The 57,671-nt window shown below is 31.1% G+C and carries 51 protein-coding genes and 5 tRNA genes; 12 read left to right on the plus strand and 44 right to left on the minus strand.

Annotated elements, in window-relative coordinates; all coding sequences use genetic code 11:
• Positions 1-1,355: 1,355 nt before the first annotated feature.
• The 19 genes from ACO5J6_RS08030 to ACO5J6_RS08120 all read right to left on the minus strand — a co-directional run bounded on the left by ACO5J6_RS08030 (position 1,356) and on the right by ACO5J6_RS08120 (position 23,560).
• Positions 1,356-1,940: a hypothetical protein gene (locus ACO5J6_RS08030; protein WP_485643291.1), complete on the minus strand. Its 585-nt coding sequence runs from the start codon at positions 1,938-1,940 to the stop codon at positions 1,356-1,358.
• Positions 1,941-2,033: 93 nt separating this feature from the next.
• Complete coding sequence (locus ACO5J6_RS08035) at positions 2,034-2,561, minus strand: hypothetical protein (protein WP_485643292.1); 528 nt, start codon at positions 2,559-2,561, stop codon at positions 2,034-2,036.
• 345 nt (positions 2,562-2,906) lie between these two features.
• Positions 2,907-3,428: a hypothetical protein gene (locus ACO5J6_RS08040; RefSeq protein WP_485643293.1), complete on the minus strand. Its 522-nt coding sequence runs from the start codon at positions 3,426-3,428 to the stop codon at positions 2,907-2,909.
• 2 nt (positions 3,429-3,430) lie between these two features.
• A complete protein-coding gene (locus ACO5J6_RS08045; RefSeq protein WP_485643294.1) occupies positions 3,431-3,640 on the minus strand; it encodes a hypothetical protein in 210 nt (69 codons plus the stop codon).
• Positions 3,641-3,726: 86 nt separating this feature from the next.
• Positions 3,727-4,131 (minus strand): hypothetical protein, encoded by a 405-nt coding sequence (locus ACO5J6_RS08050; RefSeq protein ID WP_485643295.1) that lies wholly within the window; start codon positions 4,129-4,131, stop codon positions 3,727-3,729.
• A complete protein-coding gene (locus tag ACO5J6_RS08055) occupies positions 4,131-4,607 on the minus strand; it encodes an osmolarity sensor protein EnvZ (RefSeq protein WP_485643296.1) in 477 nt (158 codons plus the stop codon). The genes ACO5J6_RS08050 and ACO5J6_RS08055 overlap by 1 nt, the downstream gene beginning before the upstream one ends.
• Positions 4,608-4,932: 325 nt before the next feature.
• Positions 4,933-5,283 (minus strand): hypothetical protein, encoded by a 351-nt coding sequence (locus ACO5J6_RS08060; protein ID WP_485643297.1) that lies wholly within the window; start codon positions 5,281-5,283, stop codon positions 4,933-4,935.
• A 133-nt stretch (positions 5,284-5,416) separates the two neighbouring features.
• Positions 5,417-5,626 (minus strand): EndoU domain-containing protein, encoded by a 210-nt coding sequence (locus tag ACO5J6_RS08065; RefSeq protein ID WP_485643298.1) that lies wholly within the window; start codon positions 5,624-5,626, stop codon positions 5,417-5,419.
• A gap of 265 nt (positions 5,627-5,891) precedes the next feature.
• Complete coding sequence (locus ACO5J6_RS08070) at positions 5,892-6,296, minus strand: hypothetical protein (RefSeq protein WP_485643295.1); 405 nt, start codon at positions 6,294-6,296, stop codon at positions 5,892-5,894.
• Positions 6,296-6,772 (minus strand): osmolarity sensor protein EnvZ, encoded by a 477-nt coding sequence (locus ACO5J6_RS08075; protein WP_485643299.1) that lies wholly within the window; start codon positions 6,770-6,772, stop codon positions 6,296-6,298. The genes ACO5J6_RS08070 and ACO5J6_RS08075 overlap by 1 nt, the downstream gene beginning before the upstream one ends.
• Before the next feature lie 325 nt (positions 6,773-7,097).
• Positions 7,098-7,448, minus strand: coding sequence for a hypothetical protein (locus ACO5J6_RS08080; protein ID WP_485643297.1), 351 nt, complete (start codon positions 7,446-7,448; stop codon positions 7,098-7,100).
• 133 nt (positions 7,449-7,581) lie between these two features.
• A complete protein-coding gene (locus ACO5J6_RS08085) occupies positions 7,582-10,881 on the minus strand; it encodes an EndoU domain-containing protein (RefSeq protein ID WP_485643300.1) in 3,300 nt (1,099 codons plus the stop codon).
• A 75-nt stretch (positions 10,882-10,956) separates the two neighbouring features.
• Positions 10,957-11,355, minus strand: a complete 399-nt coding sequence (locus ACO5J6_RS08090) for a hypothetical protein (RefSeq protein WP_485643301.1) — start codon at positions 11,353-11,355, stop codon at positions 10,957-10,959.
• Between the two features lie 184 nt (positions 11,356-11,539).
• On the minus strand, positions 11,540-12,583 hold the full coding sequence (locus tag ACO5J6_RS08095) for a hypothetical protein (protein WP_485643302.1): 1,044 nt from the start codon (positions 12,581-12,583) through the stop codon (positions 11,540-11,542).
• A 444-nt stretch (positions 12,584-13,027) separates the two neighbouring features.
• Entirely contained in the window at positions 13,028-13,300 is a 273-nt protein-coding gene (locus tag ACO5J6_RS08100) for a hypothetical protein (RefSeq protein WP_485643303.1), read from the minus strand.
• A gap of 38 nt (positions 13,301-13,338) precedes the next feature.
• Complete coding sequence (locus ACO5J6_RS08105; protein WP_485643304.1) at positions 13,339-13,749, minus strand: hypothetical protein; 411 nt, start codon at positions 13,747-13,749, stop codon at positions 13,339-13,341.
• Positions 13,746-21,848: a two-partner secretion domain-containing protein gene (locus ACO5J6_RS08110; protein ID WP_485643305.1), complete on the minus strand. Its 8,103-nt coding sequence runs from the start codon at positions 21,846-21,848 to the stop codon at positions 13,746-13,748. The genes ACO5J6_RS08105 and ACO5J6_RS08110 overlap by 4 nt, the downstream gene beginning before the upstream one ends.
• Positions 21,849-22,151: 303 nt before the next feature.
• Positions 22,152-22,727 (minus strand): hypothetical protein, encoded by a 576-nt coding sequence (locus ACO5J6_RS08115; RefSeq protein ID WP_485643306.1) that lies wholly within the window; start codon positions 22,725-22,727, stop codon positions 22,152-22,154.
• A 20-nt stretch (positions 22,728-22,747) separates the two neighbouring features.
• Complete coding sequence (locus ACO5J6_RS08120; protein ID WP_485643307.1) at positions 22,748-23,560, minus strand: hypothetical protein; 813 nt, start codon at positions 23,558-23,560, stop codon at positions 22,748-22,750.
• A gap of 247 nt (positions 23,561-23,807) precedes the next feature.
• Between ACO5J6_RS08120 and ACO5J6_RS08125 the strand changes: the two genes are divergently transcribed.
• From ACO5J6_RS08125 to ACO5J6_RS08145, 5 genes are all read left to right on the plus strand, one after another.
• Positions 23,808-24,500 (plus strand): DUF969 domain-containing protein, encoded by a 693-nt coding sequence (locus tag ACO5J6_RS08125; RefSeq protein ID WP_485643308.1) that lies wholly within the window; start codon positions 23,808-23,810, stop codon positions 24,498-24,500.
• On the plus strand, positions 24,500-25,441 hold the full coding sequence (locus ACO5J6_RS08130) for a DUF979 domain-containing protein (protein WP_485643309.1): 942 nt from the start codon (positions 24,500-24,502) through the stop codon (positions 25,439-25,441). The genes ACO5J6_RS08125 and ACO5J6_RS08130 overlap by 1 nt, the downstream gene beginning before the upstream one ends.
• A gap of 198 nt (positions 25,442-25,639) precedes the next feature.
• Positions 25,640-26,281 (plus strand): pyroglutamyl-peptidase I, encoded by a 642-nt coding sequence (gene pcp, locus ACO5J6_RS08135; protein WP_485643310.1) that lies wholly within the window; start codon positions 25,640-25,642, stop codon positions 26,279-26,281.
• A gap of 57 nt (positions 26,282-26,338) precedes the next feature.
• Complete coding sequence (locus tag ACO5J6_RS08140) at positions 26,339-26,791, plus strand: gamma-glutamylcyclotransferase family protein (protein ID WP_485643311.1); 453 nt, start codon at positions 26,339-26,341, stop codon at positions 26,789-26,791.
• Positions 26,792-26,881, plus strand: coding sequence for a maltose acetyltransferase domain-containing protein (locus ACO5J6_RS08145; RefSeq protein WP_485643312.1), 90 nt, complete (start codon positions 26,792-26,794; stop codon positions 26,879-26,881).
• 203 nt (positions 26,882-27,084) lie between these two features.
• Here ACO5J6_RS08145 and ACO5J6_RS08150 read toward each other — a convergent pair whose 3' ends face one another.
• From ACO5J6_RS08150 to ACO5J6_RS08175, 6 genes are all read right to left on the minus strand, one after another.
• Positions 27,085-27,543 carry a MarR family winged helix-turn-helix transcriptional regulator gene (locus ACO5J6_RS08150; protein WP_485643313.1) on the minus strand — a complete coding sequence of 153 codons (459 nt, stop codon included), beginning with the start codon at positions 27,541-27,543 and terminating at the stop codon, positions 27,085-27,087.
• A gap of 106 nt (positions 27,544-27,649) precedes the next feature.
• Entirely contained in the window at positions 27,650-28,717 is a 1,068-nt protein-coding gene (locus ACO5J6_RS08155; RefSeq protein ID WP_485643314.1) for an AI-2E family transporter, read from the minus strand.
• 50 nt (positions 28,718-28,767) lie between these two features.
• A complete protein-coding gene (gene der, locus ACO5J6_RS08160; RefSeq protein WP_485643315.1) occupies positions 28,768-30,087 on the minus strand; it encodes a ribosome biogenesis GTPase Der in 1,320 nt (439 codons plus the stop codon).
• A gap of 38 nt (positions 30,088-30,125) precedes the next feature.
• On the minus strand, positions 30,126-30,716 hold the full coding sequence (locus ACO5J6_RS08165; protein ID WP_485643316.1) for an IMPACT family protein: 591 nt from the start codon (positions 30,714-30,716) through the stop codon (positions 30,126-30,128).
• Between the two features lie 43 nt (positions 30,717-30,759).
• Positions 30,760-31,638 carry a hypothetical protein gene (locus tag ACO5J6_RS08170; RefSeq protein WP_485643317.1) on the minus strand — a complete coding sequence of 293 codons (879 nt, stop codon included), beginning with the start codon at positions 31,636-31,638 and terminating at the stop codon, positions 30,760-30,762.
• Positions 31,639-31,767: 129 nt separating this feature from the next.
• Entirely contained in the window at positions 31,768-32,529 is a 762-nt protein-coding gene (locus ACO5J6_RS08175) for a site-2 protease family protein (protein ID WP_485643318.1), read from the minus strand.
• 155 nt (positions 32,530-32,684) lie between these two features.
• On the opposite strand from ACO5J6_RS08175, the gene ACO5J6_RS08180 reads away from it, so the two are divergent.
• From ACO5J6_RS08180 to ACO5J6_RS08190, 3 genes are read left to right on the plus strand one after another with little or no spacing between them, the layout of a single operon-like run.
• Positions 32,685-34,604: a hypothetical protein gene (locus ACO5J6_RS08180; protein WP_485643319.1), complete on the plus strand. Its 1,920-nt coding sequence runs from the start codon at positions 32,685-32,687 to the stop codon at positions 34,602-34,604.
• Positions 34,588-35,451, plus strand: coding sequence for a hypothetical protein (locus ACO5J6_RS08185; RefSeq protein ID WP_485643321.1), 864 nt, complete (start codon positions 34,588-34,590; stop codon positions 35,449-35,451). The genes ACO5J6_RS08180 and ACO5J6_RS08185 overlap by 17 nt, the downstream gene beginning before the upstream one ends.
• A complete protein-coding gene (locus ACO5J6_RS08190) occupies positions 35,451-36,200 on the plus strand; it encodes a DUF6339 family protein (protein ID WP_485643323.1) in 750 nt (249 codons plus the stop codon). The genes ACO5J6_RS08185 and ACO5J6_RS08190 overlap by 1 nt, the downstream gene beginning before the upstream one ends.
• Before the next feature lie 167 nt (positions 36,201-36,367).
• Here ACO5J6_RS08190 and glpK read toward each other — a convergent pair whose 3' ends face one another.
• From glpK to ACO5J6_RS08230, 8 genes are all read right to left on the minus strand, one after another.
• Entirely contained in the window at positions 36,368-37,909 is a 1,542-nt protein-coding gene (gene glpK / locus ACO5J6_RS08195) for a glycerol kinase GlpK (RefSeq protein ID WP_485643325.1), read from the minus strand.
• Positions 37,910-37,987: 78 nt separating this feature from the next.
• Positions 37,988-39,223, minus strand: a complete 1,236-nt coding sequence (locus tag ACO5J6_RS08200) for an aminopeptidase (protein ID WP_485643327.1) — start codon at positions 39,221-39,223, stop codon at positions 37,988-37,990.
• A 219-nt stretch (positions 39,224-39,442) separates the two neighbouring features.
• Positions 39,443-39,778 carry a hypothetical protein gene (locus ACO5J6_RS08205; RefSeq protein WP_485643329.1) on the minus strand — a complete coding sequence of 112 codons (336 nt, stop codon included), beginning with the start codon at positions 39,776-39,778 and terminating at the stop codon, positions 39,443-39,445.
• A 184-nt stretch (positions 39,779-39,962) separates the two neighbouring features.
• Positions 39,963-40,259, minus strand: coding sequence for a PG0541 family transporter-associated protein (locus tag ACO5J6_RS08210; protein ID WP_485643331.1), 297 nt, complete (start codon positions 40,257-40,259; stop codon positions 39,963-39,965).
• 104 nt (positions 40,260-40,363) lie between these two features.
• A complete protein-coding gene (locus tag ACO5J6_RS08215) occupies positions 40,364-43,408 on the minus strand; it encodes an efflux RND transporter permease subunit (RefSeq protein WP_485643333.1) in 3,045 nt (1,014 codons plus the stop codon).
• Positions 43,409-43,432: 24 nt separating this feature from the next.
• Positions 43,433-44,479 (minus strand): efflux RND transporter periplasmic adaptor subunit, encoded by a 1,047-nt coding sequence (locus ACO5J6_RS08220; RefSeq protein ID WP_485643335.1) that lies wholly within the window; start codon positions 44,477-44,479, stop codon positions 43,433-43,435.
• A 70-nt stretch (positions 44,480-44,549) separates the two neighbouring features.
• Positions 44,550-45,824, minus strand: coding sequence for a TolC family protein (locus ACO5J6_RS08225; RefSeq protein WP_485643337.1), 1,275 nt, complete (start codon positions 45,822-45,824; stop codon positions 44,550-44,552).
• A 27-nt stretch (positions 45,825-45,851) separates the two neighbouring features.
• Positions 45,852-46,448: a TetR/AcrR family transcriptional regulator gene (locus tag ACO5J6_RS08230; RefSeq protein WP_485643339.1), complete on the minus strand. Its 597-nt coding sequence runs from the start codon at positions 46,446-46,448 to the stop codon at positions 45,852-45,854.
• 180 nt (positions 46,449-46,628) lie between these two features.
• On the opposite strand from ACO5J6_RS08230, the gene ACO5J6_RS08235 reads away from it, so the two are divergent.
• Entirely contained in the window at positions 46,629-47,228 is a 600-nt protein-coding gene (locus ACO5J6_RS08235) for an META domain-containing protein (protein WP_485643340.1), read from the plus strand.
• 87 nt (positions 47,229-47,315) lie between these two features.
• Positions 47,316-47,753 carry an META domain-containing protein gene (locus ACO5J6_RS08240; RefSeq protein WP_485643341.1) on the plus strand — a complete coding sequence of 146 codons (438 nt, stop codon included), beginning with the start codon at positions 47,316-47,318 and terminating at the stop codon, positions 47,751-47,753.
• Positions 47,754-48,186: 433 nt separating this feature from the next.
• On the opposite strand, the gene ACO5J6_RS08245 is transcribed toward ACO5J6_RS08240, so the two are convergent.
• The gene (locus ACO5J6_RS08245) at positions 48,187-49,230 is read right to left on the minus strand and encodes a M50 family metallopeptidase (RefSeq protein WP_485643343.1); all 1,044 of its coding nucleotides are present in this window, start codon (positions 49,228-49,230) and stop codon (positions 48,187-48,189) included.
• Positions 49,231-49,336: 106 nt separating this feature from the next.
• Between ACO5J6_RS08245 and ACO5J6_RS08250 the strand changes: the two genes are divergently transcribed.
• The gene (locus ACO5J6_RS08250) at positions 49,337-50,269 is read left to right on the plus strand and encodes a DMT family transporter (RefSeq protein ID WP_485643345.1); all 933 of its coding nucleotides are present in this window, start codon (positions 49,337-49,339) and stop codon (positions 50,267-50,269) included.
• Between the two features lie 122 nt (positions 50,270-50,391).
• On the opposite strand, the gene ACO5J6_RS08255 is transcribed toward ACO5J6_RS08250, so the two are convergent.
• The 10 genes from ACO5J6_RS08255 to ACO5J6_RS08300 all read right to left on the minus strand — a co-directional run bounded on the left by ACO5J6_RS08255 (position 50,392) and on the right by ACO5J6_RS08300 (position 55,622).
• The gene (locus tag ACO5J6_RS08255) at positions 50,392-50,877 is read right to left on the minus strand and encodes a cell division protein SepF (protein WP_485643347.1); all 486 of its coding nucleotides are present in this window, start codon (positions 50,875-50,877) and stop codon (positions 50,392-50,394) included.
• A gap of 17 nt (positions 50,878-50,894) precedes the next feature.
• Positions 50,895-51,635, minus strand: coding sequence for a YggS family pyridoxal phosphate-dependent enzyme (locus tag ACO5J6_RS08260; RefSeq protein ID WP_485643349.1), 741 nt, complete (start codon positions 51,633-51,635; stop codon positions 50,895-50,897).
• A gap of 27 nt (positions 51,636-51,662) precedes the next feature.
• Positions 51,663-52,778 carry a radical SAM family heme chaperone HemW gene (gene hemW / locus ACO5J6_RS08265; protein ID WP_485643350.1) on the minus strand — a complete coding sequence of 372 codons (1,116 nt, stop codon included), beginning with the start codon at positions 52,776-52,778 and terminating at the stop codon, positions 51,663-51,665.
• 21 nt (positions 52,779-52,799) lie between these two features.
• Positions 52,800-54,518, minus strand: a complete 1,719-nt coding sequence (locus ACO5J6_RS08270) for a phospho-sugar mutase (RefSeq protein ID WP_485643352.1) — start codon at positions 54,516-54,518, stop codon at positions 52,800-52,802.
• A 232-nt stretch (positions 54,519-54,750) separates the two neighbouring features.
• Entirely contained in the window at positions 54,751-55,110 is a 360-nt protein-coding gene (locus ACO5J6_RS08275) for a YbaB/EbfC family nucleoid-associated protein (protein WP_485643354.1), read from the minus strand.
• A 72-nt stretch (positions 55,111-55,182) separates the two neighbouring features.
• Positions 55,183-55,267 (minus strand) — tRNA-Tyr (locus ACO5J6_RS08280).
• A gap of 15 nt (positions 55,268-55,282) precedes the next feature.
• Positions 55,283-55,358, minus strand: a tRNA-Thr gene (locus ACO5J6_RS08285).
• Positions 55,359-55,370: 12 nt separating this feature from the next.
• Positions 55,371-55,447, minus strand: a tRNA-Asp gene (locus ACO5J6_RS08290).
• Between the two features lie 4 nt (positions 55,448-55,451).
• Positions 55,452-55,527: transfer RNA gene (locus ACO5J6_RS08295), tRNA-Val, on the minus strand.
• Between the two features lie 20 nt (positions 55,528-55,547).
• A tRNA-Glu gene (locus ACO5J6_RS08300) sits at positions 55,548-55,622 on the minus strand.
• A 194-nt stretch (positions 55,623-55,816) separates the two neighbouring features.
• Here ACO5J6_RS08300 and sppA point away from each other — a divergent pair.
• A complete protein-coding gene (gene sppA, locus ACO5J6_RS08305) occupies positions 55,817-57,604 on the plus strand; it encodes a signal peptide peptidase SppA (protein WP_485643356.1) in 1,788 nt (595 codons plus the stop codon).
• The last annotated feature ends 67 nt before the right edge of the window (positions 57,605-57,671 follow it).

A 57,671-nucleotide genomic window follows, 5' to 3' on the forward strand; every position in this document is an offset into this window, starting at 1 on the left:
TATTGAAAACATAAATCAATATTCTCCCTTCACAAAATACAAAAAATTTCAGTTATAAATTCCAATTTATTAATTTCTATTGTTTATTTCATCAGTATATACCCTACATACTATATCTTCAAGCACATTCACCACAATACCGTTCCCTGAACCCCTATGTTCTATTTTTCCATCATTTTTTCCTCCATTATTTTTTTATATTATATCATCTTTTTAAAATTTACTCTCTTTAACTTCTCTTTTTTTATTCTAAACATACATTCCAAACATTAGATTTAATATAAGAAAGTAAACTCCTATTTTTAATAATTTCTCCATTATTTAGCTCCTATATTGATTTTTCATTTCTTATATTTTCTGGGTAACATATTATTTTCAAAATAATAAAAATTATATTTTCCGAACAAGTTCTCTTTCACATCATAATCTATTATAATATTTCTATTATCTTCATAAAAATCCCTAATTATATAAATTTTTCTTTTTTCTTCATATATCTCTATTCTATCTTTATCGTAATTTATTATATTATATTCTTTTTTTAGAAATTTAATGCTACCAATAAAAATATATATAATTATTATCGAAAGTTTATCAAAAATGAATAACAATAATAATAGCACACAAAAAATCAAAAAAAATAGTATATACGAACTTTCAAATATTGAATATTTTATATGAATTTTATACTTATTAAAATTATTATATACCTCTTTTTTAGGATATCCTATTTTTTCTAATAAAAAATTTAATATTTCATCTATATTTTTCACATCACATATAACAAAACTTTTATCACGATTTTTTCCAATCGAAAATTTATCAAAAAAATAATTACATAAATATCTGAAAAAATTTATTCCCTCATCATAGTTTATGACTATATCATATGAAGATAGATAATTCTTCCTTATTGTCAATTTTTTTATTTCATTATAATTCAATTTCTTCGAATAAAGAATTCCATTAACTTTAATAAATGTTTTAAAAAATTCAATTTTTACTTTATTTTTCCATAGCCAAACTAAATGAAAACGATAAATAGAACAAAATATTATAACACTACTTAGAAATATTATATATCTCAAGATATTTCTTTCGCTATCTACAAACAAGAGAAAAAATATTAAATAAATTAGAAAAGATAGAAATATAACAACATCTTTTCTGTTAAAGTCAAATTTTGAATATTTAATTTTCACATATGACATCTCCTATTATTTTTTTCTTCATTAACTATTGTATTATTGAATGTACTAACATAACTATAAAATAAATTAATGAGATAATTTTTAAAATACTGTATAATCTAAAGATTTTCATTATAGTAATTCAATATTATTCTATATAGAATTTTAAATTCCCCAAAACATTAAAGTTACAATTATTATTATGAAATATAATATCATATTAAATATAAAACCTAAAAAATACATCATAATCTCTTTTTCTTTTTTATTAAAATATAATTTTATAAATAATATTAGATAAAATATAACTATTATAAGTATTGATAAATATAATATTTCTATATAAAACATAAACAAAAAATATATCATATTAGACATAAATTCTTCTGTATTTAATTTTAACTTTGTATTTAATACTAATAATAGTAATATATAATTAAATAATAAAATTCCTGTTATAACTATAGAATATGTATCAGATAGAGAATATGTATCGAAAATAAAATAGATACAGATAGTAAGAAATATATAGAAAGAATTAAATATTCCTCCAAAGAAAAAATTTCTTCTTCTAAACTTAGATACTATAAAAATTCCTGATACTATCACAAAAATCGCTGAAAAAAATCCAGATAATTGCCTATTTAAGAATTCAATATTTGTTTGCATCATTAAAAATATTAAAAACAATAATAACCCTAATATATAAAATTTTTTTTTATTTTGCATATAAAGACCTGCTTTTTTCATTAAAAAATTATCTTTTTTGGTAATTTATTTTTTTAAATCGAGTGTTATCTTATCTTTATTTCCGGCTTCTCTTACTGTTCCTTCCTTATCTTATTATTTATATTTTGTACTTGGTAGTCCATAATCTTTCATTATCATATTTTTACTCCAAAAATCTTCACTAATTTTTATTTTATTTTTATTTCTAATTAACCTGAATTTTTTCTCATCATCATAAATTATTTCAGAAATATAATTTCTTATCATAATTTTTTTATTATGCAATAATAGCGTATTTTCACCATATTCTTTTTCTTTTTGAAAGTCCTCTCTTTTTATTCGTTTTTCTTTTATAATATAATCATATATTTCATCTACATTAATTAAATCAGGTATTATAAAACTTCTATATCCTTTACTTTCAGCAAAAGAATAATTATCTAAAATCAAATTATACATATACAAATAATCTAATTTTAAAGGCGTTAAATTTATTATTAAATCTCCTGTTTTACTATTTACCTTTTTTGGATAACCTTTTCTATATCCTATCATCTTTATATCATCAAAATCTATCTCTTTCTTAAAAAAAGGGCTTTCTAATATTATTTTTCTACTTGTAACAAAAACGTCTGTTTTCATTTTTATCTTTTTTATTATTATTTTTCTATAAATAATATAGAATATGACTAATATTATATACAATATTCTCATAATAATCATAGGAGCTATTAACATTATACACCAAGGAAATAATAAAATTTTCATTCTAAAGGTAAGATTTCTCTGAATACTGCAATCTAATTTTACTTTTAACATTATTTTATCCTTTCATTTACTTTTTTCAAAATTTTTTCTCTATTTCCTTTTATTACTCTAAGCACAATACGAAAAAATATGAATAAATTAAAAATGAAAATCTCTATTTAATTTCTCTTTTTTATTGACATAAGACCAATTATCTTTCAAGACAAAAATTTAAACAAATTATTTGATATATTTTATCAATATTTCTGTCATTTTTTTATCTTTTCCTATTGTTAGACATTCTTCATTTCCTTCATATTCAACACTTAACAAATAATAATCAGGACAATAATTATCATCTGTACAACTAAAATCATTATATAATTTTAAATTTGTTTCTTTATTTTTTTTCTTAAAAGTAATATTCACGACATCTTTACTTTTAATGTTTGCAATTTCTTCTTTTGACATATAACAAACAAATACTGTTTCATAATTTTCACTCATTATGCTTAAAATTTTTTTCCTTTCTTTTAAAGATAACTGTTTGCCATTCATAAAGATTTCATCAGAATTTTCTATTTTTGCTCCTATCTCATTTATTTTTGCTGCATCTTTAAATCCTCCATTTAATAAAACTGTCATAAAAATTGATATAAATGAAACTATCCAAATTACAAAAAAGCTAATCGTTAATATTTTTCCTCTTTTTTGTCTTCTTTCTTGTAAATAATCATTTTTTTCTTTATCTTCTAATATCATAATCAAAATAATCTCCTCCATTCTTTAGAAGGATTAAATGATTTTGATAATTTTTTATTATTTATTTCTATAATATAATCTTTATCAAATTTAATTTCTTCATTATATGATTTTACAATATTAGATAATTGTGTTTTTTTTATTTTAGTTTTTATATTATCTAAAACTATTTTTTTTAATTCCTTGTTTAAATCAAATCCAATCTTCTTCATAAATTTAATACTCTTTCTACTCTATTTCCTGCTTCTATATGATATTCTCTATTTTACTAAGTGAATAAAAACTCCTTCAATTCAAATTATTTCTCAATGTCATTTATTTTTATTTCTAAATAACTTTCAATTTCTTTAGGTAACATTAAAAATGCTTTTTTTCCTAATAATATCCTTTTGTATTCTTCAAGACTACAATTCCAATCTGGCCAATCTTCATCTTCCCAGTTATATTCAAACTCTACTCTATCTTTGTATATTATAGTTGAAAATATATCTGTTCCTGTTTTAAAACACTCAACCTCTTCTTTTTCTACTCTTTCTATTTCTTTTAATTCATAATCTACATCTCTTTCATATTTCATCTCCCATACGGCTCCAACTAAATAACCTGAGTAATTATCATCATATTTTTTAGCATTTATGACTTCACAATGTCCTCCTAACCATAATCTTCCTTGATTTAAATAGTAATAAAATTTTACTTTCATTATTTTTTCTCTCCGTCATATTTTTCTTTAAATTCAAACATCTCCATTATCTTTGTTCCCAGTTCAAGAGCTGACGGTTTCTCATTAAATTCTACTTCATACATATTTCCATTTTCATCTCTAAACTCTGAATATCCTGCTCCGTCCTTCGTACTTAGCCTTAGTTTATATCTATTATTATCTAAACTAAATCCTACAGCATTATACATTTTTGTAAATTTTAAATAAGATGAAGCATTTGAATACATCTTCTCAATTTTTATATCTGAACTGTTTTCTATTTTTTTTTCATCACTTTGTTCTAATGCCCATAATACAAGCTCTCCTATTTTTTCCTCTTCCCCTTTTCCTAAATAGGATACTATTCCATAATCTTTTGTTTGTACTAATCCTATTTTACTTCTTCCACTTGGCAGTATTATTATTCTATAATCTTCTTCTTTTTTTTCTTTATATATTCTGACAAATAAAAACATTTTATTTACCTCATTTTTAACTCCAAATAAATTTCTATCCATTATTATAAATTTGATACTTTCTTCACTCTATTTTCTATTTCTGTATTATACTTTCCTACTTTATTAAGTGAATAAAACTCCCCCAACTCAAATTATTTCTCATTCAAAAATACTTCTCTCGCTAAAAAATCACAAACTCACTTCGTTCAGACAGTGATTTTTCTTTACGCTCTCTTACGTATTTTTTCATTGAAATAATTTAAATGTTGGGCTTGTTTTTTATTCACTTAATAATCAATCAAAAATTTTGAAATTTAATTTTACTCAAACTTGATATAAAAGCTTATTTCTCAATATCATTTATTTTTACTTCAAGATAGCTGTTTATATCTCTCGGCATTTCCAAAAATTTCATCCAACCTAACAAAGCTTTTTTAAATTCTTCTATCGGACAACTCCAGTCCTCATAATCTCCCCACCAACATTTAAAATCTACTCTATCTTTATATATGAAATACTCTAATGTTTCTGCTGCATTATCATAATATTCTTTTTCACCTCTCTCTATTTTTTCTATTTCTCTCATTAGTTCTTCTCCTCCTTCAAAATGTATTTCTATTAGCAATCTTGTTAAATAAACTGAATATCCTATGTTATATTTTTCTCCATTTATAATGCTACAATATCCCCCCATAATTTCTTATCTTTACCTATATGATAATAGTATTTTATTTTCACTTCAACTCACCTCCCTCATAAATCGGATAAGCCAAAGTTCTATTATTCATAAATCCTTCTATCCTTATACCACTCGGAGATGTCCCTTGCTAGATTTTATTTATTGGGTCTATTATTTCAAATTTACTACTATTCCAAGCTCCTTTTACTTCCCATTCTATTTTTTTACTGTCCCATTCTCTTGGAAATGTTGTGTTTTGTGTCTTTTTTTCTACCCATTTATTTAAATCTTGATTATAGATTTCAACTCTCGTTTTTGTTACTCCATTTGCGTCAGCCTTTCCATATGTCTCCAACATATTTATATTTTTTAATAATTTTTTCTTTTTATTTTACTTATTTAAATATTAAGTATATTTATTATAAAAAACACTAACTTCTAAAAAATAATCTATTAATTCTTCATTAGCATATGGAATATCTGATATAAATCTTTCATACATTGGTTTAAATTTAGTTTACTCTTATTTTATTCTATTTCTTTCTTCTGTACGATATTCTCCTATTTTATTAAGTGGATAAAAAATTTTAAAATTTATCTTTACTCAAACTTGATATAAGAGCTTATTTCTCAATGTCATTTATTTTTATTTCTAAATAACTTTCAATTTCTTTAGGTAACATTAAAAATGCTTTTTTTCCTAATAATATCCTTTTGTATTCTTCAAGACTACAATTCCAATCTGGCCAATCTTCATCTTCCCAGTTATATTCAAACTCTACTCTATCTTTGTATATTATAGTTGAAAATATATCTGTTCCTGTTTTAAAACACTCAACCTCTTCTTTTTCTACTCTTTCTATTTCTTTTAATTCATAATCTACATCTCTTTCATATTTCATCTCCCATACGGCTCCAACTAAATAACCTGAGTAATTATCATCATATTTTTTAGCATTTATGACTTCACAATGTCCTCCTAACCATAATCTTCCTTGATTTAAATAGTAATAAAATTTTACTTTCATTATTTTTTCTCTCCGTCATATTTTTCTTTAAATTCAAACATCTCCATTATCTTCGTTCCCAGTTCAAGAGCTGACGGCTTCTCATTAAATTCTATTTCATATTTATTACCCTCTGTATCTTTAAAAACTGAATATCCTACTCCGTCTTTCGTATTTAATCCTAATTTATATTTATCTTCTTCTAAAATAAAATCTACTACATTATACGTTCTTGAAAATTTTGAATAAGATGAAGCATTTGAATATTTTTTTTCAAATTTTATTTCTGAAGCATTTTCTATTTTCATATTATCACTTTGTTCTAATGCCCATAATACAAGCTCTCCTATTTTTTCCTCTTCTCCTCTACCTAAATACGATATTATTCCATAATCTTTTAATTGTCCTATTCCTATCTTACTTCTTCCACTTGGTACTATTATCATTCTATAATCTTTTTCTTTTCTTTCTTTATATATGTCTACAAGTATATACATCTCATTTACCTCATTTTTAACTCCAAATAAATTTCTATCCGTTATTATAAATTTGATACTTTCTTCACTCTATTTTCTATTTCTGTATTATACTTTCCTACTTTATTAAGTGAATAAAACTCCCCCAACTCAAATTATTTCTCATTCAAAAATACTTCTCTCGCTAAAAAATCACAAACTCACTTCGTTCAGACAGTGATTTTTCTTTACGCTCTCTTACGTATTTTTTCATTGAAATAATTTAAATGTTGGGCTTGTTTTTTATTCACTTAATAATCAATCAAAAATTTTGAAATTTAATTTTACTCAAACTTGATATAAAAGCTTATTTCTCAATATCATTTATTTTTACTTCAAGATAGCTGTTTATATCTCTCGGCATTTCCAAAAATTTCATCCAACCTAACAAAGCTTTTTTAAATTCTTCTATCGGACAACTCCAGTCCTCATAATCTCCCCACCAACATTTAAAATCTACTCTATCTTTATATATGAAATACTCTAATGTTTCTGCTGCATTATCATAATATTCTTTTTCACCTCTCTCTATTTTTTCTATTTCTCTCATTAGTTCTTCTCCTCCTTCAAAATGTATTTCTATTAGCAATCTTGTTAAATAAACTGAATATCCTATGTTATATTTTTCTCCATTTATAATGCTACAATATCCCCCCATAATTTCTTATCTTTACCTATATGATAATAGTATTTTATTTTCACTTCAACTCACCTCCCTCATAAATCGGATAAGCCAAAGTTCTATTATTCATAAATCCTTCTATCCTTATACCACTCGGAGATGTCCCTTGCTAGATTTTATTTATTGGGTCTATTATTTCAAATTTACTACTATTCCAAGCTCCTTTTACTTCCCATTCTATTTTTTTACTGTCCCATTCTCTTGGAAATGTTGTGTTTTGTGTCTTTTTTTCTACCCATTTATTTAAATCTTGATTATAGATTTCAACTCTCGTTTTTGTTACTCCATTTGCGTCAGCCTTTCCATATGTCTCTAATATATTTACATTCTTTGAACTTCCACTATGTCCCCCACTTGCTCTCGTTCCACTCTTATTCGTTTCTCCGTCTATTATATGCCTAAAATCAAATTTTGGGTCTTCGCTATTCTTCTGATATACATAAAGCGGATCATTTATTAAGTAATTCCGATTTATTATATCTCCATAATTTCTTATTACTGCCTGCTGACTTTCATAACTTAATAATCCATTCTCCGCTTTTACATTGTAATATCTTTCAGGCGTTACAAATGTCGGACTGTTATACTTCGTTATATATTTTGCTGCCGGACTCGTTATCGCTATCCTATATGGTTCTAATCCCATTGAAGCTACAAAGCTTGCTCCATTTCCTGCCGCATATACCCAATCAGGTAATTTCATCACTTTTAAGCTATCTGCTATCGGATTAGCTGCTTTCGCTATATAATAGCTTCTTTCTTCCCCAGATACCGCACTGTTATTTACCGTCTTCCTGTATTCCTCTATCGCATTGTAACCTATGTCTCTTCTGTTTGTAGCCGCAATATCTATCTTATTCAGTCCTTCTACTAAATCACTTCCCCCAAATACAGTCTCTGCATATCCCATTGTCCCCATAGCAGCTCCCAATATCGAACATCCTCCTAACGATACAAGTGTACATTCTCCCGAAGCTCCTATATATCCTATCCCTTTTATTATTCTATATCCTGATGTTCCTGACTGAATTGCTCCCTCTTTAAATACTGCTGTTCTTATCTCATAATTATTTTTTGCATCATTTTCTGTTATCCCGTATCCTGTTACTATTCCTCCGCCTTTATATTCTACTATTTCTCCATTACTTATCATCTCTTCTATTTTTGATATCGGCGAAAGTACTTTATCTATTACATTTTGGTCTATCCCCTCTCTGCTGTTTTTCTGCATTTCCTTCATATAGTATTCCTGTCTTGCTTTCTCTTCAGGATTTCCGCTCGTCTGTTTTACATATATATTTCCATTCTCATCTTTATACAGTATTTTTATCTCATATTTCTCTAATTCTTTTCTCTTATCTTTCAGCCCTGCTATATATGTGAGATATTCTTTTTTATCTTCCGTTATCTCTTCTAAACTTTCATATCTTTCTGTTAATTTTGTTATCTCTTTTTCTTCCTTATATATCTCTCCTGTCAGTTTTATCAGTTCAGCTGTTTCTTTTTTTGTTAGATTTCCTTTGTCTTTTAATTCTTTTATTCTTCTTTCTGATTTACTGATACTGTTTTTATCACCTTTATTTCTTTCTTTTGCTCTTTCGTACATTCTTGATATTCTGTCATTTTTTCCTGCCTGATTTAAAGCCGTACCTATCTTCTGATACTTAAGGTTCACCACGGTATATCTGTCCCCTGCTCCTCCGCTCAAGTCTTTAAACTGCATATCTTCAAGTATGTATCTGTTCAGTCTTGCCCTGTCCTCATCAGTCAGTCTTGAATATAGCAGGTCTATTATCTTGCCGTCCTTTAAATATCCGTTCCCTTTTATCTCACTTAAAAATTCTTCCATTCCCGACTCTACATATCTTGCCTCATATTCACTGTCCTCTCCAAGTATCTGGTGTGTTATTTCATGCGATACCACCTTGTTGAAGTTTATCGTATTTCCGTCCTTTATCTTCTCCTTGTTTATCCAGATATAGCCGTCTCCCGTTGTCGCTATCCCGTCTGCTTTCAGCTTTCTTAACTGGGCTTCTGTCAAGCCTGATGTGTCTACATCTTCTTCTCCGTAAAATCTTACCTTTATTCCTTTCTTTGTTAAATTTCCGTATTTTGCTTCTATTTCCTTTGCTACTCTTTCTATCTTCTTGTCTTTTCCCTCTACAAAGCCTCTCTGCTCCATTTTTCTCAATGCACTTTCAGCTTCCATATTCTTTACAATCTCTAACTCTCCATTACTGTCCGTCTTTGTCAGTATTTTCTTTATACTTTTTACCGTTCTTCCTGCTCCCTCTATGATGTCCCTTGCTTTTCCTCTCCCTGCTTCCGTCAGCCAGTATTCTGTTCCCAAGTCTACGTTTATTCCTCTTACTTCTTTTCCTTCAAATTCTTTTACCTGATTATTTACGTCCCTGTTTATATCCCCTATATCCTGACTTACCTTTACATTGCTTCCTATTGTGGAAACTACTTCCCTGTTCTTATCTACTTCAGCATAGCTTACTCCTACTTTGTATACTGCTCCACTTCCATTTATTGTATGTCCGTCTGTATAAATTCCTTTCCCTTTTCCGTCTCTTGCCGTATATGTTACATTCGGATATACAGTTACATTTATTCCTATACTCTTACTCTTATTTATGTCCTCTAAATCTTCGTGTTCATATCTTTTCGCATTTAAAGTGAAGCCTCCGTCTATTAGTGAGCCTACCTGTCTTACCTTATCTTTTACTTCCAGTATTCCCGATTCTGCTGAAAACTCCGCCACATTTCTTGTTATCTTCTGTGTTGTATCACTCTTACTGTATCCTGCTCCTACACTTGATATATACGGTCCGTTTACTACCTTTTCTCCGCTTGTATGTTTTCCGAAGCCTATTCCCACATTTACAGAATATCCCCTGTTCTTACCGTTTACACTGTCCTGTACGCTTATTATGTCAAGACTTTTTACACTTCCCTCTATTTCCTTTGTCTTTACATCCACTCCTATTACTTCTACTTCAGGATTATTGTTATATGTTGTTTTCCCTTTCGTTATATCCTCATTATTGGAGTAATATACTGCCTCACTTTCTCCTTTCTGTCTGCTTACTCCTGCTGTTGCTGTAAGGTTTCCGTCCTTAAATACATTGATGTTTCCGTTTGAGTCAAGCATCCCCCCTGTTAAATCACTCCTTAGGGAGTATGCACTCCCTAAAACCCTCTTTCCCCGCTTCTCGCTTACTAAGTTCGGACTTACATTATTCTTTTCTTTTTCCCATTTACTATAGTCCTCACTAAGTAGTTGCTCGAAAATGCGGGGGTTTTTTAGAGTTTCAAAAGTCCTTATTTCTTTTGTCTGACTATTTCCAAAAAGTAGATTTAATATGATAAAGTATATTATTAATATCCTAAATAATTTGTTCACCTTTTATCTCCTGATTAAAACTTAATATGTAAAAATGTAGTATTATAAAAGTATATTTTATTTATTTTTTAAATCTTAATTCAACATATTATCTAATATTATTAAAAATATATTTTGTGTAAAAATTTGAAAAATATCCATTATTCCCATAATTATAGCTTCTTTTTTAATTTTACTATTTTCTAATTTATTCAAATTCTTTATTATCAAACAAAATTTATAAATTCCTAATGGAATAAAAAGTAAAGAAATAATGATAATTATAAATTTATAGATACTATTCTCTCGTTCTATATATAAAACAGGTAATAAAAACCCAGCTATTAAGTAAAATCTAAAAGTATATAAAATGTCCAAAATATATAAAATTATTAAAATTTTCCTTTTTTTTATCTTATAATATCCATAATTTTTTAGACAAATTAAAGTTGTAATAATTAGAATATTTGTGATATATAATATTGGATCTAACATCTTTACTCCTTATCTTAATTTTTTTATTTCTAAATAGATATCTTTAAGAGTCTTACCTTGAATTTTTTCAGTTTATTATTGATGTTATAGTCATAACAAACAATAACACTTCTTTCGGTTATATAGTTCTTTGAATCTACTAAATTTAATTATATCTTATGACAAGTTTTTTAAGAATTTAAACTTAATTTTTTTCTACACCATGGTTTATTATTTCTTTTGTTAATTTCAATTGTTCTTTATTTCTCATTAACTCATCATTCCATGTTTCTAAAATATATACCTTATTGATTTCTAAATCATATACTACATCATGATCCCATTTACATTTATTTATATATCCTAATATCATAGAAAAAACATCATTATTTCCTGATACTCCAAAAGTTATCAACGTATTTTTTTTATTCAAAGAAATTATTTTATCTATCCTGTTACAAGTTTTATATAAAATTTTTTCTTTACTAGTTTTAATATTCCTTTTCACTAATAGATTTTTTCTTGAATATACTATGTTTTCATTATCCAGCTCTATTTTATTGAAGAAAAAATTTTTACTTGTATCGTCTAACTTCTCTTTTTTTAATATATTAGATTTTGTATTGTAGATATATAATATTTTTTCATTTTCACTTATTAGATATAGTTCATTTCTTTCCTTATTATAGCTATATATATTTCCATATTCATTTTTTACTATTCTTTCATTATTTTTAAAACCACCTTGATAATTATAGTTTAAGTAAATATCTTTATTAATAATATATTCAATATTTTCTACATTCTCAACTCTATTTTTTTCTTCAACATATTGATTTTTTTCTCTGTCTATATTGTCAAGTATATACTCTTTCTCATTAAAAGGTTTTAAATTATAGTTTTTATCATAGTAAAATATCTTCAATTTTCTTGACTCATTTCCTACATCAATATTTTTATAAAATAATAGATATAAATTATTATTATCATAATTTAATAAAGTGGAATATCGATTTTTTAATTCTTTATCTTCTTTCTCCTTATTTACTATATTCTTTTTTACTAATTTCCCATTTTCTTTTTTTATAATATACAGTTCTAACTTGCTCTCTGGACTTACGGTTTCTCCTTTAGTAAAAAATTCTTTGTCTATTTTGTCCACATAATCATCATTATTATATACTTTTTTTAATTTCCCACAAGATAAAAACAGCACTAATATTATACTTATCAATTCTTTTTTCATCATTTCTTTACCCCCGAGTCTTTTTTATGTATCAAAAATAAAATAGATACAGATAGTGAGAAATATGGAGTATGATTTTTCATATTATTATGTATAATCTACAAAATAAAATATAAATTAATTCCTATTTCTATAATTATTGATAGAACAAGAAATACTTTTTTCATTAAAAAATTATCTTTTTTCAAATACACCATTATTTTTATTATATAGAAAAGCACAAGTAAGATTAAAAACAATAGCATTTGAAAGGAATTTATATCTCCCATTCCTTTTAAAATATCAGTAAAAATTATCCACATATAAATTAGAATAACTAAAAATAATATAAAAATTATAGATACAATTAAATCTAAATATATCTTTTTATAATTTTTCATTTTTAAATATTGCCATATAATATTTATTATAAAAATTAATATCTTTTCTTTCATTATAACTCCACCCCTAATTTTCTTCCCAATATTTTAATTCTTTCTTTATCTTTTTTGGTGATTTATTTTTTAAATCAAGTGTTATCTTATTTCCATTTCCATTATAATTATAATAAACTAAAGTAGTAGCTCTATTATTAATAGCATAATCTCTCAAATTTGAAGGGAGTATTCCTATGGATAATAATTCTGCTTCTTTACTTGTTCCAACAAACTGTCTCTCCACAAATACTGCACAATTATTCATAAGTAACCCATATCTATTATTTGGTGTCCTTGCCTTCATTTTCTGATACTGCCTTTATTATTTCTATACTTAATTTATTATATCCTTTCTACTAATTTTATAGTTTTTACTGCAAAAATCATATTACAAAAAAATACAAAGAATACTGAAATAATAATAATAAATATACTTAGAATATTAATTCCATAAATGATAGGAATGACTAACATAGCCATAAAACTTGTAAATAAATTTAATAAACTTAATATAAAAGTTTTTTTTATATCTGATTTTAATTCCAAAGAAATTCTATTTTTTTCTGAACAATCTATAATCATTTTTCTACTTTTAAAGAAGAATAATGAAATTACTATTTCTTCTTCTTTTTTTGATGTAAGAAAAGTAAATTCCGAATTATATTTTAAGTGATATTCTTTATCAGCTGCCCAGACTGTAATATAATCATAATGACCTAAAAAATATTTATTCTTTATTACTATTTCTGTCATTTTTTTCTTCTCCTATTATATTCTTTTTCTATATTAGTTCTATTTTCTTTTATATATATATCAAAATTTTTAGCAATATTATCAAATCCATATTTCTTTTTATAATCATTTAAAGCATTTAAATATCTAGAAATATTTTTATTTTTAATACTTTTCCAAAAGGTAACTCCTGTGGAAAAAGTTGCGCTTCCACCAATTCCTGGCGTCGTCAATCCCGCTGCAGCCTCTCCACTAACACCAATACCGACACCTCTATTATTAAAATCTAAATTTCCATTTTTCTTTATAGGAATCATCAAAGTTAATCCTCCCGAACCTCCAACTCCAATTGTTCCTCCAACAGAAGCATTAAAAACAAAATAATTACTTAATAAATCATTTTTACTTTTAGCCAATGGAAAATAAATAGCATCTACCCCACCACTAATAGAAATTCCAGAAACAAATCCAAATCCTCCTGAGATACCAATTCCTAAATCTATTCCATTTCCTGTATTTACAATATAACCACCTATTCCTCCTCCCCCTTGGAAAATTGGACCTACACTAAATTTCGGACCGATATATGCCGCATCATTCTCCCAATCATTTCCAAGCTGTTCTCTTGTATATCTCAATTGTTCCGTTACAAAATTTGCGTCCTTATCTTCAAATTTCTTTCTGTTGTATCTTTCAAACTGCCTTCCATAAAATGTCGATAAGTCTTCCGTATCTTCCATTCCGTTTTCTCTTCTATGATAAAAGTGTCTTCCCTCTTTCGCTATCACTCCTATCGCTTTCGCATAGTCTTCTATATTATCCGCTACTATTATTATCTTTCCACTTCTGTGATACGCTCTCCCTCTTATTGCATTCGCTCCCACTATCTCCTTTATATTCGGGTCTTTTGAGCTTATTATCTGCAAGTCCTCTATCTTTTCTCCTGACGCTCTTTCCGCTATCTCTTTCGCTTTCTCCTTGTCTATTAACGTCGTTTCCAATTCTCCGCTTCGTTCCAGTCTGTCCCTTTCTTCCTCAAAATCTATCCTGTCTTTATAATACAGCACTATATCCTTGTTTTCATTCTCCATTATCCCCTTTATTATTTCCGATACCCTCTCTATTTTGTTTCCTGCCTTTACAAAATCTCCTTTCACTTTTTCTCTTGCATAGTCCGTTCCCCAGTATTCTGTTCCCAAATCTATATTGACTGGGCTTATTTCTTTGTTTCTTATTACTTCTATTCTATTTCCTATATCCCTGTTTACTTCTTTCAGTTTCTCTTCTTTCTCGTCTATTATTGTCTTTACATTACTTCCTATCGTTGCTTTTGCTTTTGCCACATAGTCCTTTTCATTAAAACTTATCCTTGTCCCGTATGCTGTCCCCCCTTTCGCATTTCCTGTCAGCATTCCGTTCTTATAGATTTCCACTACTCCCGGTGTTATTGTTACATTTATTCCTATATTTCTGCTCTTATTTATATCTTCCAAGTCTTCGTGTTCATATTCTTTTGTATTCAGTGTAAATCCTCCGTCTATTACAGAACCTACTTGTCTTGTTTTTCCTTCTACATTCAGTATTCCGCTTTCAGCTGTAAAACTTCCTACTGCATTTGTAGTTCTCTGTGTCAGTTCTCCTTTTGAATATCCTATTCCCATATTTTGAGTATAAAGTCCGTTTGTATTTTCTTTTCTTCCGTTTCTTACTACCGAATGCTCTCCTATTCCTATACCGTAACTTATTGAATATCCCCTGCTCTTACCGTTTACACTGTCCTGTACACTTATTATGTCAAGGCTTTTTACACTTCCCTCTATTTCTTTTGTCTTTACATCTACTCCTATTACTTTTACTTCAGGATTATTGTTATATGTTGTTTTTCCTTTCGTTATATCCTGATTATTGGAGTAGTATACTGCGGTTGTTTCTCCTTTTTCTCTGCTTATACTTGGCGTTATTACTCCACTTGACGGTTTTAGAACATTTTGAACTTGACCTGCCGAATTAAACATATCGTGGCTTACCGATATTCCAAATCCCTTACCGTCCGATGTTTCTTTTATTGTACTTTTCCCTGCTTCCTTTATTATCTTTCCTGTTATGTTGTATACCGTATCTCCCTCATTTATTATGTTCAGTCCTCTTGTATGCAGATTATTTCCGTTATACTCCACTCCTTTTCCTATACGTAGATTACTCCCTACCGATATACTTTCTTCTCTATGATAGTTATTTCTGTTTTTACTGTAATTCAATGACATTCCTGAACTAAGAACATTACCGCCTAATGCTCCTGCTGCATTCATTCCTGCATTGAATGCTCCAAATCCTGCATTTATATAGTCTTCCTTATGTTTCGCTTTCGTAAGTCCTTTCCCTGCTTCCCATATCTGCTGCGCTGCACTTATCGCAGGCACTCCAAAATTAACACCTACTCCCACATAGCTGCTTTCCGTTTCCCTGTCCATTATCCTTTCTGACTGCATATCAAGTATATTTATATCTTTTCCTGTTAATTTTAACTTTCCTCCTATATATCCGTTTACCGGATATATATCCACATTCCCCTCTTCACTCTTTATCTCCACATCTCCTGCTGCTTCCAGTCTGTTCGCTATTATTTCCTTCGTTATTTCACTTATCCTGTCCCTGCTCTTGCCATAACCTACCCCTGCACTTATTCCGCTCCAGCTTACTCCGAAGCTTCCTTTTATGCCGCTTGTCTTATGCTCCTCTTCCCTTATGCTGTTTTCCACTCCCGGCAGTATCTCTACTCCCTGTTTTCCTCTAAGGTATACATTTCCCTGGGTCTGTATATCTGCCCCCTCTACTTTCAATTTCCCCTGTGCGTCATATGTTATCCCTGCTTCTCCATACAGTTGACTTAATTTATACTTCTCCCTTGTATCGCTCACATAGTCGCTTCCGCTTCCGTATCTCACTCCCATAAATCTTTTTGTTGTATGCGAATTAAACACACTGTTCAGTCTGTCCTTTGTACCCTGTACGTATATATTTCCATCCGACAGTCCTATTATTCCCCCTTTTGCATTAAAGTTTACCCCCTGTGCAAATACTCCCTTATTGTCCGCAGGGGCTCCCACTTTCCTGAAGTTCATAAGTATGTTTCCGTCGGATGTCAGATCTACATTATTTGCATACACATTATCTTCTACCCAGTTGTTTGTTGTAGTCTTTTTCTTTACTCTTCCGCTCTTATGTGTTTCACTTCTCTGTTTTAATTCCGTATCCACTGTCGAAAGCATTGTAAGGTATCTTTTTGCATTTAATGCTATATTTTCTTTCCCTTTTACGTTACTGCTTTCAAGGATTATATCCCTTGCTGATTCGAGGATTGTATTTTTACCCTCTCCTATCTCTCCTGATACCGTAGTAGTCTTTGTCCAGCTGTCCCATTTTGTTCCTACCTGAACCGTTTCCACTTTATCTCCCGATATCTTTCCAATTTCTCTTCTTACGGGTCTTGTTACTTCCTTTACTTCCACCTGTCCGTGTTTATCTTCCCTAAGTGCTATGGTTCTGTCAACTATGTCTTTTTCCGTACTCTTTATTACTGTTCCTTCTGACCCTTTTATATTTCCAGCTATATTTTCAGCTTCTTTTGCCTCAACATATACCGTTCCGTTACTTTCTATCTTTCCTACATTTCTTATATTTTCCGTTATCCCGTATACTTCTGTTACTGTTTTGCCTATATGTTTAAAGAATCTTCCTAACCCCACTTCCCTTGTCAGCTCTTTTATTGTTATGCTGCTTTCATTTATTACTTTCCCCTCTTTTGATGTTACCTGTGTCGCTTCTCCTCCCTTTATTTCTCCCCCTATATTTCTTATGCCTTTATTCCCTTCTACAAGTACAATATTTCCGTTTATTTTTCCTGTATTATTTCCTATACTTGCATTTATCCCTTTTCCTGTAAGCTCTATCTGTGTTGTTCCTGTAATACCTATTTGTGATGTGTTTACAAGGTTTCCTCCTTTTATTGCTGTACTGTTTGTCCCTCCTATTATTGACGGATTTAATGCTGTTACATTTCTGTTGTCTACAAGTACTCCGTCTTTTCTTCTGTTTGTTCCTTTTTCATATTCTTCCGTACCGTTTACTACTTTCCCTTTTACGTCTATATATACATCCGTTCCTTTTATTCTTCCTCCGCCTGCAAGTATTACTCTGTCTTTTCCGTCTATATATCTTTCAGTATTATACAGGTTTTTAGCCGTTATCGATACTCCTTTTTCTGCTTTTATTATTACATTTCCGTCTGCTGTTATGTCGGAACCGTTCATATTTATATGGTATGTTCTTTCCGTTTCCTGTTTTGGCTGTTCTTTTCTTTCTCTTCTTTTTCTTAGGAAATTCGTTACGGCTGTTCCTTCCGTTCCTGTCGCTTTCAATGTATCCTTTATTATTACTTCCGTTTCTCCTATATTTTCAAAATGTCCGTTCCTTACTTCTCCGTATACATCTCCTCTTGCGTGCAGTTTTCCCCTGTCATTTCTTATTAATGTTTCAGCTATCAGGGCAAGGTTTCCCTCTGACAGTATCTTTCCTCTGTTGTTTTCTATTATCCCTGCTTCCACATATGTCTCTTCTTTCCCTTTTATTAGTCCTGTTTCCTTATTTAATACTTTTCCGTTCACTTTTATATACAGATTCTTATCACTTAAAAGGTTTCCCTTATTTTCTATATTGTCCGCTTTTAATACAAGGGTTGTTGTACCCTTTATCTCTTTTGCATTGTCAAGGTTTCCTTTTGTTTCTATGCTTAGTATTCTTGATACTATGTTTTCCTTTAATATTACTCCCTGTTCTGCTATTAGCTCCAGTGTGTTCTTTCTTTCCATTTTTTCATTTACTGTTATTTTCTTTGCATTTAATGTCGTCGCATAATCTCCCGCTACTGTCCCCTCATATACGTACTCGTTAGGCGTAATGAGTTCCACTACACCTCTTGATACTATCTTTCCGTCCTTATTTACTGTTCCTCCTGCATTTACTGCTGTTTTTCCTAAACTTGCTATTATTCCTTTTGTATTGTCAAGTCTGTCAGATTTCAGATTTATTCCTGTTGTTTGTTCCTTATTTTCTTCCTTTTTATCCTCTTTACTTTCTTCTTTTACTTTTTCTTCCACTTGCCATTCTTTTGCCTGTTCTTTTGTTATTCCGTCTGACAGTATGTATCCTTTTACGTTTGACGTGTCTTTTACGTTTATATCTATCTTACTGTTACTTCTTATTTCTCCGCTGTTATTGTCAAGTTTATTTCCCGTTACTTCTATCTTTCCGTTACTTCTTATTAATCCTGATAAGTTATTTAATTTTTCTCCTACTATCTTTACGCTTTCTGCTCCCGATATTTCCCCTCTTATATTACTTGTTTCCTTTATTATCCCCTCTATCTTTTCATTTGACAGCAGCTGTCCGTTGTCATTTATCAGTCTGTCTGCATTAAGTCTTTTTATATTCCCTTTTATTATTCCGTTTCTGTTGTCTATTATTTTTCCATTCAAAGTCAAGGCTCCTATGGAGTCTATCTTTCCTTTGCTGTTCCCTTTTATATTTCCCCCTATGCTTATTTCTCTTCCTCTTATTACACCTTGTGTATTGTCTAATGTTCCTGTTATGTTTATTCCTATTTCTTTATTTTTTATATTTTCATTATTCTGCTGTTCCTTGTTTTCTTCTTCTTTTTTGACATCTTCTTTTGTCAGTCCGTCCGATAGTATATATCCTTTTACATTTGATGTGTCTTTTACGTTTATATCTATCTTACTGTTACTTCTTATTTCTCCGCTGTTATTATTAAGTTTATTTCCTGTTACTTCTATCTTTCCGTTACTTCTTATTAATCCTGATAAGTTGTTTAACTTTTCTCCTACTATCTTTACGCTTTCCGCTCCCGATATTTCCCCTCTTATATTACTTGTTTCCTTTATTATTCCCTCTATCTTTTCATTTGACAGCAGCTGTCCGTTGTCATTTATCAGTCTGTCTGCATTAAGTCTTTTTATATTCCCTTTTATTATTCCGTTTCTGTTGTCTATTATTTTTCCATTCAAAGTCAAGGCTCCTATGGAGTCTATCTTTCCTTTGCTGTTCCCTTTTATATTTCCCCCTATGCTTATTTCTCTTCCTCTTATTACACCTTGTGTATTGTCTAATGTTCCTGTTATGTTTATTCCTATTTCTTTATTTTTTATATTTTCATTATTCTGCTGTTCCTTGTTTTCTTCTTCTTTTTTGACATCTTCTTTTGTCAGTCCGTCCGATAGTATATATCCTTTTACATTTGATGTGTCTTTTACGTTTATATCTATCTTACTGTTACTTCTTATTTCTCCGCTGTTATTATTAAGTTTATTTCCTGTTACTTCTATCTTTCCGTTACTTCTTATTAATCCTGATAAGTTGTTTAACTTTTCTCCTACTATCTTTACGCTTTCCGCTCCCGATATTTCCCCTCTTATATTACTTGTTTCCTTTATTATTCCCTCTATCTTTTCATTTGACAGCAGCTGTCCGTTGTCATTTATCAGTCTGTCTGCATTAAGTCTTTTTATATTCCCTTTTATTATTCCGTTTCTGTTGTCTATTATTTTTCCATTCAAAGTCAAGGCTCCTATGGAGTCTATCTTTCCTTTGCTGTTCCCTTTTATATTTCCCCCTATGCTTATTTCTCTTCCTCTTATTACACCTTGTGTATTGTCTAATGTTCCTGTTATGTTTATTCCTATTTCTTTATTTTTTATATTTTCATTATTCTGCTGTTCCTTGTTTTCTTCTTCTTTTTTGACATCTTCTTTTGTCAGTCCGTCCGACAGTATGTATCCCTTTACATTTGATGTGTCTTTTACATTGATGTCTATCTTACTGTTACTTCTTATTTCTCCGCTGTTATTATTAAGTTTATTTCCTGTTACTTCTATCTTTTCCGTTGCAAGTATTTCTCCTGTGTTTCTTGTTTCCTTTGATTTTATTTCCACTCTTCCGTTTGCTTCTATCTTTGATGTTATACTTGTCTTTTCACTTTCTATTTCTATTGCCTTTTCTCCAAGGGCTTTTTCCAGATATCCCGTTACTACTTTTGCGTCTATTTCCGTTTCTTTTGCTTTTACCTGTACTTTCTTCCCTGCTGTTGTTTCCCCTTTCATTCTTACTTTCTTTGTACTCTTATATGTTACCTGCTTTCCTGCATTTACCTTGTTTGTCGTTATATCTCCGTTTGCTGTCAGTGTTATATTGTCTACACTTACCAGATCCCCTTTTGTATTTACTCCTGCCCCTTTATCATTTGAGATTATATCTATCTTTCCTGCGTACATACTTCCTGCTGCTTTTCCGTCTACCGCTATTCCTCTATATGTTTCACCTTTACTTTTTACTTCCTTCGTTCTGTACTCGTATGTCTGTCCCCCTGCTGATACCAGCACTCTTGTTTCTTTTGACGCTTTTATCACTCCTGCTATATCTATCGTCTTTCCTAAAAGCTCAAGGTCTGTTAGGCTTAATGCGTCCACTCCTTTTTCTCCTATCCCTATATGCCCCTGTGATACATCTATGGCTACAAGGTCTCCGTCCTTCATCTGTAAACTTCCTGTTGTCAATGTTACCCTGTCCGTATTTAAAAAGCCTCCACCGTTTACATATATGCCGTTTCTGTTTGCCATTACAAGGTCGGCTCTCTGTCCTGCCACTTCCACTATCCCGTTTATATTTGTTCTGTTCTTCCCTGTTACTTCCGTTATGATGAGGTTTGCAGCCACTCCGTTATCAAGGTTTCTGTTTCTTGCTACAAGTCCTGCTGTCTGTGTATTTACTGCCACATGTTTATTATTGTTTAGTATTAGCCCCTGTTCACTTACCTGTAATTCTTTAAGGGAGTTATAGCTTGTCCCGTTCTTATTCGGTGCCGCTATATCTATCTGGTCTATTCCCGAAGCTGTTTTTGTTACTTTTGTTCCTATACTTGCAGGGTCGGGTATTATTTCGGAAAATATGTTGAAATTAAAAAACAGCAGCATTACAAAAGCTACTGTTTTTCTTAATAGTCTATCCTTAAAATATTCCTTTAAAAGCAAAAAATTTTTATCAGTCATTTTTTTCACTCCCCTTGAATTTTATATTAAAAAGTTGTATTTTATATTAGATACCTAATATTACCATAATTTTCATAAAGTTTCAATAAAATTCTTAATACAAATCTTATTTTTTAAAATTTGATTATTTATATCAAGTTATATTAAGATTTTTTACATACTTATCCAATTATGTTTTTATTTTATAAAAACTGAAAAAGTCGAATTTTCATTCGACTTTTTCATATTTTTTCATATTTTATTGGTGTTCTTTCATATAAATCCAATAAAACTTGACTGACAATTTTTATTATTTTTTCTTCATTAGAAACCCGTTCGATTTTCCCATTTACCATTTTTTTTCTTGACTGCCATGGGAGCAACAACACTTATTACACCCATTACTATGACTATAATTATTATTTGTATCCAATTGGCATATAAATACCCGCTCACCGTAGGTTCTACAAATACTTCACTGAACGAGTAAGACAAACAGTAAAAAAATGAAAATTCAGGATTAATTCTCTTTGCTAAAACAGCTAAATTTATAACTTCTCCTATATATGCTCCCCCCACTGCGAATATTACGGTAAAAAATGTCGAAAATAATGTCATTTCAGGATATTCATAAAAAAATTTACTCCTTTTTTCTCCGAATTTACTGACTCCCATTTCCTCTTCTTCGGGTTTTTCTCTTTTCTCATTTATCCATTTGGGAAGATACATAAATCCAGTCATCGGCAAAACGGTGAAAAGTATAGGAGTAACTATAGGATAATATTCATTTGTCATAGATATTATTACATAAATTATTATTGCCAATTTGGCTCCTAACAGTCCTCCAACCAGTCCCAAAAGTTTATTTTCATCTTTTTTCACTGTAAACTTCAAATCCATTCTTCTACTCCTTATAATTCCTAATTTTTATTCAATGCACTTATTAGCGTACTAAGCAGATTTGGTCTATAGACTGTGAGATTTACAAGAGACAGTATTACTTTTCCGTCCAAACTGAAAACTTTTATATTTCCATAATTTCCGCTTACTTTATAATCATCCCATTTATAGATTTCATTGTCAAAAGATATATATTCTTTTGTTACCGTTATTTTATAGCCATTTTCTATCAATTCAGCCATTTTAGCTAAAGTTCTTCTTTGACCGAAAAATCCCAACACATTCTTTTTAGGATTTTTAAAAGGAAATACTTCCATTCCTCCCCTTTCTATATTTTCCATTACTTCAGAATAGACCGCTTTTACTACATCTTCCTGAAATAAATGAAATGATTTTACTCCATAGCCGTTACCCAGTATCATTTTCCAATCCTGATTTCCTGGTTTATAATTAATACTTGCAAAAGTTCCGGGTGTAAGTCCGGGTGTGAAATAATATTTCAAATCCTTATAATAATTCTTTTCCCCTTTACTACCTACAACAAATCCGTCGTCATAAAAATATATATTGGAATATTTTTTCAAAAGAAAAATTCCCAGTGCTATAAATCCGATTTGAGCTAAAATTAATAAAAATAGTACTAAAATTATTGTCAGAACTCCTGATATACCTTTATTTTCCATAATTTTTCCGATAGAGTTAAATCCGACTGTTATTGTTGCAAATATGAAACACGACCATAGTACTATATTTGACCATGAAACAAATTTTAAATAAAATCTGCTTCCCACAACTTTTTTGGCTTTTCCGTATTTTTCTTCTACTTTACTCATTTTGTTTTCTCCTCTCTTTTTCATAAATTTAAGTTCCTATTTAAATTTTAAATTTAAATCAATTTTTATTCAGTTCTCCTATCAAGGCCAATCATAATTTTATAATAATTACATTATACATAAATAAGGGGCAAAATTCAATCAGATAATTGGAGAATTTATCGTAAAAATTATTTTATTCCTATTGCATTTATTTTATTTTAAAGGTAAAATAATGATATTAAAATTAAATAAGGGAGGAATTTTTATGAATTTATGGATACTTATAGGTATCGTTATTATTGTCGTGGGCTTCAGTCTAAAACTTGATGTCCTTGCCGTTGTTCTTACTGCGGGAATTGCTACGGGGTTAGCTGCAAAAATGGACTTTCTGAAAATTCTCGGAATTATAGGAAAAGCCTTTGTTGATAACAGGCTGATGTCCATTTTTCTAATCAGCTTTCCCGTTATCGCAATGCTTGAGAGATACGGTCTTAGAGAAAGAAGTGCTGAATTAATCGGAAAACTTAAAAATGCCACTGCGGGGAAAATTTTGACTTTTTATATGATTATCCGTTCTATTGCGGGAGCTTTGTCAATCAGAATAGGAGGACACATACAGTTTATCAGACCTCTTATTTTACCTATGGCTGAAGCTGCGGCAAAATCTTCCAAAGAAGATGAACTGACGGAAAAAGAAACCGAAAATCTAAAAAGCCTAAGTGCTTCAGTGGAAAATTACGGTAATTTCTTTTCTCAAAATATATTTATAGGTGCTTCGGGACTTCTTCTAATTCACGGTACTTTGCAAGAGAGCGGATACGACGTTTCCTTAAAAGACCTTGCATTATTCTCATTACCTATAGGAATTATCGCCATAATCTTTACTGCCATCCAAGTATGGCTGTATGATAGAAAAATTTTGACCGCTAAGAAACATTCAAAAGGAGGTAGCAACTAATGGACTTAAAATCATTCTTTAATACCCTATCGGAAATTATTTATATTCTCTGTGGACTTGTGAGCATAAGTACAGCATTCAGAGGACTGAAAAATGAAAAAGCCAAAATCGGAACGTTTTTATTCTGGTTTATTTTAGGTATCATTTTTATACTTGGAAATGCTGTTCCTTACGAAGTTACAGGAGCATTGCTCATAATTTTAGGACTGATTACGGTTACAAATCAGCTTCAAATAGGAAACTTTGCAGTTATTACACACGAATTTAAAATTGCCCAGAGCCAAAAATTTAAAAATAAAATATTTATTCCCGCTCTATTAATAGGAGTTTCAGCTTTTCTTATTCTCCAGTTTAAAATCGGAAAAGTAACTGTCCCTTCGGCAGTTGGGATAGGCGGAGGTGCAATTATTTCACTGATTGTCGCTTCAATTATTTTAAAACCTAAACTTAAAGAAACTAATGATGATACTGCCAGACTTTTAATGCAGGTAGGTGCGTCTGCTCTTCTGCCTCAGCTTCTTGCCGCATTAGGTGCCGTTTTCAAGGAAGCGGGGGTAGGAAATGTAATATCTCAAAGTATCTCGGCAGTAGTACCTTCAGGAAATATTTTTTTAGGTATTGTAATCTATGCTATCGGAATGGCATTATTTACTATGATTATGGGAAATGCTTTCGCAGCTTTTTCAGTAATAACTGCGGGCATAGGTATACCGTTCATTCTGAAACACGGAGGAAATCCTGCCGTTATCGGAGCTTTGGGAATGACCGCCGGTTACTGCGGAACACTTATGACTCCTATGGCTGCAAACTTTAATATAGTGCCTGCTTCCATTCTTGAAATAAAGGACAAAAACGGCATTATCAAAACCCAATTGCCTATGGCACTTGTATTACTTGCCGTTCACATTATACTAATGCTGATATTATTCGGAGTAAAATAATATTTTCTTATTATTGTCTAAATTATTACTATCTGATTATTATTATGTGAAAATGAAATATCCGATAAATATATCATAGTAGAGAATGGATTACTGTCTGATTATTATGTAAAAGACATATTTACGGAACAAATTTATAGAAAGGAGCTTATAGCTTATATATAAGACATTATTATATATCCGCTATATGATAAATATATGAAAATACTTGTTACAGGTTTTGATCCTTTTGGAGGAGAACCTATAAACCCTGCTATTGAATCGGTAAAAAAATTACCTGACAATATTGCAGGAGCTGAAATTATAAAACTGGAAATACCTACAGTTAGAGGAAAATCTTTAGAAAAAATAGAAAAAGCCATTCAGGAGCATAATCCTGACATTATACTGTCAGTCGGACAGGCGGGAGGAAGATTTGATATCACTGTTGAGCGTGTCGGTATAAATATGGACGATTTCCGTATTCCTGATAATGAAGGAAATCAGGTTATAGACGAGCCTGTATTTTCTGACGGAGATAATGCCTATTTTGTAAAACTGCCTGTCAAAGCTATGGTTCAGAATATTCAGAAGAACAAAATTCCTGCTTCGGTTTCCTATACTGCGGGTACTTTTGTATGTAACCATGTGTTATACGGTGTACTGTACCTTGTTGAGAAAAAATACAAAGGTAAAAAATCAGGATTTATCCATATTCCTTTTTTGCCTGAACAAGTTGTTGATAAAAGAAATATGCCCTCAATGGAGCTGAACACTATTGTTACGGGACTGACTGCGGCTATCGAAGCGATAGTTGAAAATGCCGAAGATATAAAAGAAACAGGCGGAACGGTATGTTAAACAGACTGTAATGACGACAGTTTCTCATAAAATAATACTATATTACAGGAGAGATAAATGACAAAATTATTTGTATACGGCTCTTTAAGAAAAGGCTGTTTTAATCACCATTATATTGAGGATATAGCCCAATTTAAAGGTATGTTTTATGTGAAAGGAAACATTTTCACTCTTACAAATCAGAAATATCCTGCATTGATTTTATCCGACCCGCAAGAAAAAAATAATCCCGAAAATTTTACAATAGGAGAATTATATGAATTTTCTGATGATACTGAAAACATAAAAGACTTGTTTGAAAAAATGGATAAAATGGAAGGATATTACGGAGAAAATCTTGAAAATAACCAATACAACAAACTTTATCTCGATATTTATGACAGCAGTTACAGTAAAACGGATAAAGCCTATGTCTATGTTTTTAATCTAAATAATCCTGCATTAAAAGGTACTTTAGGAGATAAAATTAAAGACAATGACTTTCTAAATGTATATAAACAGGAGAGATAAATGACTGAAAAGGAAAAAATGCTGAAAGGTGAGTTATATCAAAGTTTTGGAAAAGAACTTACAGAAGAACGTCTACGTGCAAAGTCATAAAAAAAATTGATAAATTATAAAAAATTAGGATTTAGAAAAGTTTTTTCTCTTAAATCCTAATTTTTATTTTTTCTTTAGTTAATATTGGAATACAAGTATGTATTAAAACTATAAAATATACTAACATAGACTTATAATCTAAACGTATTTTGATTTTTTGGATACAGATGTCATATAATTTTCAGAAAAACTGAACTTATAATTTAAATGTACTTCTGATTTTCCTCTATCAAATCAGTAAATTCTTTAATATTTTTCAATGTTTCGGCTATGTATTCCTTATTATCCACTATTTTTTCAATTTTAAAAAATATGCTTTCCCATGCTTTATATACTTCAGGCATAACTTTCAGTCCTTCTTCAGTTATTTTTGTAAAAGACTGTTTTCCCGATTTTACCCTTTCCACATAGCCTTTTAAAACTAATTTGTCTACAAATCTCGTTACAGTCGAAGGAGCTATTGTCAAAGCTTCCGATATCCTGTTTACAGATAGCCCGTTTTCTTCCTCCTGTAATAAAACCATTAGAAACGCGTGTGTAGGACATATATCCATTTTACTGAAAGATTCTTCAGCAAATTTATTTACTACTCTGAATAACCTTGATATAGTAAAATATAGACAATTATTTATTTGCGTTTCTCCCTTGGTACAACTTTCCATTTCAATCACTTCCTTTTACATTCTTTTTTGACTTATATTTTTTATTTTTAGGATAATCCCATTTAAAGTTTTGTACATACAATGCTAACATATACTTTTGATTTTGTCAATTTTCTTTATTTTTTCCCTGTTCTTCAAAATAAAAAATAACTCCCAGTTTTAACACAATATACACAGGAATAGCCAAAAATGCTCCTCCTATCCCAAATAATGCTCCTCCGATAAGTACAACGAGAAGCGTAGTTATAGGGTGAATATCCACAGATTTACTTGTAAGCCATGGTTTTATTATGTTTGCTTCTATAGTTTGTAATATAGTTATAAATACAATAATCATCACTACCAGTTTGAAAGATTTTGTAGAAGCATAAAGTATCGCGGGTATCAGACCTATAAAAGGCCCTATAAACGGAATAACGTTTCCTGCACCTACTATTATTGAAAATAATGAACTGTATTCCATTTTGAGAAAAAAGAAAATAATGTAGGAACATATTCCTACAATAACACTGTCCAGAACTGTTACTTTTATATATTTTCCAATAGCGTCATCCATTTGTTTGATAAGAGGTATAAGCTCTTCCTTATCAAGTTTTTTCAAGCCCTTTTTTACACCCTCATCTATATTATCATAGCTGAATATGAGCATTATCGTAAAAATAGGGGTCATAAACAACAAACTGAATGTTCCTGTCAGTAATGACACGCTCGAATTGAGTATCTTTATAAAATTAGTAAAAATAACTTCTTTGGAATTTATTATGGAATCCCTTATATTTATATTATTCTGCTCCAAAAAAGAAAACATATTTCTTTGAAGTCTTTCCTGATTTTTGATAAAAAACTCTATAAGGCTTGACAGCTGACCTGCAATCAAAGGTATAAAAGCTAATATCACATATATGAAAAATATGAGGAATATAAGCAATACCAGTAATATAGCCATTTTTCTGTTCATTTTAAAAGTTTCGCTCAACATATCAATAAAAGGCATAAGCGAATATACTATTACAAATGAAAGAATAAAGGGAAATATAGTTCCTGTTATTATCTGAATGGACTTTTCAAAATAGACATATACTTTAAAAAACAGAAATACTGAAAGCAATGCCAATGATAAAACTGTAAGTATATTTTTCCATTTCAAAATTTTTTCTTCATTATAAAAATTCATAATACTCCTTTCTCTTTCCTTTACAGAAAAAATTATGAATGAACTTATTTTTAATAATTCTCATTTTTCTTATTGAATACTATACTTATAGGACAGCCTTCAAAACCGAAATATTCTCTCAATTTATTTTCAATGTATCTCTGATAGGAAAAATGTATCAAATCAGGATTATTTGAGAAAAATACAAATTTAGGAGGAGCTTGCCCTATCTGCGTTCCGTAATTTATTTTGACAGCTCTTCCTTTTCTGGTAGGAACAGGATTTTGAGCTATCATTTCCGATAAAATCTGATTTAGCAGCCCTGTCGTAATTTTCTTATGATATTCCTCGTTTATAAACTTAGCCTGTTCCAGTATTGACACCGTTCTTTTTCCCGTAAGTGCCGATATTGTTATAATCGGTGCATAATCAAGGAAAGGCAGGTCAGCTTTTACAAGTTCCGTAAATTCTTTTACGCTGTTGTTGTCCTTTTCTATCAAATCCCACTTATTTATAGCTATTATGATAGGCTTCTTTTCCTCATATATGAGTCCTGCAACTCTTTTATCCTGCTCCGTCAGAAGCTCTGTCGCGTCAAGCATTAACACACATACATCTGCCCTTTTTATAGATTTTACAGCTCTCAACACACTGTAATATTCAATGGAATCTTCTATTTTCGACTTTTTTCTAATCCCCGCAGTATCTATAAGAGTATAAATTTCTCCGTCATATTTTAAGGAAGAATCTATAGAATCCCTCGTTGTTCCTGCCATATCGCTTACTATCGACCTTTCTTCATTCAGCAGTTTATTTATAAGTGATGATTTACCTGCATTCGGTCTGCCGAGTATGGCGATACTCAAGCCCTCTTCAGTTTCCTTTTCTTTTTTACTGTCGAATTTTGTTATTACCGCATCAAGCAAATCCCCCAGATTTATTTTATGCTCCCCTGAAATTCCTATCACTTCTTCAAATCCCAATGCATAAAATTCCAGTATATTTTCCTGTTCTCTTATATAGTTATCTATTTTATTTACAGCGACTACAACTTTTTTATCTTTTTTTCTCAATATATTTGCTATATCTTCATCAAGCCCAGTAATTCCAGCTCTGCCGTCCACAAGAAATATCACCACATCGGCTTCATCAATGGCGACTTGTGCCTGTTCCTTTATTTTTCTCATCATAAAGTCATCAGTTTTAGGTTCCAGTCCTCCCGTATCGACTAATATAAAACTTTTTCCCGACCATTCCGTTTCACGGTAAAGTCTGTCCCTTGTAACTCCCGGTTCATCTTTCACAATGGAAAGTCTGTCTCCTACGATTTTATTGAATAATGTAGATTTTCCAACATTAGGTCTACCTACTATCGCTACTGTATGTTTCATTTTCCCTCCTCAATTATGATAATCACATTTTATCACGATTATAATCTTATCACAATTATTTTATTTATTCCGTTTAACTTTTCTTCTATACTGCTATTCGCTTTTATTTTCAGAGTTACTCTGTCGGAATAATTTTTTTCCTGAATTTCTATTCCATATTTTTGCTCATTTGCATTTAAAAACATTTCTACTTCTGATGTGTTTTCATAGTCGTAATCCAAAATAAATACTGATTTTTCTGTATATTCTATTATTTCCGCTTCGTTTACTGCCAATTTTGCAGTTTTTGCATAATTTCGTATAAGTCCGCCCGCCCCCAGTTTTATTCCGCCGAAATATCTTGTAGCGACTATCACCACATTATATATGTCAAGGATATTCAGTATCTCCGCCATAGGCTTTCCCGCTGTGTTTGTCGGCTCTCCGTCATCATTATATTTGAAATACTCCTGTCCGTTTTCCATAACTCTGTAAAGAGGTACATTATGTGTAGCATCAGGGTGCAATTCCCTCACCGATTTTATAAATTTTTCAGCTTCATTCACCGAAGAAACGGGTTTTATATATCCTATAAATTTTGATTTTTTTTCTTCAAATTCGATGATTGTTTCTTTTAATACTGTTTTCAATTTTTTTCCTTTTTTCAATTTTTATTTTTTCAATCTCTATTTTTTAATTTCTGTTTTTTTCTTCAAATATTTCATAAACTCTTTTATACAAGTCAGTTTGAGCTATTTTATCAAAGTATTCCTTAGCTTTTTTCTCATCCTGTATTTCATTATTTGCTGTAGAAAGAAAGAATAAAACGATTGAAGCTATAGAGCTGTTATATTTTACCGAATTTTTCGACATTTTTACGTTTCCAAGCTGATTTAAATATAGCTCCATTGTTTTCTGATATTCTTTTTTCTTCATTAATTCTACTATTTGGACAAAAGTATTTGCCAATCTGAGCGAATCTACTTCCTCATCGGTAATCCCGTACTTTCTTTTTGCTTTTTCACTTTTTGCCAGCTCTATAACTTCTGCTCTTAAGGCAGTTATTTTCTCCTCAGGAGCTTTATTTATGACAGCTCTGTTAAGCTCCGCTATTTTTAAAATGAAAGTATCGTTACCATATTCACTTTTTATTTTATTGAGATATTTTTCGGCTTCCTTTTTATTTTCAATATTTGTATAGTAGCTGTCCCAATTAAGTAATGTAACCGGTTTATAAGGATTATATTTTTCAAATAACTCCAAATATTTTTTATATTCTTTTTTATTCCTTATCTGAAAATTAGTTATTATAAAGTCTGCCGCTATAAAGTTTCTTTCATCCCGTTTCAAAAGATTTTCTGCCATTTTGAGCTGGAGTTCAAGCACATCGTCATTTTCTTCAAAATAGTTATTTGTACCTATTGCCATATCCTGCATTATAGTCTCATCTATTATATCCTGATTTACTCCCAGTCGGGACAAATTTTCCTGTATATATTCCTTTCTTGTAAAAGCATTTGTTGAAAAATTTATTATAAAAAACACTGTCAAAATTAGTAATATTTTTTTCATTATAATTTCTCCTTTTAAAATCTTATATTATATTAATTATCCCTCTCAAAGAGTCATTTTTTCATTTTTCTGTATATTTAGACTTCTTTTTTAGACTTCTTTACAGATATCGAATTATAAGTCTATAACTTACATAAAATCCACAGGTATTCCCAAATCTGCAAGCTTTATAAAAAAATCAATTATCCAAAGAAAAAATTTATTGAATATCCCGAAATATACTATGGCAAATACTATTATCATTCCGTATTTTTCTATCTGATTATAAAAATTTCTCACTGTTTCCCCTGCCATTGAATATATTATTCTTCCCCCGTCAAGGGGAGTAATGGGAATAAGATTGAAAAATGCAAGAGCTAAATTTACTATATATAGATAAAGGAACACGGTATAAATAGTGTTGTCCAAATTTAAACCGAATATCCTGTATTTCAAAATTATTAATGAAATTGAGGCAATTATAAAATTTACTACTATTCCCGCTATCGCCACACAAAAAAGCCCCAGCCTGTTGGGTTTTAATCTGTAAAAATTTACAGGAACGGGTTTCGCCCAACCGATTACAAAAGGAAATCCGCTTAGTATAAGGAGGATTGGCAGCAACATTCCCATTAAATCCAGATGTTTTAAAGGGTTTAATGTGAGTCTGCCCTCTCTTTTTGCGGTATCATCTCCAAATTTATACGCCACATATCCGTGAGCCACTTCATGCAGTGTCATTGAAACTATAAACACACATAGGGAAATCACTATATCCCACGAAAAGCTAAATTTTGAAAATCCGTTAAAAAACATAACTGCGAGTATTATGACAATCACAGCTAATTTTAATTCCGTATTTTTAGGATTTAACATTTTAAATTTATTGTAATATTTTCTTATAACGTCCATTTATCAACCTCTCTATTAAAATTATAACGTTTGTCTATACAGTATTATATCATAATTTAAATTTTTATGCTTGACTGTTTTTTATTAATCATGTTAAATTAGATATATAAAAGTTAAGGAGGATAAAGCTGAATATTTTATTTCAGTTAAAAAATATGAATATAAATTGGAATTTTCCCGAGAGTAACTACTCTCAGAGATTTGGAATAAGCGAAGCAGGGATTGAGACTTTCAGAGGCTCCCTTTTCGGCTCACTGGCAAAAGAAATATGCCAAAATTCGCTTGATGCACGTCTAAATTTTTCAGAACCCGTAACAGTGGAATTTTCAAAATTTGATATTAAGACAGAAGACATTCCCGGATATGAAACATTAAATAACGCTCTGAACAGCTGTCTAAATTCCAGCTCAGACAAAAAAGCAGGAAAATTTTTTGAAAATGCCTGTAAAAAAATGGGCAATCAAAGAATAAGTGTACTAAGAGCAAGCGATTTTAATACTACAGGTTTAAGAGGCTCTAAAGAATCAAACATATCCGTAAATCCATGGCAAAGCCTTGTAAAATCTTCAGGTATTTCCGATAAAGCGGCTGCATCAGGAGGAAGTTACGGTATCGGTAAATCCGCTCCTTTTGCCTCTTCGGAAATAAGAACTGTATTTTATACAACTTTTGATACTGAGGGAATTTTAGCGACTCAGGGTGTTTCAAGACTGATTTCATTCCCGATAGGCGAAGATAAGCTCACACAGGGAATAGGTTATTACGGAGAAACGGAAAAAAATTCTCCTATCTTTGAAGAATTGAATTTGGATACTTCCTTTAAAAGAGACGGTCAGACAGGTACCGACGTCTATATAATAGGGTTTTGGGAAGACCCCAAATGGAAAGAAGAGCTTATCACGGCAATACTTGAAAATTTTCTTATAGCCATTTACAGTAAAAACCTTATTGTAAAAGTTGACGATACAATTATTTCCCGAGAAACACTGAAAGAAACAATAGAAGCTCTTAAAATAAACGAAAAAAAGAAAAACCAGACTATAGGAGATTATTATAAAGTTCTTCTTGCCACATCCGAAAACGGTATGACAGAAAACAGTTTTCTTCTTGGGAATACTTTCAAGGATTTTGATGATTTTGAATTGAAAATTTTATACGACGATTTGAACAGAAAAGTCCTGATTTCGAGAAGTAACGGTATGAAAATCTTTGATTTGGACAGATTTCCGTCATCATTGCAATTTTCAGCTATTTTCACATTAACGGGTGAAAAGCTCAACAGTTATTTCAAGGAAATGGAAAGTCCGCAACATGACAGCTGGGAGCCTGACAGACATTCCGATAAAAATGCGAAAACTACATTGGAAGAGCTGAAAAGATTTATAAGAAATAAAATCGTGGAGCTTGGAAAAAATTCCACAGTAGACCATATGGACGCCGACGGTATAGGAAACTACCTGCCTGATGACTTGATATTTCTTGAAAAGAAAAAAGAAGAAGATAAAATCGATAAAGTAAGCGACAGAACTAAAAAAATAGAAATGCGGTCTGTGGATGCCGTTCCTAAAAAGAGAAATGCCAAAACAGACCCGAAAAGCAGGGAAGAATTTAACGAAGCTACCGAAAACGGCAATTTCCCTGAAGAAGCTTCTGAAATCACGGATATCCCTTTCGGAATAGATGAAAGCGAAGAAAACGGTCTTGAAAAAGAGTTTTCTATTATTAAAGATGAAAACGGATTTTTAAAAGTCAAAAAAGTATCTCTCATTCCCGACGCAAATATTCGTCTTATCCTGATAAATAAAAAATTGAGAAAATACAAGCTTGTAATACTGCCCAAAAAGGATATACCCGATGCCTGCGTGAGAATAAGCCTTTCAGGAGAACAGAGCAACCTCAGGGCAAGAATAAGAAATGCTTATGAAAATGACAACGTGTTAAATCCTTTGAGAATAAATCAGGATAAAATCTACATGAATAATCTTTTTGAAAATCAGAAATTCACACTATCTTTTATACTGAATTATTCCGATGACTGTTCTATGGAGGTTGAACTATATGAATATAGAGTATAAATTATTTCCTTATCCCGTACTGAATTATTTTTCTGACGATTATAAAAATTCCACCTTTATTTCAGAACTTGAAATAGATAAACAGGCAAATTCAATAATTTTTGAAGTAACGGCAAAGACGGACGATGAAGGATTAAAAGAACTTATTAATAGAGGGCTTGCTGAATATGTCTTTCATATCGAATGTCCCTCGACTTCTTACAGAAACATTGTAAAATCTTCTACAGGGATTGAAAACATTACAATTCCCGAAGCAAAGCTCAATAATAGAGTAAATATATGTTTTTTTATAGTTGCTAAAAAAGATATTGAAAATTATTCCAATAAAAATTTCAATGATGACTATGAGGGAATTTCTTTTTCTATCGAAAAAGCCGGAATTTTAGCTGTAGCTAAACAATTTGATATCGACATTGAAAAGGAAAAAGACAATCTGGCACAGGTACCGTCCATATTTCTCATAATAAAAAGAGATTCTGATAAAAAAGACGGTATCGAAATCGATATGTTACAGGATAAAATCCAGATATTCCTTTCAAAGAAAGATTATGAACATTATGCATTGCTTTCTAAAGGAAGTTATCAGGCTTTACTTCATTCATCCATTATTTTTCCTGCATTGATTTATATTTTTGAAAATCTGGAAAAATCCAATTTGGAAACTTTTCAAGAATTGAACTGGTTCAAAACAATCAAAAAAGTCTTAAACAATATAGATATTGAGCTTGATAAAGATTCTCTCGAAAGGGAGCATTCCTATAATCTTGCCCAGAAGATAATAAACTATCCCGTAACAAGAAGTCTGGAAGCTATGCTTTCATTGGAGAATGAAGAGGAGGAAATTTGATGAAACTGCAATTTTTAAAAGAAATACCCCTTGAAACACTAAGAAAAAATATTGAGCATAATTTTTCCAATTATTCGTCACCTACAAATGAATGGATATACACTTTTTTTGAAAATGAAGGCTCTCCTTTTCTTGATTTTAAAAAGGAAGTTCCTGATTTTGAACTGAATATGTCTTATGAAAAACCCGAAAAAAGTGATATGGAAAATATCAGAATTTTTTACAGCGCCTTAAAAAATTTATCCGTTGTAGAAGCAACTAATGAAAGTTTATGGGCAGGAATGGCTCACAGTAATTTTTGGAATTATATGCAATATCGTTTATATCTTGACAGAAATAAGTCATATATAAATAATATAAAAAATTCCTACTTTTTTTCGAGAGGAAAAAAACGTTCTCTTATAGAGCATACTTTAGCAAGGCTGTGGTGGGCGGGGAAAATGACTTATGATGAAAACAGGGAAAATCCCTTTGAACTGCTTGAAGTTTTCAACACTGACTTTAGGACTAAGCTGCTTTATCTTTTCTCAAGTAATTTCAGTAATAATCCTGTTATTACGAGAGCATTTTTATCATCTGTCCTTGATTTTGAGAAAAACGGAGTAAAAATCAAAAGAGAAATTTTCAATGAAGCTATTATGTTTCTCAATATCTTAGGCGGAACATATATTCTTGATTATCTTGAAGAAAGAGAATTAAAAGAGAAAATCACTAAAAAGATTGACAGTCTGTTACTTTCCGTTGATTAATTTTTTAGCAGTCAATCCATTAACTTTAATCATATAAAAAACTTGGTCTATCCCTTTCATTATGGGTTTAACCAAGTTTTTTCATTAAAATATTCAACATATTCAATTTTTACAAAATTTAGATAAATCACTTATAATATAAATTATAAATAAATTTATTTTTCAATTTATTCTTCTTCCCACTTTTTAGCTTTCTCGACAGCTTTTTTCCAACCTTTAAAATATTTATTTCTTAATTCTTCACTTAGATTTGGAGTAAATTTTCTATTAAGTTTCCAGTTTTTTACTATATTTTCCTTATCTTTCCAAAAACCTACTGCAAGCCCTGCAAGATATGCAGCCCCCAACGCCGTCGTTTCAGTGATTTCAGGTCTTAGAACATCCGTATTCAGTATATCCGCCTGAAACTGCATTAAAAAATTATTTCTGACTGCTCCGCCGTCTACTTTTAATGTGGAAAAAGATAATCCCGAATCTTCTTTCATCGCTTCAATCAAATCTTTAGACTGATAAGCGATAGCTTCAAGAGCCGCCCTTATTATATGATTTCTGTTTGAACCTCTCGTAAGACCGACAATAGTACCTCTTGCATACATATCCCAATAAGGAGAGCCTAACCCGACAAATGCAGGTACAAGATAAACTCCTCCGTTATTCTCAATTTTTGTAGCAAAATATTCCGTATCGGCAGCATCACTGAAAAACTTCATCTCATCCCTAAGCCATTGAATAGCGGCTCCCGCAATAAACACGCTCCCTTCAAGAGCATATTCTATTTTATTGTCTATCCCTATGGCAATCGTAGTAAGCAGACCATTAGCAGATTTTATACATCTTTCTCCTGTATTCATAAGCATAAAACAACCTGTGCCATAAGTATTTTTAGTATCTCCGCTGTTAAAACACGCCTGACCGAACAAAGCCGCCTGCTGGTCTCCTGCCATTCCTGCTATCGGAATATCGGTACCGCTTTCTTCTCCCATAGTCAGACCCATTTTTGTATATCCGTATACTTCGCTGGAATTTCTCACTTCGGGCAGCATATTTTCAGGTATATCCAGTTCTTTTAATATTTTTTTATCCCATTTCAGTTCTTTAATATTAAAAAGCATTGTCCGCGAAGCATTAGTGTAATCCGTAACATGGACTTTCCCTGCCGTCAATTTCCATACGAGCCAAGTATCTACCGTACCGAAAAGCAGCTCTCCTTTTTCGGCCCTTTCCCTTGCTCCTTTTACATTGTCCAGTATCCATTTCAATTTAGTCCCCGAAAAATAAGCATCCAGTATGAGTCCCGTATTTTCTTTTATATATTCTTCCAATCCTTTTTCTTTCAATTTTTCACATATATCCGCAGTCCTCCTGCATTGCCATACAATCGCGTTATATACGGGTTCTCCCGTTTTTTTATCCCAGACTATCGTTGTTTCTCTCTGATTTGTAATGCCTATGGCTGCAACATCTTTCAGAGATATGCCCGACCTTGCTATAACTTCTGTCAGCACGGACCTTTGAGTTGCCCATATTTCCATTGGATTATGTTCTACCCAACCCGGCTCAGGATATAATTGAGTAAATTCTCTCTGGGCTGTGGAAATGATATTTGTATTTTTATCAAAAATTATAGCTCTCGAGCTTGTAGTTCCTTGATCCAGTGCTATTACATATTTTTTAGTTCCGTATATTTCTTTTAATTCACTGCTGTTCATTAATATTCCTTCCCTTTTTTATTTTTTTACTCACTAAATTATATCCTTTAAACTAAAATTGTCAACTTTTAAAAATTATTAAAATGCCCAGTTTCCTTTTCTGAATACAGGCTCTCTCGTACCGTCTTTATTAATTCCGTCAATATCCATTTCCGCATCTCCTATCATAAAATCCACATGGACAATAGAGCGGTTCAAATGAGCTTTCTCAAGTTCCTCTTCCGTCATATTTTTCCCGCCTTCGACATTTGTAGGATAAGCAGCCCCCAATGCCAGATGATTGGAAGCATTTTCATCAAACAATGTCTGATAATATAACAATCCCGAATTTGAAATTGGAGAATTATGAGGTACAAGAGCCACTTCACCTATACTTTTGGCACCTTCATCAGTTTCAAGAAGCTGTTTCAGTATATCGTAGCCTTTTTCAGCTTCAAAATCAGTTACTTTTCCGTCTTTGAAAGTCAATTTAAAATTATCTATTATATTTCCCTGATAAGACAGAGGTTTTTTATTTGAAACATAACCGTCTATTCTACATCTGTCTCCCGCGGTAAATACTTCTTCGGTAGGCATATTGGGCATAAAATCCGTACCTTTCAGATTTTTACTTCCTGCCGCAATCCATACGTGATTTTCAGGCAGTCCTACTGTCAAATCTGTGCCTTTTGCCGTATAATGCAATGCCGAATATTTCTTTTTATTGAGGTAATCAGCTTTTTCCGACAATGTTTTATGATGTTCTTCCCATGCTTTTATAGGGTCTTCCTTATCTACCCTGACGGTTTTTAAAATAGCGTCAAGCAATTTTTCCTGTGCTTTTTCGGAACATTTTTCTTCGGGAAATACAAGTTTTGCCCAATCGGCAGACGGATAGCTCGCTATTGTCCATGAGTTCATATCTGTCATAACACGGGAACGGTAATATTTAAAAGCTTCTCCCATATTTTTAGCGTAAGCTCCCAACTTTTTCGGGTCTATTCCTGAAAGTAAATTGGGCGAACTGCTTAAAATATGTATAAATACTACATTATCGTCCAAATATTCATTTCTTTCATCTATTGCCCATTGGGAAATGTGTGAATACACTTCAACCGACTGATACTCAGCATGCATACGGGTAAGTCTGTCATCCGATAATTTTATATGAACATCGCTCGCTCCTTCTTTATAAGCAGCTTCAGTTACTTTATATACTAAAGGCAGAGCGTCTGTAGTGCAGTTTATCCAGACTTTCTGACCTTTCTGAACATTTGCACCTACTTTTACTATGACCTCGGCATATTTATCCAGTTTCAAATCCAAATTTTCCATAATTTTATCTCCCTCTCCTGTAATTAATTATTATTATTTGATATTTCTATTTTTTTCATTATTTTTTTTATTGTATCATCTTTTTGAAATTTACTCCCTTTAACTTCTCCTTTTTTTATTCTGTCATACAAAAGAATTTCAAAATTTTCTCTTTATTACATATTATCATATTTTTCAATTATGTCAAACCTGAATATTTTAAAAAAATCAAAATTAATTTCAGATTGTGGTTTCATCTATCAGCCAGCTCCCTTTTTCCTTGGAAAAATTAATAATTACAGGATTTTCTTTTCTATTTTTTTTCATTTGTTTTCTCAATCCTATCGTAACCTGTGCATTAGTGTTCGACATATAGTTTATTTGCTGTATTTCATATTTTGACACAGGGCTGACTATATCTTCTATACTTTTTTTCACTTCATTTTCTATTTGAGCATTATTTTTTATTATTTCCTGTTTTGAAAGCCTTACAGTTTCTTCCTTATTCGTCTGATAATCAGCTGCAAAAGCTTGTAATGAAATTGTAGTCGAAATTAAAATTGCAAATTTTTTCATATTGCCCTCCTAATTTTTTATATTTTTTATTGTGATAAAATTTTATCATTTTACTATTAGAAAAAATTTATTTTAAAATTGTATCTATCTGTGTCGAAATAAAGATTTTTCAAATAAAAACGGCAAAAGTTCCTTTTTTTTAAACTTTTACCGTTCTTTTTTCTATCTGTTCCAAACAAAATAACTATAATATCATATCATCTATGGGTATAAGTACAGCTCCCATTGAAATCATATGCCCCACATCTATTTTCATTTTCTTTATGACTTTCATAATCTCTTCACCCTGCTCATCTTCGACATAAGCGATGAGTATACTGTCCGTTCCGGGCCATAAATGAGTATTAAAATGTTTCAGATGTTTTCCCCAGTCGCTGAAAACTTCAGGAACCAGCATGTATTTTTCCAAACCGTATTCATTTAATTCTTCCTTCACTTTTTCCAAGAAAAACGAGTCAAAATAAACTTCCAATCGCTTCATACCTACCATCCTCCTAAAAATTATTTTAATTATTCGATATTAAAATTCTAATTCATCTTTTCCGGATACACTTTTTCTAAAATTTTAAAATTTATTTTTAATTTTTATATTATTTGTGCTTCCGCTTTTTTCTTTTCAGCTCTTTTTTCTTTTGCTCCTTCAACGATGAGATATAATACCGGAATAAATATCAGTGTCAACAATGTCGAGAAAGATAGTCCGAACATTACCGCTATAGCCATTCCCTGATAATATCCCGCACTTCCTCCGCCTATCGCAAGAGCCATAGGTATCCATCCGAATACCGTAGTAAGTGTAGTCATAAGTATCGGACGCAGTCTTGAACCTCCCGACTCTATGAGGGCTTCTCTTAGCGGCACACCTCTCTGACGCATATTTGCAACAAAGTCGAGCAACACTATGGCATTATTAACAACCATACCCATAAGCATTATTATACCTATCATAACGAACATACTCAACTGCACACCTGTTACAACCATTCCGATTACAACTCCGATTATTGACAGCGGCAATGATGTCATTATTATCAATGGCAACACAAATGACTCAAGCTGTACAGCAAGGACTATATATATCAGTGCTATAGACAGTCCGAGAGCCTGTCCCATTTCTCCTCCCATATCCTGCTGACTTCTTGCAGAACCCGCAGGAGCAAGTTTATATCCGCTCGCAGGATTTGCCTTTTTAAATGATGCAGCTACAAATTTTGCGGCATCATTAAATCCTTTTGAACTGTCAAGGTTAAATTCGACTGTAACTGTTCTTGTACCATTGTATTTAGTTATTGCCGAAGTTCCCTCAACGTTAGAAAGAGTAGCGATATCTCCTATCCTTACATAAACTCCGTCAGAAGCTTTTACTTCGAGATCAAGTATTTTTTCAAGGGAATTTCTATACTGGTCCTCCAGCTGTAATGTTACGTCAAGTCTTTCAGTACCTTCTGTTACTTCTATAGGGTCTACTCCTAATACCGACATATTTAACATTGTTGTCAGAGTTGTAACATTTATTCCGTAACTTTCAGCTTTTTCCCTGTTTACTTCAAGGTTTGCCTGTGGATTTCCTCCTTCAGTAGATGATTTTACGTCTTTCATCCAGCTTTCTTTTCTAATATCTGCAATTATTGAGTTTGCAATTCTATTCAGTTCATCGGCATTTTCTCCTTCGACTTGGAACGAATAATCTTTATTTGCATTTGAACTCGTTGTTTCTTCAGGAAGTACTGCCAAATTTACATCAGGCATATCTTTCAGTTTTTCTCTCAATCTTTTCATAGCTTTAAACGTATCTTTCTTTACGTCGACATTTACTATTGCCGCATCTGTTCTGGATATGGAATAGTAACTTTTCGTATCTTTATCACTTTTAACAGCTTCTTCTATTTTTTTAGTAATTTCATAGGATTTTTCCAAATCCAGACCCGTAGCAAGAGACGCCACTACTGAATATTCCTTATTATCTATTGTAGGGAAAAACGATGTCTTTACCATAGGTCCGAAAATTACCATAATAGCTACAAATCCTATAAATGTTCCGATAACTATTTTCCATTTATTATCCAATGAAACAGCTATGACTTTCTTATATCTTTCCTTAAAAGCATTAAAATACTTAGCTTTATCTTTACTGTCGAGTATTTTTTGCAAATTTAAAAATTTACTCGAAACCATTGGAATAAACAGCACCGCTACGATTATCGAAGCTCCAAGCGCAAACATCATCGAAAATGCTATCCCTGCGAACACTTTCTTTGTAAATCCGTCATATATGACTATCGGTAAAAATACACAAACTGAAGTCATTGTAGATGCTATCATAGGCATAATTACTTCATTTGTACCACGTATTGCGGCTACATTAGGCGGTTCCTTATATTCCTGCATATGGTCAAATATATTATCCAGCGTAACTACCGAGTTATCTACTAAAGACCCTACAGCAAGGGCAAGTCCCATAAGGGAAATCATATTTAATGAGATTCCCTGAGTACTTAGCAGAAACAGTGTAAACATTGTAGAAATTGGTATTGATAATGATATAAATATGGAAGCTCTTATATCTTTCAGAAATACCAGTAAGACTATTGCCGCTATGACTAATGCCTGCAATCCGCTACTTGTAACGTTGGCTATCGCGTCTTTTACCATTATACTGTTATCGGTAATAAGGTCATAAGTCGCACCTTTTGGAAACAGCGGCTTCATTTCTTCCAGCTGTTTTTTTGCAGTATCCGCTATTTCCACTATATTTCCATCTTTTGTCTTTTCTATAATTACCCCTATGGCACTTTTCCCGTTTACTCTAGTATATGTTTCTCTGTCCTTTGTATTATAACTTACTTTAGCAACATCTGCAAGTTTTAGTGTCTGTCCGTTTCCATTGGAAAGAATTATATTTTCTACCTGCTCAAGGGTCTTGACTTCTCCCGAAACCTTTAAAATAAATTTTTTCCCCCCGTCCGTTACAGTTCCCGCAGGCGTTATAGTATTTGCAGCCTGTATTTTGGAATACAGCTCTGACGGGGATAAATCAAATGCTTTTAATTTATAAGGATCCAGCTCTACTTTTATTTCCCTTTCAGTTGCTCCTGTTACTGATATTTCTCCTATTCCTCTATTTCTTTGCAATCTCGGTTTCATTGTTTCATTTACAAACGAAGTCAGTGTTGCTTCGTCAGCACCTGCAAGTGTGATAAACAATGCTGTCGAATTACTTACTCCTCCTCCGTTTCCTACCCCGGACACTACAGGGGCATCAGCATCTTTCGGTAAATCATTTTTTATTTTATCTATTTCAGACTGCACCTGTACTTTTTTTGTATCGGTATTGGCTCCGAAGTTAAATTGTACAACTACTACAGATGTTCCGTAAGCGGAAGTAGTAGTTATATTTTTTATTCCGTCCACATTCAATGTTGCTTCTTCTATTCTTTTAGTTATTTGAGTATCCACGTCTTCGGATACTGCTCCTGTCCACTTAGTTTGTACAACAACAAATGGAAAATTGAAATCCGGTATTAGTTCCTGTTTCATATTTTTCATTGCGGTATAACCGGAAAAAATCATAAATATTATTATCATCGTTGTTGAAACGACCCTTTTGGTTGCGAATTCTGCTACTGTCATTTTATTGCTCCTTCCTTCCGGCTATTAATTAACTTTTTTTACTTTTTCTCCATTCTGTACTACATTCTGACCGTCTATTATGAGTTCGGCTCCCGCATTGAGGCCCTCTCCCTCAACAGCGGCAAATTTTTCATTCTGATTAAGTATTTTTATTGTGATAGCTTTCGCTACACCGTTTTCCACAATATAAATAAGTTGACTTACCCCTCTTACTACTATTGCTTCTTTTGGTATAATGATACCGTTTTCAATTCCTGTATCTATATTGGCAGTGCCATACATTCCACTTTTTATTCTTTTTTCAGGATTAGGAATTCTTATTTTTACAGTAAACTGTCTTGTTTTTGAATCTGCAGTTCCCGATATTTCATAAACTTTTCCCGTAATTTCCTCATTCAGTTCGTCTATTTTTACTTTTGCATCAGTTCCCGTTTTTATTTTACTTATAACGTTGGAAGAAACTCCCACTTTTATTTCCATTTCAGATTCATTTACAATTTTAAATAAAGTATCTCCTGCGTTTATTTGTTGGTGTTTTTCAAGATTCATCCCTGATATTACTCCATTCACGTCGGCTTTTATCACTGATTTGCTGTTATTATCGTTGGCAAGGGATAAATTTGCCCCTGCTGATTCATAATTTGTCTTTGCATTCAGATAATCCGTTTCTGTAATAAGTCTTTTCTGATACAGTTGTCTGTATTTTTCAAATTGAATTCTGGCAGAATTGTAGTTTGCAGCCGCCGACTGTACATTGGATCTCGCAGCCTGATTATCGATGGACAATATCACCTGTCCTGCCCTTACGCTGTCTCCGTCCTTGACATTCAATACTGTCAGCTCTCCGCTGACTACTGCCGTATACGGTATTTCTTCTTTTCCTTTTATTTCGGCTCCAGCCGTATAACCCAGAGACATATCACTCTGACTTAGCACCTGTGTTTTTACAGGCCTATAGTTTTCCTCAACTTTCTGCTCTTTCTTTTTTCCGCATGACATTACAAATATTATTAATATAAGTAATCCCAAAATATATTTTTTATTATAATGTGATGTTTTCTCACTTTTCATACTTTTTATTTCCTCCATTCTATCCATTTACACTCTGTTTATATTTACATTCTATTTATTAAATTAAATATCAGTCCAAAAATGCTCCGTATCTTGAAACTAAATAAAAATATCTTAATTTTGAACTTATATAATTAGTTCTGCTCTGTCTTAAATTCGTTTCCGCATCCAACAAATCTCTCATCGTTATTAGCCTGTAGGAATATCTTTCCTGTTCCAGCTCATATACTTCTTCCGCTTTTTCTACGGCAATTTTCTGAGCTTCCAAACTTTTTTCAAGGGCTTGAAGCTGATAATACACTTTTTTCATCCCCACTTTTAAATCATCAAGGGATTTTTCAGCTTCAATTTCTTTTATTTCATAATTTCTTTTAGCTTTTTCCACATCAAGTTTATTTTCTCCCCAGTCAAACAGCTGCCACGAAAGGTTTAACCCTATTGTTCCGTTATAATTTTTTCCTTTTGACATTTCCGACATTTTTTTGTTGTCGGAAGTTCCGTAAGTTATAACACCGCTTACTTTAGGTCTTGTATCTGCTTTTTCCAAATCTATATTTTTTCTGCTTATTTCTTTCTGCTTTAGTGCCATTTGATATTCGGTATTTCTTGTAGTAAGACTGTCCAAATCATTTTTCAGATTGATTGATTTGGTAAATTTTTCTTCTACTGTAAAAGGTACGATTTCTATACTTGAGCTGTCTTTCACTCCTATTATATTTCCCAGTGCTTCTTTAGCTATTTCTATGTTTGAAGTTTGCTGTATCACTTCGGCTTCTATAGCTTTTAAACTTCTTTCAGCTTCCGTAAATTCAGGCTTTGTAACTAATCTTAATTTGTATTTTTCTTTCTGTTCTTCGTAATTTCTGGCTAACGCCTCTTTAGACTTTTTCAGTACGTCCAGTGTATTTTCTGCTTCGTAGACATCTATATACGCCTGAATCGTACTAAGTATAGTATCTTTTCTAATTTTATCAAGGGACAGTTCCATTAATGATAAATAGCTTTTACCTATTTCTATCCCTGATTTTATAGCTCCTCCCGTATAAATAGGCTGAGTTAATGTAACATTATGACCGTACGACTGGTCATAATTTCCTGTAAATGGAGATTTTATTTCTTTAAAATACTTATTTGCAGTCGCATTATAGTTTATTTTAAAGTAAGCATTTTTCCATGCTTTGTTTACATCCAGTTTACTCTTTTCAACTTCAATCATACCTATTTTTATATCTTTATTATTTTTTATTGCCATTGCTGCCGCTTCCTGAACTGTTATCCTTTGAGCAAAAATAGGTATGGAAAATAACATTATTAAGAACATTATTCCTGTATTTCTTTTTTTCATTTTTCCTCCTGACTTATTCTATTGTGATTATTTTATTGCATTATATATAAATTCGATTATTTGATTTATTTTTTCTTTTCTTGTCAACTCATGTCTCATATTAAAATCGGGATTATATTCTTCAGTCAGTCCTTCATCTAAAAAGAACCCTTCGAGAGACAGAAATATAAATTCAGCAATAAATCTGCTGTTATATTTTCCACTTTTTTCAATACCGCTTCTTTTCACAATATTTTTTTCAATAAAATTTACTTCTATTTTCTGTATTTCTTCGACATGAGATACAACTTTTTCATCTTTCAGAAAATTATCTATATTTTGAATATTTACTCTGTTAAAATATTTAAAGAATAAATTTTCGTTATTTATTATAAATTCTCTCAATACTTCCTTAGGTTCTTTTTCTACATCTATTTTTTCCAGTATTTTCTTTTTTTCATCTCTCATTATATACAAAATTTCATATAGAACTTCTTCTTTAGAAACAAAATATGTATAAAAATTTCCTTTGGATATTCCAAGTGCCTTTGTTATTTCTTCAACTTTTGTATTATGATACCCGTACTCTCGAAATAATTCAAAGGATTTTTCTATTATTGCCTTTCTTTTTTCTTCTTTTTTCATTATTTAAATCTCCTTTTTACTTCTTCACAAAATGACCCACTGGTCATGTTATGTATAATATTACTTTTTTTACTTTTTGTCAATCTTTTTTTTTGAATATTCGAAAAATATTGTAAATAAAGATTTTTCAAATTTTTTTATGATATCATATTATATAAATAAATTTGAAAGGATATTACTATGAAAATAGGAAAAAATAAACTTTTTTTACTTCTTCTTTTACTGACAATGTTCAGTTATACTTTTTCAGATACAAATTCAAATTCGACAACTTCATCCGAAAGTCAAACTGAAAACAATTTTCAGTCAGAAGACATAAAAAAACAGGAAACTTCACAGGAAAATATTCCTGATGTACAAAATGACAAGACATCTACTATAAAAAACGGAAAAGTGGGAAAAAAATCTTCTAAAACGGCATCTACTTTTAAGAAAAAAGAGATTAACAATTCTCTTTGGAGATTAATATCCATTTTAGACAAAGATTTGACAACGGAAGAATATTCCGAAGAAAAAAAGATTATTATCACTCTTTATTTAGCTGCGAATGGAGGGATAAACGGTGTCGTAGGAGATGAAGGTTATTTTGGTCATTACAGATTAAATGGAAATGATATTTCCATAAGTCTGTTAGGCAGTTCGCTAATGGGAGAAGAAAGCTCTGAAATAGGAGCCGAATATCTCGATACTATAAAAAAAGTTTCAAGAATAGAACTTGACGGAGGTATCCTTACTCTAAAATCAAGTAGTGGAAATCTTGTATTCCAGAGAGTTAAATAAAATCATTCAAATGATTATAGAAAATTCTTTTTAAGTCTTTATTTATAATGCTTTGAGTTAAATAAAATTATTCAGGAGATTATAGCTATGAAAATCAAATTATTTCTATGTTTTATTTTAATATTTTTTCTGCTTAGCTGCAAAAGTTCAAATATTCCCCACAAGGAAAATAACGATATTTCCAAAAGAATAAACGGTACTTTATGGGAACTTACAGATATTTCAGGAAGTATATCCGATATCAATCTGTCATCTTTAGATACTCCTATTACTATTGAATTTACTGATAAAGGTATCAGTGGAAATTCAACAGTCAATAAATATTTTTCTTCTTACAAAATAAATGGAAACAGTATTTCTTTTGAACCAGTAGGAGCTACAAAAATGGGAGGTCCAGAAGATTTGATGAAAATGGAATACGAATATTTTAAAATTTTGGGAAATGTAAAAAATATAGAGTTGCCGGATAAAAATACATTGATTTTAAAAACCGGCACTGAAATATTGAAATTTAATAAAAAATAATAATTATAAAATCATTTCAAAAACCTAAATAAATTTATAATAAAAATAAAAGAGACTAATTGTACTGCCTTTCCTATCCTGTATCCAACTTTTTGGGGTCAGTGCAGTTAGCCTCTTTCTAAATTTGCAAAACATATTTATATTTAATCAATTTACATTTTTGGAAATTTTTAAAAATAAATTTACTTCCTTTCTTCTGTTATTATAAAATATTTATATATATTCAAAATATTCAACTATCACATTTTATCTCTCACAATTATTTCTTATATAATTATTTCTTATTATTTTTTCTTTCACGATTATATTTCCTATAATTTCTTTTTATGATTTTATTTTTCTGATAATATTATACTATATGATTATGATTATATTTACTGTAATTTTGCTTTTTACGATCTCATCTCTGCATAGTCATATTAAGATACACTCTTTACTTCATATATTTAAATATATCATTAAATACTATTATTATCATTAATCCGAATAAAATCAGCATTCCTACCATATGTATTCTTTCTTCGATTTTTTTATTCATTTTTATACCAAAAAATTCAGGAATTACAAATAATATTCTTCCCCCGTCGAGAGCAGGTATAGGGAGTAAATTCATCAAACCTATGTTTATCGAAAGCAGGATAAAGATATTTATCAGTGCCGTTCCTCCTCCTAATTCATAAGCCTGTCCTACAAATTTCGGAAGTCCCACAGGTCCTGTAACCTCATTCATAGATACCTTTCCCGTAACAAGCATTTTTAGTCCGTCTATCATTATTCCAAGATAATTTCCAAATGTATAAAAGGAAATTTCGATCTTCTTTAAAACTGAAACTTTTGTCTGTGCTGCTTCTATTCCTAACAGGCTCATTTTTCTTTCTTCGTTATATGTCAATCTTATTTTTTCATTCATCTCTTTATTATTTCTCAATATTTTTATCGGAATTTCTTCATTTTTATAACCTTTCTGATTTATTTCCATTACTGTTAGAGTCAAATCCTGCCAGTTATTTATTTTCTTCCCGTTCAATCCAATAATCTTATCTTCCGCCTGTAATATATTTTTAGCAGCGGATTTTTCCTGAACCGTTTTTATTACAGGTTTTATATATTTCGGAGGAACCACTCCCGTGATTGAAAGTAAGATAAATATCCCTATTATTGCAGATATAAAATTCATCATTATTCCCGCTATCAGTACCACAAACCTGCTCAAAGGCGATTTCGTATAAAATCCGTTTTTTACATTTTTTTCAGGATCATCTGAAGGCTGCATTCCGTCTATATTTACAAATCCTCCTAAAGGCAGAATTCTTATTGAATAATTTGTTTCATTTATTTTTTTTGTGAATATTCTCGGTCCCATTCCTATTGCAAATTCCAAGACAGGCATTTTATAATATTTTGCCGTCAGAAAATGTCCCAATTCGTGTAAAAATATGATAAGCCCCAATATTATTATCGTAAAAAATATACTCATTTTTTTCCTTTCATCATTTTAAAATATCTTATTTTATGCTATACTTTGTTTATTATATCACACGTATATACTGATTACAATTAGAATAGTTATTGAAAGGATAAAAATGAAAAAAAATAATATGATTTTAGGCGGATTTTTAATTATTATCGCCGCAATAATGTGGGGACTTGACGGTATACTTCTTACTCCCTCTTATTTTTCCAAATTTCACTTTTATGATGTAAATTTTATAGTTTTTATAGCTCATGCCATACCTACATTTATTTTGTCCGTACTTTTTACAAAACAGTTTAAGATGCTTAAGACATTTACTAAAAGCGACTATCTATTTTTTATGCTTATTGCAGTATTTGGAGGAAGTATCGGAACTCTGTCCATAGTGAAGGCATTACAACTTAGCGAATACAGCAAATTCAGCATTGTCATACTTATTCAGAAATCCCAGCCTATATTTGCGGTATTTCTTGCATTCCTGATACTAAAGGAAAGACCTTCAAAAAAGTTTTATATAATCGCTGTCATCAGTCTGATTTCGATTTATTTTCTTACTTTTGAATTTAAAAGTCCTACTCTTTTACCGAAGAATAATCTTTTAGCAGTTATGTATTCATTACTGGCGGCATTTTCTTTTGGAAGTTCAACTGTATTTGGAAAAAAAATTGTAGGAAGTTTTTCTTTCCTGACAAGTACATTTTACAGATTTTTCTTTACTTCATTAGTAATGCTTATCTTCGTACTATTTTCAGGTACTACGGAAAAAAGTCTGACAACATTTACAGGAAATAAAAGCTTAATGTCGTTATCCTTATTTATCGCTATATTCGGACTTTTTGCAATACTTATTTATTATAACGGTTTGAAAAGCGTTCCCGCTTCCACTGCTACTTTCTGTGAGCTTGCCTATCCTCTGACTTCGGTCATTGCAGAAGCAGTCATACTGAAAAGATTTTTATCCCCTGTACAGTTTATCTCCGCAATCATTCTGGTCGGCTCCATACTGTATTTAAATTTATCCAAGATTGATACGGAATTCTAAATACGGAGTTTTAAATAATATCAAAATATAAAAAGTAATATAAAAAACATATTTATTTTATTTAACAAAATTTCATAAATATGTTTTTTATTACTCTATTTTACTATATTACTTTATTGAAATTACAATAAATTTGAATTTTTATTTTTTTCTTCTTCCAGAGTAGTATCAATATCCTCATATCCTACTCCATTAGGAATGGACGTGAGAACTTTATCAGTAACTTTTGATAAATGGGCATCCATCGCATAAGCAGCTCCGCTCACAAAATCTATAACTCTCTGTCCTACTTCAAATTCCAGAAATTCCAAACTAAATGTAACTACTTTCTTTTCTTTGATAGAATCTGCTATCAGCCTTGAATCCTCAAATGTTTTTGGTCTTATTATTGAAACATAACTCACTTTCATTTTTCCGACTTCCTCCTTCTTTCCACCGCCAAAAATACTCATAACTTTTTTCTCTTTCTCTTCAGGTTGTTCAGCTTCTGTATAACTATGAGTTTTAACTTGGGGTTTAGGCTTGACAACAACTTCTCTTTCTTCTTCTATTACTTCTTCTTCATCTACATCCCCGAAAAATTCCAAAAATTTCTTTCCAAATTTCAAATTACTAACCTCCTGCTTTATTTAAATAATTTACTTCCTATTCTAATTATAGTAGCACCACTTTCAAGGGCTTCTATATAGTCATTGGACATTCCCATAGAAAGTTCATTTAAATAACTGTATTTTTTTACATATTCCTCTCTTAACCTTGATATACTTAAAAAATAATTCCTTATTTCATGACTTTCTGCTTCCAAAGGTGCCATAGTCATAAATCCTTTTATTTTTACATTATCCATAGAAAAGTATTTTTCATGTTCTTTTTTAAAATTTTCAACATAAATCCCTGTTTTTGATTCTTCTTTTGAAACATTGATTTGTATTAATCCATTTATAATTCTATTATTTTCAATAGCTTTTTTGTTGATTTCCTCCAAAAGTTCGTAAGAATCTATTGAATGTAATAAATTTACATTTTTTATTATATACTTTATTTTATTTTTTTGCAACCTTCCTATAAAGTCCCATTTTAAATTTTTATATTTTTCTTCTGAAAATTCTTTCAGCTTATCCCTATAATCTTGAGCTTTATTTTCTCCAAAATATTCAAATCCCATATCTATAATTTCTTTCTGTTCATCAAGATTAAAATATTTGGTTGCAAGCAATATCTTCACTTTTTCAGGATAAGGAGAATATTTTTTCACATCTTTTAGAATATTCTCATAATTCTGCCTTATTCTATCATTGTTAAATTCCATAATTTCTATATGATAAAACTGTCTGAATGATACCTGTTTTATCGTACTTCCTCTCATAATTATCTATTTTTATAAATCCTGAAATCAAATAAATTCCATAAATACGTCATTAGCAAGTAAAATACCCGTTTTTGTAAGACGCATTCTTGTCCCGTCATTAAATCTTTCGAGTAGTCCCCTGCTTAAAAGTTTTTCTACTTTCGGATCATCAAAATATTCTATTCCTTCTTCTATAAGTCTCAATCCAAGCATATTTTTAAGTTTCTCTTTTTCCGTTTCATCAACTATTTCAATGCTGTTCTCATCTATAGGAAAAATATTTTCGTCAAGAAATTTGTAATATTTATTGAAAGTTCTCACATTACTGTATCTTCTGCCTCTATAATAAGCTGCCGCACTTAATCCTACTCCGATAAATTCCTTGTTTCTCCAGTATTTCAGATTATGAATTCCTCCCATTCCCTTTTTTGAAAAGTTGGATATTTCATAATGAATATATCCGTTTTTCTTCAAGAAATCTATTATTTCTTCATACATTTCAGCTTCCAAGTCTTGATCTATCCGGGATAATATTCCTCTTTTCAGTTTGCTCCAAAACACTGTCCCTTCTTCCCATATGAGAGAATATATGGATATATTGTCAGGAGAAAGAAGTAATATAGTTTCCAGATCTTTTTTCAAGTCTTTAAAACTCTGATTGGGGATACCGAACATCAAATCAATGGAAATATTTTCAAATCCTGCTTTTCTTGCATCTCTGAATACTCTTATCGCATCTTCGCCACTGTGCAGTCTGCCGATAAACTTTAAGACATGATCGTGAAAACTCTGTATTCCTATACTGAGCCTGTTTATGCCTAATTCTCTTAATTCTTTCAGTTTCTCCAAAGACATATCATTTGGATTAAGCTCCAACGTTATTTCTCCGTCTTTTCTATAGTTTATGTTTCTCATTATATATGAAATCATTTCCACAGGCAGTAAGGAAGGAGTTCCTCCTCCAAAATATACAGTATCGTACTCATATTTTGGATGCATTTTCAGTTCTTTTACCAATGCTTCTGTATATTTCCCGTATTCACGGCTCATATTTATAAATGTACAAAAATCACAATATTCACATTTTTTTTCACAGAAAGGAATATGTAAATAAAGGGCATCTATATTTTTTTGTATTTTATTATTTTCTGCTTTGTTCATCTCCTTTATTTCTTACTTTCTTTATATTTTTAAAATCTTTTCAAACTCTTCCATTGTTTTATTGAGTTTTTCTTTTACATTTTCGTTGGAATCCGAATTTACACTGAAATAAAACTTAATCTTAGGTTCCGTTCCCGACGGTCTTGCTGTTATGTACGTATTGTCTTCGAGTACAAACTGAAGCACATTCTCCTTCGGAAGATGTATTTCCTTAACTTCCCCTGTTTCAAGATTGTATTCTTTATGTGAGTCAAAATCTCTTTTTATTTTTATCTTCTTCCCTATTAGCGTATCTTTTATATTTTCTCTTAAATCAGCCATTAATCCTGTCATCTTCTCTATCCCGTCTTTTCCTTTTAATGTAACTGATTTTATTCCTTCAAGATAATATCCGAACTCTTTGTATAATTTTTGCAGTTCCTTATATATTGAGCTTCCTATGGAATTATAATATGCTGCCATTTCGGCTATTATCATTGATGTTACAAGGGCATCCTTATCTCTTGCATGGGTTCCTATAAGATATCCGTAACTTTCTTCAAATCCGAACAGATAACTTCCGTCAAGTTTTCCTGTTTCAAATTCCAGTATTTTTTCTCCGATATATTTAAATCCTGTCAGTGTTTTCATAACTCCTACATTTCTCACAGGAGCCACAACGTCAATCATAGGTGTCGATACTATCGTTGTTATGACTTTTGCATTGGCAGGAATGTCTTTTTTATTATTCAGCAGATATTGAAGAAGCAACAGTCCCATTTGATTTCCGTTAGGATAGTACCAGTCATCATTATCATCTTTTACCGCTATCCCTATCCTGTCGGCATCAGGGTCATTCGCCATAACCAACTTTGCTCCGATTTCGTCAGCTAATTTTACTCCCAGCTTAAACGCCGCAACTTCTTCAGGATTGGCATAAACTACAGTAGGAAAATTGCCGTCAGGCTCTATCTGTTCTTTTACTACTTCAAAATTATATCCAAAGTCGGACAATATTCTTTTCATAGGTCTGCCGCCCGTACCATGTAGAGGAGTGTATACTATTTTGAAATTTTCTTTTCCGGGAATATCTGTTTTCAGTGTCTGTTTTTTTATTTCAGCCAGATAATCATTGTCTATTTTTTCATCAAGTTCTATTATAAGCCCTTTCTGTCTCCCTTCTTCTTCGGATATGACTTTTATTTCTTCAAGAGTGGCTATCTTATTTACTTCATTTACTATGGAAGTAGCGTGAGGGTTGACAACTTGAGCCCCATCTTCCCAATAAACTTTATATCCGTTATATTCTACAGGATTATGACTTGCAGTAACTACTATCCCTGCAAGACAGCCTTTATATCTCACACCGAACGACAGTTCAGGTGTAGACCTCAAATCAGGATAAATATACGCTTTTATTCCATTTGCCGCCATTACCCTTGCTGTATTCAATGCGTATTCCCTTGAGCCTATTCTACAGTCGTGTGCGATTATTATTCCTCTTTCTTCGGCTTCTTTCTTATTGTATTTAAGCATATAGTTGGCTAATCCCTGTGTCGCTTTTCTTATTACATATTTATTTATTCTGTTTGTCCCTATCCCTCTTACCCCTCTTATTCCGCCTGTTCCAAAACTCAAATCTTTAAAAAATCTGTCTTCAATTTCTTTTTCATTACCTTTCAGATTTTTCAATTCTTCTTTATCTTTTTCATCAATAGAATTTGAATTTAACCAGTATTCATACTTTTTCATAAATTCCATAGCATTATCCTCCCTGTAACAAGTTATTTATTATAATTTTACCATATTTATCAAAGATAGCAAATAGAAATTACTTAGAAAAATAGAATTTTTTAATTTTTTCAAAAATCAAATTTCGAAAAAAATCAGAAATATTTTTTTAATTTTTTCAAAAATATAAAATTTGGAAAACAAAAAACCGGATAAAATCCGGTTTTTGATATATCTATGCCAAATAAATTTAGAAATTTTCTTAAAATAATCCCGGTATACTCACTCCACCTGTTATTACTTCCATTTCTTTTTCAGCCATTTCTTCAGCTTTTTCAAGTATTTCATTTATAGCATTTATTATCAAATCTGAAACTATTGAAGTATCTCCTTCTTCAACAGCATCTTTTAATACATCCATTGAAACGGATAAATCCACTATTTTTTTCTGTCCGTTCGCTTTTACAGTTATTCCTCCACCGGCAACGGAAGTTTCAACAAACTTATCCTTCAGACCTTCCTGTATTTTCAGCATTTCCTGTTGCATAACCTGTGCCTGTTTTATTATATCCTGTTGGCTTCCACCTTTTCCGGAATTGGCTCCTTTTATTTTTCTAACCATGATTATTATTGCCTCCTGAATAAAATTCATATAATAATATATATAATTTTTATAATTGTTAATATAAAAAAATGGTGGTGAGGGAAGGATTCGAACCTTCGAAGGCTGAGCCGGCAGATTTACAGTCTGCTCCCTTTGGCCACTCGGGTACCTCACCATATTCTTTTAAAAGTGGTGCCGCTTGTCGGACTCGAACCAACCACCTACTGATTACAAGTCAGTTGCTCTACCAGATGAGCTAAAGCGGCATAAAATATAAATGGCGGAAGTGACGAGACTCGAACTCGCGACATCTTGCGTGACAGGCAAGCACTCTAACCAACTGAGCTACACCTCCATAATGGTGGTCACAATTGGGCTCGAACCAATGACCCCCTGCTTGTAAGGCAGGTGCTCTCCCAACTGAGCTATGCGACCGTAAAAATCTGTTTTTTGAGTGGTACGCCCTAGGAGGATCGAACTCCTGTTGCCGGGATGAAAACCCGATGTCCTGACCACTAGACGAAGGGCGCATACCTGATTTTATACTCCTCTTACAGACAAAAAAGATATTATCATAAATAATAGATTAAGTCAATACTTTTTTTCAATTTTTTTTATTTTTTGTAATATTTTTTCCCCCCCTTATTTTTGGCAAATTATTTTTAAACATTGATATTTATAATTTTAAATGATATAATCTCACATATATTTAAGGAGGTAGCTAATGAAATTTTTTGATTTTATAAAAAGATTTTTTCTATTTACAATTAAAGAGATATATTCATTTTTTTTAAAACTTGGATTGTTATTTCTTATACTTTTTATTCTTTTGACTTCTCTAATAGGTTATATTGTTTCAAAAACTAAAGATGAAAACGTTCCTAAAAACTATAACTATGTCTTATTCAATGTTTCTTCAATATCAGAAGACAAAGTAGATACTTCTTTGTTCGGAGAAGCTCAAAAATACAATATTTCCTATATGGATGTTCTAAACAGTCTGGAAGATATAAAAAATAATGATAATATAAAAGGAGTTATTATAAATTTGGACCAGACAGAACTTTCTTCAGTAAAAATCGAAGAAATTTCTAAAAAATTTGAAGAAATCAAAGCAAAAAACAAAAAAGTCTATGCTTTCGGAGCATATATCGACAACAGAAATTTTCCTTTAGCTTCCGTTGCTAATGAGATAATAATGGTTCCGTCGGCGTCTGCTTCGGTTTCCCTGACAGGTTATCATTATTCAGATTTATATTATAAAAAATTGCTCACTAATTTAGGAGTAGATATGGAAGTTGTACGTATAGGAAACTTCAAATCTTATGGAGAAAATTATACAAGCGACAAGATTTCCCAAGGTTTAAAAGACGAACTTACACGTATCCTTGAAAACAGATACAACAGTTTTCTTGACAATGTTTCAAAAACTCGTAAAATTGATAAAAATGCTTTAAATAACGATATATTAAATGGTAATGACATAGATCTCACTCCTTTTAATGCCAGAGATAAAAATCTGATTGATAAACTTGAATATTATAATGATCTACTTGCAAGACTCGGTTTAAATGCTGATAATATAATAGATATTTATGATTATTATTCAGACAATGGTAAGAGAATAGAAAATATGAATGAAGATACCAATACAATAGCTGTAATATATGCCGAAGGACCTATTGTATACTACGAAGGTTCTGAAGGTACCGTTTTTATATCTCCTGACAATATGTCCGATAAATTAAAAGAATTAGCCAAAATTAAAAATCTGAAAGGTGTAGTCCTGAGAGTCAACTCTCCGGGAGGGTCAGCTCTCGCCTCGGAAATGATATATCAGATGTTTTCCAAACTGGAAGTTCCTGTATACGTTTCTATGTCCGAAGTTGCTGCATCGGGAGGATACTACATTTCTATGGCGGGAGAAAAAGTATTTGCAAATAAAAACACTATAACAGGTTCAATAGGTGTTGTTTCAATGATACCTAAATTCTTCAATGCTCAAAATAAATATGGAGTTACTTCAAATTCGATTACAAAAGGAAAATATGCCGACAATTACGACCCTTTTATTCCTTTATCAAACGAAGCAAGAGCTAAAATTACGGAGTCAATGGGAGAAACATATAAAGAATTTAAATCAAGGGTTTCCGCTAACAGAAAAATGCCTGATGCTACTCTTGAAAACTATGCTCAAGGTAAAATCTGGCTGGGAGATGAAGCAAAAGGGATTAATTTGGTAGATGGCATTGCCACTCTTGATGAAACTGTAAAAATTCTTGCTCAGGATTTAAAATTGGGTGAAAATTATACTGTAAAAAATATATATTACAAAAAAGATTTCAAAGAAACATTGAGATTACTTTCTTCGTATATTTTTGAAAAATTCAGTCTGTCATCTCAGATAGAGGCAAAATTACCGGGAAGTTCAAAAATTATGGATGATTACAAACTAATAGAAAAAAATGGAAATAAACCTATGTATTATATGCCATATAAATTGGAAAACTGATGATATAAACGATATAAGAAATGAGAAAATAGTAAAAAATAATATAAAATAGAAAACTAATATAAAA

It is taken from the genome of Pseudoleptotrichia sp. (assembly GCF_057270515.1).

Coding starts and splice junctions, on each gene's coding strand:
- ACO5J6_RS08150 (WP_485643313.1), bottom strand. CDS start 27,543: ATGGAAAGTTGTACCAAGGGAGAAACGCAAATAAATAATTGTCTATAT.
- ACO5J6_RS08050 (WP_485643295.1), bottom strand. CDS start 4,131: ATGAAAGTAAAATTTTATTACTATTTAAATCAAGGAAGATTATGGTTA.
- pcp (WP_485643310.1), top strand. CDS start 25,640: ATGAAAATACTTGTTACAGGTTTTGATCCTTTTGGAGGAGAACCTATA.
- ACO5J6_RS08225 (WP_485643337.1), bottom strand. CDS start 45,824: ATGAAAAAAAGAAATACAGGAATAATGTTCTTAATAATGTTATTTTCC.
- ACO5J6_RS08200 (WP_485643327.1), bottom strand. CDS start 39,223: ATGGAAAATTTGGATTTGAAACTGGATAAATATGCCGAGGTCATAGTA.
- ACO5J6_RS08125 (WP_485643308.1), top strand. CDS start 23,808: ATGAATTTATGGATACTTATAGGTATCGTTATTATTGTCGTGGGCTTC.
- ACO5J6_RS08070 (WP_485643295.1), bottom strand. CDS start 6,296: ATGAAAGTAAAATTTTATTACTATTTAAATCAAGGAAGATTATGGTTA.
- ACO5J6_RS08130 (WP_485643309.1), top strand. CDS start 24,500: ATGGACTTAAAATCATTCTTTAATACCCTATCGGAAATTATTTATATT.
- ACO5J6_RS08235 (WP_485643340.1), top strand. CDS start 46,629: ATGAAAATAGGAAAAAATAAACTTTTTTTACTTCTTCTTTTACTGACA.
- der (WP_485643315.1), bottom strand. CDS start 30,087: ATGAAACATACAGTAGCGATAGTAGGTAGACCTAATGTTGGAAAATCT.
- ACO5J6_RS08180 (WP_485643319.1), top strand. CDS start 32,685: ATGAATATAAATTGGAATTTTCCCGAGAGTAACTACTCTCAGAGATTT.
- ACO5J6_RS08120 (WP_485643307.1), bottom strand. CDS start 23,560: ATGAGTAAAGTAGAAGAAAAATACGGAAAAGCCAAAAAAGTTGTGGGA.
- ACO5J6_RS08275 (WP_485643354.1), bottom strand. CDS start 55,110: ATGGTTAGAAAAATAAAAGGAGCCAATTCCGGAAAAGGTGGAAGCCAA.
- ACO5J6_RS08170 (WP_485643317.1), bottom strand. CDS start 31,638: ATGAAAAAAATATTACTAATTTTGACAGTGTTTTTTATAATAAATTTT.
- ACO5J6_RS08110 (WP_485643305.1), bottom strand. CDS start 21,848: ATGACTGATAAAAATTTTTTGCTTTTAAAGGAATATTTTAAGGATAGA.
- glpK (WP_485643325.1), bottom strand. CDS start 37,909: ATGAACAGCAGTGAATTAAAAGAAATATACGGAACTAAAAAATATGTA.
- ACO5J6_RS08155 (WP_485643314.1), bottom strand. CDS start 28,717: ATGAATTTTTATAATGAAGAAAAAATTTTGAAATGGAAAAATATACTT.
- ACO5J6_RS08045 (WP_485643294.1), bottom strand. CDS start 3,640: ATGAAGAAGATTGGATTTGATTTAAACAAGGAATTAAAAAAAATAGTT.
- ACO5J6_RS08090 (WP_485643301.1), bottom strand. CDS start 11,355: ATGTTAGATCCAATATTATATATCACAAATATTCTAATTATTACAACT.
- ACO5J6_RS08270 (WP_485643352.1), bottom strand. CDS start 54,518: ATGGAATTTATGAAAAAGTATGAATACTGGTTAAATTCAAATTCTATT.
- ACO5J6_RS08185 (WP_485643321.1), top strand. CDS start 34,588: ATGAATATAGAGTATAAATTATTTCCTTATCCCGTACTGAATTATTTT.
- ACO5J6_RS08060 (WP_485643297.1), bottom strand. CDS start 5,283: ATGGGGGGATATTGTAGCATTATAAATGGAGAAAAATATAACATAGGA.
- ACO5J6_RS08140 (WP_485643311.1), top strand. CDS start 26,339: ATGACAAAATTATTTGTATACGGCTCTTTAAGAAAAGGCTGTTTTAAT.
- ACO5J6_RS08230 (WP_485643339.1), bottom strand. CDS start 46,448: ATGAAAAAAGAAGAAAAAAGAAAGGCAATAATAGAAAAATCCTTTGAA.
- ACO5J6_RS08190 (WP_485643323.1), top strand. CDS start 35,451: ATGAAACTGCAATTTTTAAAAGAAATACCCCTTGAAACACTAAGAAAA.
- ACO5J6_RS08065 (WP_485643298.1), bottom strand. CDS start 5,626: ATGTTGGAGACATATGGAAAGGCTGACGCAAATGGAGTAACAAAAACG.
- ACO5J6_RS08075 (WP_485643299.1), bottom strand. CDS start 6,772: ATGTATATACTTGTAGACATATATAAAGAAAGAAAAGAAAAAGATTAT.
- ACO5J6_RS08115 (WP_485643306.1), bottom strand. CDS start 22,727: ATGGATTTGAAGTTTACAGTGAAAAAAGATGAAAATAAACTTTTGGGA.
- ACO5J6_RS08260 (WP_485643349.1), bottom strand. CDS start 51,635: ATGAGAGGAAGTACGATAAAACAGGTATCATTCAGACAGTTTTATCAT.
- ACO5J6_RS08080 (WP_485643297.1), bottom strand. CDS start 7,448: ATGGGGGGATATTGTAGCATTATAAATGGAGAAAAATATAACATAGGA.
- ACO5J6_RS08055 (WP_485643296.1), bottom strand. CDS start 4,607: ATGTTTTTATTTGTCAGAATATATAAAGAAAAAAAAGAAGAAGATTAT.
- sppA (WP_485643356.1), top strand. CDS start 55,817: ATGAAATTTTTTGATTTTATAAAAAGATTTTTTCTATTTACAATTAAA.
- ACO5J6_RS08040 (WP_485643293.1), bottom strand. CDS start 3,428: ATGATATTAGAAGATAAAGAAAAAAATGATTATTTACAAGAAAGAAGA.
- ACO5J6_RS08030 (WP_485643291.1), bottom strand. CDS start 1,940: ATGAAAAAAGCAGGTCTTTATATGCAAAATAAAAAAAAATTTTATATA.
- ACO5J6_RS08240 (WP_485643341.1), top strand. CDS start 47,316: ATGAAAATCAAATTATTTCTATGTTTTATTTTAATATTTTTTCTGCTT.
- ACO5J6_RS08215 (WP_485643333.1), bottom strand. CDS start 43,408: ATGACAGTAGCAGAATTCGCAACCAAAAGGGTCGTTTCAACAACGATG.
- hemW (WP_485643350.1), bottom strand. CDS start 52,778: ATGAACAAAGCAGAAAATAATAAAATACAAAAAAATATAGATGCCCTT.
- ACO5J6_RS08100 (WP_485643303.1), bottom strand. CDS start 13,300: ATGAAGGCAAGGACACCAAATAATAGATATGGGTTACTTATGAATAAT.
- ACO5J6_RS08035 (WP_485643292.1), bottom strand. CDS start 2,561: ATGAAAACAGACGTTTTTGTTACAAGTAGAAAAATAATATTAGAAAGC.
- ACO5J6_RS08245 (WP_485643343.1), bottom strand. CDS start 49,230: ATGAGTATATTTTTTACGATAATAATATTGGGGCTTATCATATTTTTA.
- ACO5J6_RS08145 (WP_485643312.1), top strand. CDS start 26,792: ATGACTGAAAAGGAAAAAATGCTGAAAGGTGAGTTATATCAAAGTTTT.
- ACO5J6_RS08175 (WP_485643318.1), bottom strand. CDS start 32,529: ATGGACGTTATAAGAAAATATTACAATAAATTTAAAATGTTAAATCCT.
- ACO5J6_RS08250 (WP_485643345.1), top strand. CDS start 49,337: ATGAAAAAAAATAATATGATTTTAGGCGGATTTTTAATTATTATCGCC.
- ACO5J6_RS08095 (WP_485643302.1), bottom strand. CDS start 12,583: ATGATGAAAAAAGAATTGATAAGTATAATATTAGTGCTGTTTTTATCT.
- ACO5J6_RS08210 (WP_485643331.1), bottom strand. CDS start 40,259: ATGAAGCGATTGGAAGTTTATTTTGACTCGTTTTTCTTGGAAAAAGTG.
- ACO5J6_RS08105 (WP_485643304.1), bottom strand. CDS start 13,749: ATGACAGAAATAGTAATAAAGAATAAATATTTTTTAGGTCATTATGAT.
- ACO5J6_RS08220 (WP_485643335.1), bottom strand. CDS start 44,479: ATGAAAAGTGAGAAAACATCACATTATAATAAAAAATATATTTTGGGA.
- ACO5J6_RS08205 (WP_485643329.1), bottom strand. CDS start 39,778: ATGAAAAAATTTGCAATTTTAATTTCGACTACAATTTCATTACAAGCT.